Raw genomic sequence first — 57,245 nt, forward strand, 5'->3', positions numbered from 1 at the left:
TTCTCGCCACTCGTTCGATCACCGGGAACGGATGCACGGCCGCCCTGCCGTGCACCGGCGGCTGCCCGAAGAGGCAACGCGTCAGCCCCGTACGAACCGTCCGGAGGTGCCCCCGCCCTCGCCCGCGCACACTCCGCCCAACCGTGGCCGCGCCCGGCACCCTGACAGGCACCACGTCCGGGCAACCGAGGGCTGGCGGGAGGGTCGGGGAGTGAAGGCGGTTCCGGAGAAGGCCCCCACGACACCGACCCGTACCGACACCGTCTCCTGCACGGACCGGCCCCCCGCTCCTCCGTCCCGGGCCCCGTCCCCGGACCGCCGTTCGCTCCAACGCCTGCAACGGGCGGCCGGGAACCGGGCGGTCTCCCGCCTGGTGGCCCAGCGCTACACGGCCCCGGTGAAGCCGTCCCCGGCCCAGGCCCCGGGTTTCCGGGCGGTCAAGGCGGACGTGGCGGCGAAGAGGACACGGATCGCCGTTCACCCGCCCGCGGCTGCGGAGTCGAAGGCATCGCAGGACGCGGCCGTGGCGCCCCCGGACGACAAGGAGGCGCAGGGCAAGGCGGCGAACGCGGAGAAGATGAATGCCGCGAAGCCGGGGGAGTTCGACAAGAAGGCGTTCGTCGACGCGGTGAACAAGGCGATCGACGCGCAGGCGCCGAAGAACCTGGACGAGGCGGACAAGTTCTCCAAGTCGGGGAAGGCCGACAAGGTCAAGGACGAGGTCGACGGGAAGGTCACCGACGGCAAGGAGTCCTCGGCCAAGGACATCGACACGGCGACGAAGGCCCCGCCCGACACCTCGGCCGCCAAGGACAAAGAGGTCACCCCCCTCACCCCGGACCAGCCCCCGGCGAACCCGGGCGCCCCCTCGGCGTCCGACGCGATCCCGGCGAAGCAGCCGGCCTCGGTCACGGACTTCTCCGAAGGCCCGGCCGCCAACGACCAGGCGATGGCCGACGCGGAGATCACCGAGGAGCAGCTCGCCAAGGGCAACGAGCCGGAGTTCGACGAGGCGCTCTCCGCCAAGAAGACGGCCGAGACGGACTCCGCGAAGGCACCGGCGAAGAGCCAGGCTGCGGAGAACCAGCAGCTTTCCTCGGCGAAAGAGGGCGCGGCGGCCTCCGGCGCCCAGGCGATGACCGCCCTGACCGCGACCCGCGCCTCCGCCGGGAAGCAGGTCGACGGCGGCAAGGGTGACACGAAGTCCAAGGACGAGAAGAAGCGCACCGAGGTCACGGCGAAGCTCCAGAAGGTCTACGACGGGACGAAGAAGGACGTCGAGGAGACGTTGTCCGGCCTGGACAAGAAGGTCGACGCGGCGTTCACCTCGGGCGAGAAGGCGGCCCGGGACGCATTCACGGCGGACCACAAGCGCCGGATGAAGAAGTACAAGGACAAGCGCTACTCGGGCTGGACGGGCAAGGCCCGCTGGGTGAAGGACAAGTTCGCGGGCCTTCCGAAGGAGGCGAACAACCTCTACCAGGAGGCCCGCAAGCTCTACGTGTCCCAGATGCAGACGGTGATCTCCGCCATCGCCGACCTCATCGGTACGGAACTGGGCAAGGCGAAAGCCCGCATAGCGAAGGGCCGCACCGAGCTCAAGGCGGAGGTGGACAAACTTCCCGCGGACCTCAAGCAGTTCGGCGAGGAGGCGGCGAAGGACTTCGCCGGGAAGTTCGAGGACCTGGAAGCCACGGTCAACGAGAAGTCCGAACAGCTCGTCCAGGACCTGGCCAACAAGTACACCGCGGCGCTGAACAAGATCGACGAGGAGATCAAGAAACTCCAGGAGGCCAACAAGGGCCTGATCGACAAGGCGATGGACGCGATCGTGGGCGTCGCCAAGACGATCAACGAGCTGAAGAACCTCCTGTTCGGCATCCTCGCCAAGGCCGGCTCCGCGATCATGAAGATTCTCAAGGACCCCATCGGGTTCCTCGGCAACCTGGTCAAGGCCGTCGGCGCCGGCCTGAACCTCTTCCTCACCAACATCGCCGAGCACCTGAAGACCGGCGTCGTGTCCTGGCTCCTGGGCACCGCGGTCAAGGCGGGCCTCGAACTCCCCGCGAAGTTCGACCTCAAGGGCATCATCCAGCTCATCGGCTCACTGCTCGGCCTGACCTGGGACAACATCCGCGCCCGCGTCACCCGCAAGGGCGTCCCCGAAGAAGCGATGACCGCCGTCGAAACGTCCGTCCCCGTAGCGAAGAACCTCGCCCGCGAGGGCCCGGCCGGCGCGGTCAAGGAAATCCAGGCCGAGGCCGGCGACCTCAAGGCCACGATCCTGGAAAAGCTGACGAGCTACCTGATCCCCACGGTCATCATCGCGGGCATCACCTGGATCCTCTCCCTCCTCAACCCGGCCTCCGCCTTCATCCGCGCGGTCAAGGGAATCATCGACATCGTCACGTTCATCGTGACCCAGGGCGCCCAGATAGCCGACTTCGTCAACGCGGTCCTGGACGCGGTCATCGCCATAGCCAACGGCGGCGCCGCAGGCGTCCCGAAGCTGGTGGAAGCCGCCCTCGCCACCAGCATCCCGTTGTTGATCGGATTCCTGGCCTCACTGCTGGGCATCGGCGGCCTCGCCAACAAGGTGAAGAGCGTGTTCCACGCGGTGTCCCGGCCTGTCAACAGGGCCATCGACAAGATCGTCGACTTCATAGCGAAGAAGGGCAAGGCGCTCTGGAGCAAACTCAAAGAGAAGAGCGGCGGCGATGACGGAAAGACCTCGAAAACCTCACCAGATGATGGAAAGAACAAGGATAGGAACACATCCAACCACCCGAAGAAGCGAGACGAGAGCCGAGAGCAACCATTACGTTTACCGAAAAAGTCTTTCACATCCAAAGACGGCGAAGGGCACACACTCGCTTTCTCTGGGAACAAGCCAAGAGCGAAGCTCATGATGCACAGCGCCCCTCGCCCTGTGGGCAAATTCCTCGACGATTGGCACGCGGCGATCGAAGCCAGTGACGAACCCCGGAAGCGAGAAGTTCAAAGTAAAGCACATAAGGAAGCAGACGAAAGTTTCGAAGAAGTCAAGGGGGCGCAAATCGCCTTGGATAACAGTACGGGCGTGGCGCGGCAGAGTAATCTTTCGGACCTGATAGACCAACTCGAAAGCTTGGCCAGATGTCTCGCCATGTATGACCCCAGCCTGGGAGAGCCAATACCAGCGCCCGTACTTCCACCGTTCGTGAATTACGTACGAGCAGTCAAATTCACTGGGCACTACATCAACAAAACGCTGACGGGCACACCATCTCCCAGCCATAAGGGGAAGCTTAGGGGCTGGGACCACGTGGAAAACGTGGGACTCAACAAGGGAAAAAACAACACCGCCTGGGTCAAGATGCACCTCCTTCCGGATTTTCTTGGCGGCCACGCCACCGACTCGAATCTAGTACCGGCTCGCGGATTCACAAACAATCCACTATTCTTTACAAGCGCCGAAAATCCGGCAAAAAAGGAACTCGATAACAACAGCGAGAAGATCATCTGGTATCGGATAAATGAACTCACTTTTCACACGAGTCCCGATGGACGTTTTCCCGATGACGCGTTTCCGAATACTATCGCTGTCGAATGGGGAGGGTACGAGTGGAAGCAGGGAGCCTGGCACCCCAAGGACGCCAGCGGGTCTTTCTCCGACGACCAAGATGTGCCGACGATAATACGCCTACGAATAAACAAGGAAGGCGCTAAAGAGATCAGACAATGGCTCGCCCTGCCGGACAACAAGGGGAACCGAAAGATAGCAAGGGAAATAAAAAAGGGACGTCCGTACTCAGGCATCACCGACTTGACGATGCGGTTCCCGGACCACGCAAACATGTTTACCAAACTCGAATCCCACGGACTGATCCGCTGGGATTTGTGAGTCGAGCTGAACCCGCCGCTATTCGATTCAGATAGGGCAGGAATCTATGATATTGGAGTACGAGGTCAAGCTGCTCAGCATGGTCGAAGAAATCAAAAACTGCAACACGATTCAAGTGCTGGGGAGTGAAAATGGACCACTAGGCGAGTTCCTTGGCGGCGCCGATAGCGCCTTCCGAACGCTTTATCGACTGAAAGGTATAGAACTCGACCCATCAATGAAGCGGTCGTTTCACCGCCACAACGGATTAGGGATATACTGGCGCGGCACAGGCGAGCAGGAGTCATTGGCTGGCGAGTTCCGCCTAGTGCAAATCCTTGACGCCATAATAGGAGGTGCCCCGAAATGGTTAACCCAGGAAGGATGGCCGGAGGGGGACATTGCACTTCATTCAGATTTTCGTATATTTGACAGCCAATTCATGGGTGGAGTTGGAACATTCGCTGCACTCCGAATGCAGAGCGGCGCCCAGAATCCAGAGGTCTGGTATTTCAATGTCACCTATGGTAGCCTCAAGCTGGACATAGGGTACGCGGACTATATGGACTACCTCCTGTTGACTCGCGGAATTTATTACTGGCAATATTTATTTTCCGAAATACCGGCCGAGCACTACAATTTCGAGACGATCGGCTCGGAACTTGAGAAGTCGATTGACTTTCTGGAAGAGAAATTCCCGGAAAGCGACTACAGCGAACTCAGGTCGCGCCTAGCTGTACGAATCGCCCGACATCGTTCTCATTGAGATCTCGGACGTTCTTCGAGACGCCAAGAATGGCCCTTAATCAAGATCACGGGCTCGACGAACTTTCCTCCCAGGACCTCGAATGCTTCGCGGATACCCTGAGCGGCCACCTGTCGATCGACAGTGCCCAGGGCATCGAGCTCCCCGGCCTTGGCACCTCTGATCCAGACATCCATCTCGGTCCGGGTGAAGAAGACCACCCCCGCCCCAGGATCGTTACTGTTGCGGACAGCTAAGCGACCGTCGTTCAACGGTGCGGCCTCCACCCAGGCTCCTTGATCGCCACTGATGCTGGACCCCCGCATGAGGCCGCAGCCAACTCATGGAACTGGCCCACAGTTTCGGCGTTGGTCACGTGCAACCCTTCGCAAGCTTTCACACCAACGCGAGCGACTCGTACGGGCTCAGAGCTAGCGCGGCCAAGTGCTCGAAGGCCACACTATGGGCATCGATCTCGTGAGCCTCTTCGAGATACAGCGCCCCCGCCCGGTGCTCCACGTAGGCAATGCCCGGGTTGGCAGGCCAAGGAACCGCAGGATCTGGAACGGCCGCCGGCCATGCCGGGGTGCGCGCCGTGCGAGTACGGAAGGACCTGCACCATGCTCTCAGGAACTCGGTGAACGAGAGGATGGCTAAGAAGACATCTCATTTGGCTAACTCGGTAGAGTGGTTGGTCATGGTGGGGATCGTTGAGCGGTTGGTGCCGGACGAGTTGTGGGAGTTGTTCCAGCGGGTGGTGCCGGAGGCGCCATCACGGCCGCAGGGTGGTGGCCGGCGTCGGCACGGCGACCGGGAGGTGCTGGCCGCGATCGTGTTCGTGGCTACGTCGGGTTGTACCTGGCAGCAGTTGTCTTCCGCGTCGTTCGGCCCGTCGGGTGCTACCGCTCATCGGCGCTTCTCCGAGTGGTCAAAAGCCAGGGTGTGGGCCAAGCTCCACCGTCTGGTCCTCGATGAACTCGGTGCTCGCGGAGAGTTGGACTGGTCGCGCTGCGCGATCGACTCGGTGAACATGCGGGCCTTGAAAAGGGGGACCTGACAGGTCCGAATCCTGTCGATCGGGGCAAGTACGGCTCGAAGATCCACCTCATCACGGAACGATCGGGTCTGCCCCTGTCCGTCGGTATCTCAGCGGCGAACCTGCACGACAGCCAGGCCCTCATCCCTCTCGTGAAAGGAATACCGCCGATCCGCTCGCGCCGCGGACGCCGACGGCGCAAGCCGGGAAAGCTGCACGCCGACAAGGGCTACGACTACGCCCACCTGCGGCTTTGGTTACGCCAGCGTGGCATCACCCACCGCATCGCCCGGAGGGGAATCGAGACCTCGCAGCGACTCGGCCGCCATCGCTGGACCGTCGAACGCACCATGGCCTGGCTTGCCGGATGCCGACGCCTTCACCGGCGTTATGAACGCAAATCTGACCACTTTCTCGCCTTCACCAGCATCGCCTGCACTCTCATCTGCTACCGCAGGCTCGCTTACTGATGTGAGTGTCCAGCAGGTTCACCGCCAAGTCGTGGGCATAGTAATTGGCCATGTCCAAGGGGGTGCGGCCATCTGGGTCTGCCAGTTCGGGGTCCGCCCCGAAGGCCAGCAGAACAGCAGTGGTATGCACGGACAACGGCTGAGCACTCTGTAGGGCGCCATCACCCTCCGCATCAATCGCGTGTGTCAGCAGTGTCATGTTGCCGAGGACCTCATCGGGATCGGCACCCTCGGCCAGCAGGCGGGCCAGGGCTTCCGCATCCTCGTGCTCAACTGCGTGATGGGCAGGTGTCCAGTAGTCGCTCACCAGCACATTCAACAGCGGCCGAAGCCTATCTACCAGCGACTATCCACCCCGTCAGCCGCCAATTGAGATGACTTCTAAGTGGCGGCGGGAGGGGCTGGCCTTCGACGATCGGGCAGAGGTCGTTGATGTCCATGGTGGCTTGCGGATGAGCCTGCGCTCGCCGAGGCCGAACTGAGGTACTTCAGCCTGGGCAGGACGACCCGCCCAAGGCTGATCTGGACGTGCCCCGCGTCTCACGACCGGTAGCGGATCAGCTGTCACGCATCGACCACCCGCACAGGCAGCGTCTTCAACCCGTTGATGAAGTTCGACACCAGGCGGCGCGGTGGAGCCGCGGGGCGGAGTGCGTCTGGCGGCAGGACGCGGCACATCTCCTCGTACAAGACACGCAGCTGCAAGCGCGCGAAGTGCGCGCCCAGGCAGACGTGGGGGCCGCCGCCGAAGGAGATGTGCGGGTTCGGGGAGCGGGCCAGGTCCAGGGTGAACGGGTCGGGGAAGACACGTTCGTCGTGGTTGGCCGAGGCGTGGAAGACGACCACCTTGTCGCCGGTACGGATGCGCGTGCCGGCCAGAGTCGTGTCCTGGCGAGCGGTGCGGCGGAAGGACAGGACCGGGGGATGGCGGCGGAGCAGTTCGTCCACAGCTGTGGCGAACCCGGCCTCGCCGTCGCACAGGCTCCGGTACGCATCCGGATGCTGGGCCAGGAGGTGCAGGCCGCCGGGGGCCGCGCTGCGTACCGTGTCGTTCCCCGCCACCACGAGCAGGAAGAAGAACATCTCCAGTTCGGGCGCGGTCAGTTCGGGGTCGGTGGCGAGGGCTGTCATCACATCGTCGGCAGGGTACTGACGCTTGTGTGCGGCCAGCTCGTGCGCGTAGTCGAACATGTCGCGCAGCGACGCCGGGGAGCGCGGATTGACCGGTTTGCCATCCGGGCCGAGTACCTGCGTCCCCGCCTCGTCGGGATCCTGGTAGCCGATGACGCGCTGGGTCCAGTGAAGGAGCAGACCCCGGTCGGTGGCGGGCACTCCGAGCAGGTCGGTGAGGTTGAGCAAGGCGTAGTCGTCGGTGACGCGGGCGACGAGGTCGCAGGTACCGTCGCCGCGCCGGGCCTCGGTGACCGCCCCCGTGAGCAGGGAACGGGCCCGCTCCCGGACAGCCTCCTCGAAACGGTCCACGCGCCCGGGGGTGAAGGCGCGGCTGACGAGCGTACGCAGTCGCCGGTGGTGCGGGGGGTCCTGGTTGAGCATCATGCGGCGGATGAACGGCAGGTCGGCGGGGTCCGGGTCGCGGATCTGGGTGGCACCGAGGTACGAGGAGTACGTGGACGAGTCCTTCAGGACCCGGACGACGTCCCGGTGCCGGGTGACCGCCCAGAAACCGGGGCCCGCAGGCCAATCCAGTACCTCCGGCTCCTCCTGCCACGCGACGGGGTGGTGATCGCGCAGGTGGCGGTAGCGGTCGTGGGGGATGCCCCGCGCGTACTGCCTCGGGTCGAAGACGTCCGGTGCGGGGGTTCGGGGGCTGGACCCGCTCACGCCCGTACCTCGAACAGCGCCCGCACTTCCTCGGCCGTGAGTTCGAACTGTCGCTCCCGGAGTCGGGTGCGGCAGTACTCCATGGTTCGGCCGACGAAGGCATCGAAACGGCTCACCACGTCGTGAGCGAGCCGGAGGGCCGGCTCGTCCGGCGGGGCGGCCGGCTCCATCACCAGGCTCACACCGGCCGGGTCCGCGCCTGCCGGCTCCGGAAAGTACCCGGTCCAGCAGGCCAGTGACGGAGGGCTCTCCGTCCGCACCAGTGCGAGCCCGGCGATATGCAGGGTCGCGGGCAACCCGGCTCCAGGGCCGCGCTCTTCAACGCCGGGCTCCACCGCGCGGGCCTCCACCGCGCCGCGCTCTTCGCCTCCCGAGCCGCCCGGTGGTGCACAGTTGTCGGACATCGGCCCAGGCTAACCTGGGCCCACAACGTCATCGAGTGGTGTGGTCAGGTTCCCAGGCCGGCATCTCGTGCCAGCAGTGCGGCCTGCACCCGGTTCTCGCAGTCCAGCTTGGTCAGGATCCGGCTCACATACGATTTGACTGTGGCCTCGCTCATATGGATCCGCTGCCCGGCGTGAGCGTTGGACAGGCCCTCACCCAGCAGCGCCAGGACCTCCAGCTCGCGGTTGGTCAGCGAGTCCAGCCGGCGGCGGGCCTGCTCGGCCCGGTGAACGCTCTGGCTGGACGCCAACGAGTCCACGACACGGCGGGTGGCACCCGGCGACAGGTACGCGTCTCCGGCCGCGGCGGCCCGGACCGCGCGGATGAGTTCCGCGGGCGCCGAGTCCTTGAGCAGAAAGCCCACGCCGCCCCCGGTCAGTGCGCGCAGTACGTTCTGCTGTTCCCCGAAGGTTGTCAGGATCAGCACCCGCGTGTCAGGCACGGTCCGTTGCAGCTCGGCCAGCGCCGTCAGTCCGTCCATGACCGGCATCTGGATGTCCAGCAGCACGACGTCCACGCGGTGGGTCCGGGCCAGTTCGACCGCCTCACGGCCGTTCTCCGCCTCGCCGACGACTTCGATGTCGTCGGCGGAGGAGAGAATCATCCTGACGCCTGCCCGGATGAGCGGCTCGTCATCCGTGACGAGAACCGTGATCATGAATCCCCTGCGCGGTCCTGGAGTGTCTGCCTGCGGTCACTCGCCATCATCCCTGATCGAGCGCCCGGCATTTCTCAGCTGGTCACCTCGAAGGACTTCTTCTCAATCAACTTGCCGTCCTTGAAGCAGAACCGGAAGACCGGCTCCATGTCCGGCTTGCCGCTCGACTCCGTGGACGTCAGGCTGAGGCACTCCGCGCCCTTGGGCACGGGCGGCGCACCCGATTCCAGGCCGTCGGTCACGAAGCGGTTCTCCTTGGGCAACTGCTTGCGGATCTCTGCCTCGGACTGGCCCACCTTCACCGCGTCGTACTGCTTCGGATCGATCCTGGCCTTCTCCGCCTTGTCCAGAAGGACGTATCCCCCGACGCCGACGGCGGCGATCACCAGCAGCAGAGGGATCAGTACCGCCAACCCGCAGCCGATGGCTATGCCGCTTCCGTTCTTCCTGCTCATTGCCTTGGCCAGCTCCTTCAGACCGTTCCCGTTCATGACAGGACCACCCTCGCCCGAGGAGTCCCCGGGGGTCTGCTGCCAAAAGGCGCCTGTTGGATCGACGAACGTCGTCGCCACGTTGCCGGGCGCGGGGCTCGGGACACCGCCTTCCGGCGATGTGTACGGCAGCACGCCCGCCAGCCGGAAGCCGCCGTCCGCCGTCGGGCCCGCGTGCGCCATGCCCCCGATGAGCCGGGTCCGCTCACCGAGCCCGGTCAGCCCCTGGCCGCCGCTCACCACGCCCCGGCCGTTGTCCGTCGTCCCGGTTGCGGGTCCGTTGGCGACCTCCACCACCAGCGAGTCCGGCTCATACCGCAGCTCGACGGTGATCGGCGCGCCGGGGGCGTGCTTGTGGGCGTTGGTCAGGCCCTCCTGGACGATGCGGTACGCCGCATGATCGGCGGTCGGGGGGAGCGGGCACGGCACGCCGGAGTGCCGCAGCTCCACGGCGGCGCCCACGCTCCGGGACGTTCCCACCAGGCCCTCGATGCCCGCCACCCCGCGCGACGGCGCCGTGATGTCCTCCGCCGCAGCCGCGACGCCCGGGGCTGTGCGGTCCTCGTTCGGGACCTCCGTACCGTCGCGCATCACCTGTACCACCTCGCGCAGCTCGTGCATCGCGGCCACCGACGCCTCGCGCAGCACCCCCACCGCCTCCCGCTGCCGTCCGGTCAGCTCGCGGTCCACCTCCAGCGCGCCCGCGTGCACCGAGATGAGCACCAGCTGATGGCCGAGGCTGTCGTGCATGTCCTGCGCAATGCGCTGACGCTCCCGCGCCCGGGCCTGCCCGGCGATCATCGCGCGCTCACGTTGCTGCTGGGCGTCGTACTCCCGGAGCGTGTCGGCCAGCGTATGGTGCTGCGCCCTGTAGAGGCCGGCCAGGCCGGGCGCGATGATCGCGACCAGCGGCCACAGAACGCCGAAGACCGAGCGGGACAGTGAGAGGTGAGGCAGCGCCTGCACGACTGCCAGGCCGACGTTGAGGACGTATGCGAGGGCGAAGGCGGCGACGGCCTTGCCGACCCCGTCGATCCGCCGCCCCGCCGACCACGCGGCGACAAGGACCAACGGAGCGAGAGCGCCGAACAGGACAGAACCGCCGGCGGCCACCAGCAGCACGGTCGCGGGCAGCGTCCGGCGCAGGAGTGACAGCGCTGCGATCGCCAGCCCGGCGGCAGCGATCCGTACGGTGCCGCCGTGGTCCAGGGCCGCGAGACCTGCTCCCAGCAGCCCGACCACTACGCTCAGCAGCGATTCGCCCACGATGCGCCAGGGAGACCACATTCCGGGGGCCAGGAGAGCCCTGCCCGGGGCAGCCGCCCGCAGGGTCGCCGAACGCAGCCACCCCGCCAGTGCCTGGCGAGCCGGTACGTCAGGGGCCGTAGATTCCACACGAGTCACCTGGCTACGTTAAGACCCTCTCGACCCCCTTTGCGCCGGCCATTGGTCGCGACGGCCAACGACGAAAGTTCCCACCGGCCTCGGCCGGGAGCTGTCCGGTACCTGCTCTTCACGGGGCCGCCAGGACGTGGAAACCGCGTGGTCGCCCGGTTCGCGGTGCCGGTATCGCCCGGTCCCACGCCCCGCCGTACCAGCGGCCCACGTTCGGAGAGCGATTCGGATGACCGGCCGACGAGCGGTGACGACCTTGTGGCGGCCCACCGGACCCGAGGAACTGGACCTCCACGGTGGTGGCAGGCAACGGTCCGCGCAACGGCACACGCGGGGACCGGGTCTTCGTCGGCGGGGTCACCCTTCGTGGAGGCCGATCCCCCAAGGGTGCGCACAAGGGAGTGCAGCCCAGATCCTGCCGGCGACGACGAGACCCGCACCCCGCCCCCCCTTATATTAGTTCCTGTATTAGAGTGAGTGCATGGGTGAAGAAGAAACGCATGCCGTGGGTGAAGGCCCCACCGCCAACGTCTCCGTGAGCCTGCGTACTGGCAACATCGCCGCGGTGCGGGCCCGCGTCGGCAAGCGGGGGTTCTCTGCCTACGTCGACGCCGCCGTGCAGCGTCAGATCGAGCGCGACAACCTGGCCGAGCTGACCGCCGATCACGAAGCCGGGCACGGAGCCTTCAGCCGGGCCGAGATCGACGCCGCACGCGCTCTGCTGCGAGGAGATGCGGGCACCATGGGGAACGTCGCCTGATGGCGCAGTCAGGGACGCTGGTCCTGGACAGCGAAGGCCTGTCCAAGCTCGTGGCCAGCGACCGACAGGTCATGTCGCTGCTCCGCGGGGCAGAAGAGGAAGACATGAGAGTGGTGGCCAGCATCCTCACTCTCATCGAGGCGCATCATCAGCGGGTGAATGCCGCTCGCTTCAACTGGGCTGTCTCACGGGTCACTGTCGAGCCCGTCTCCGACGAGATCGGCAGATCGGCGATGACTCTGCTCGCCGATGCCGGCCTTCACGGTCACACGTACGCCATCGACGCGGTCGTGGCGGCCACGGCTCTGCGGGCGCAGAAGCCGGTGGTGGTGCTCACCTCGGATCCCGAAGACCTGGCCATGCTGTGCGGCGATCGTGTCCGCATCGTCAAGGTATGAATGCGCCGAGGGCCTGACGCCCCTGTATTTCCACCCCCGCCCCCTCACCCCTGCACCAGCCCCAGATACGGCCCGAACTCCGAGGCCAGCGTCAGCCGGCCCAGTTTCTGGTACTCCCGCTGGATCGCGTGGATCAGCGTCTCCATCGTCACCGCGTCGCCCGTGTCCGCCGCCAGGTACGCCGCCGTCACCGCGATCGAGCGGATGTTGCCGCCCGCCAGCTCGAAGTTCTCCGCGCAGAAGGCCAGGTCCAGGTCCTTGTCTCTTGGGAGCAGCGGGCCCAGGCAGCGTTCCCAGAGGACCAGGCGCTGGTCCGGGTCCGGGACGGGGAAGTCGATGACCAGGTCCAGGCGGCGGGTGAACGCGTCGTCGAGGTTGGCCCGGAGGTTGGTCGCGAGGATGGCCAGGCCGTCGAAGGACTCCATGCGTTGCAGGAGGTACGCGCTCTCCACGTTCGCGTAGCGGTCATGGGCGTCCTTCACGTCCGAGCGCTTGCCGAAGATCGCGTCGGCCTCGTCGAAGAGCAGGACGCCGTTCACGCCCGCCGCCTCCGTGAAGATGCGCTCCAGGTTCTTCTCGGTCTCGCCCACGTACTTGTCGATGACCGTCGCCAGGTCGACCGTGTACAGGTCCAGGCCCAGGTCCGCGGCGATCACCTCCGCCGACATCGTCTTGCCGGTGCCGGAGTCGCCCGCGAACAGCGCCGAGACGCCCCGGCCCCTGCCGCCTCCCGGGCGCATGCCCCACTCCCCCAGCACCCGGTCGCGGTGCCGGGCGCGGGCGGTGAGTTCGCGGAGCTGGGCGTGGGCGTCGGGCGGGAGGACCAGGTCGTCCCAGGTCACCGTGGGTTCGATGCGGCGGGCGAGGCGGTCCAGACCGGCCGCGTTCTGGGCGCGGGCTCCCTGGCGTACGTGGTCGGCGGTGAGGGTTCCGCCGTTGAGGCGGGCCGTCTGGGCGGCGCTGCGCGCGGCGCCCGTGACCTGTTCCGGGGTGAGGAGGAAGGGGGCCAGCAGGTGGTCCGCGTCGATCGTGGGCGGGACGGGGGCCGGGGCCAGGTCCCGGTACGCGTCCGTCCACAGGGCCCCGCGCGCCGAAGGCTCCACCCGCGGGGCGTGCAGGAGCAGCGGCGGGGTGGCCGACCAGGACGCGTCCCACGGGACCCTGCCCACCATGACCGTCGGTACGGGGGTGGCGGTGAGGAGCCTGAGCAGGTGCGGGTGCTCCCGGGAGACCGCGTCCAGCGGGGCGCAGACCAGGCCCGCCCCGGTCAGTCGCGCCTCGCGGACCAGGGACCGTACCGCCTCCGCCGGGGCGGGGTCCTCGGCCAGCCGGGCCAGGTCCAGGCCCAACACCCCGAGTCCCGCCAGGGTGAGCGCGGACGCGGCCAGCGCCGTACCCGCGCCGCCCTGGTCCTCGCTGAGGTAGGCCAGCGGGACGCCGTCGGAGAGGACCCCCGCCAGCGGCGCCGGGTCGCCGACGCCCGCCACCGCGTGCCAGGGGGCCAGCAGGTCGGCGAGGCGTGGGTCCGGGGTGTCGTCGCCCAGGAGGTGTGCGGTGACCCGGTCCGGTACGCGAAGGGCGCGGCTCAGGAACGGGCGGTCCAGGTCCTCGACCAGGAGCAGCCTGCCCTCACGGAGCGGGGCGCGGGCCGACAGCCGGCCGCGTGCCGCCTGATCGGCGGGGGTCGAGCCGCAGAGGCCCAGAGCCAGGCCGATGGACGGGCGGCGGCGGGTCACGTCGTCGTTGAGGTAGCCGTAGAACGCCTCGAAGCGGTCGTCCAGATCCGGTACGAGGGCGATGAGCAGGATCTCGATGTCGAGCGGGGTGAGCCCGAACTCGGCCGCCAGGGAGGTCAGTCGGGATGCGGGCCGCGCGGGGGCCTTAGCGGACGGGGCGGACGGGGCGGCGGAGGTTCCCGGGGGTCCCGGGGCCTCCGGGACCGCTGGGCCCTCCGGGATATACGGGGTTCCTGAGGCTCCCGGAACCTTCGGGACGTACGGGGCCTCCGGGGCCTCCGGGGTCTCCGGGGCCTCCGCGACCGGATCGGGGAACCCGCGTACCGCCTTCTCGTCCAGCAGCCTCACGATGTTCTCGTCCGTGAGGTACAGACCGCGAAACGCGTCGTCCGGGTCCGGGTCGGTCCGCTGCCGGGCCTCGACCGCGCGGCGTACCCGCTGCTCGACGGCTACCGCGCGGGCGAGCAGGTGGCGCAGGCTCGGATCGGACGACGCGGCCGCGGGGGTGGCCGGGGGCGCTGGGCCGGGGTCGGCCGGGGGCGTCATGCGGTGCTGTCCTCCGTACGGCCGTCCCGGTCCCGGGAATCACGGTTCTCGGTGATGCGGAGCGAGAGGCCCCGCCGGGGTCCCGCCGTACCGGAAGCCGCCGGTTCCTCGCGGCCTGGGCGGGCCGGGCGGCCGGGACGGGATCCGTACACCGGCAGCCCCTTGCGGCCGGGCTGGTCCTGCGTCTGCCCCTGGCCCCGCGTCTCGCCCTCCGTGCGGGCGGGTACGTCCCCGAACCGCGCCTGGAGCCCCTCGTCCCCCACCGGGGGTCCTGCCTCGTAGCTCGGCGAGGCCGTCACCGGGACGCTGATCACCAGGTCCAGCGAGGGCTTCAGCTCACCGCCCAGCGCGCTCCACACGTCCGCGAACGAGCGGTCCTCCGGCGGCGGCAGCGCGATCGACATCGGTACGGCGGCCCCGATCTCCGCCAGTGAGCCCGCCAGCCGCTCAGGGGGCAGCGCCTCGTAGCGCAGCAGGCACGCCAGCAGCGAGGACAGCAGCCGGTGTTCGTCCTCCGGGCGCTTCGTCCATGCCGTGATCAGGTACGACAGCTTGAAGTAGCGGGGCGGGCGGCGGCGTGCGACGACCGCGCCGCGCTCGTCGTACTCGTTGTGCAGGCCGCGCTCGCGGCGCCTCATGTCCTCTCGGATGTCGTAGAGGTAGAGGTTGACCATGGGTGCGTTGACCTTCGCCGCCCACTCCCGCGTCGGCGCATCGAAGACAACCGAGATCTGACCGCCTTCGAGCACTTCTGCCCGGATCAGCAACCGTAGTACGTCGTCGACCTCGTGGATCATCCGGTGACCGCCCTCATCATGCCCGTCTCCTTATCCCCATCCGCGGATCACGACCGCCCCGCGAAGTCCGGTGGCTGAAGGTGGCGTTGGACGACCAGGACCGGTTTCTGGAGGCGGGGAAGGTCGCGTGCGTCCGCCCGCAGGACGCGCGGGCCGAGCGTGTCCTTGCGCAGCACCAGCATCTGCACCTCGAAGGTGCCGTCGCGGCCCACCCGCACACCGGACCGGTCGGCCGTGATGCCGATGTTCCACGTGAAACGTACGGTCTCACCCGGCGGATAGTCCTTGCCCCGGGCCAGTACGGGCTGCCCCGGTCCGGCCACCTGCGGAGTGACGGTGAGCGAGGGCTTCAGGACCCGCAGCCGGTCCGTGGCCTTGTTGTTCGCCGTACGCCGGTCGGGCAGCGTGCCGCGCACGGAGGCCCGCACGTTCCCGGTGACCGCCGCCCGGTACGTACCCGTCTGTGTCACCTCGATCCGGCCACCGGCGGGGATCGTGCACGGCTTGGCCGCCGTGCAGCGGTTCAGGGACGGCAGGCTGCGGTCCTTCGCCTTGGAGGGCTTGGGCCAGGTCGCTCCGATGACGACCCCGGTCGCCGCGTCCGGGCCGGCGTTGGTGAGGGTGAAGCGGGCGCGGGCGGGGCGCCCGACATACGTGCGGTCCGGGCGGACATCGGCCTTGACCGCGAGGTCCGAGGAAGGTGGCACGGGGGCCTCCAGCACCTCGAACTCCGCCGTGTCCGTACCGGTGTTCCCCGCCGTGTCCGTGGCCGAGCAGGTGACGGTGGTCCTCCCGACCGGGAACAGCGAGCCGGAAGCGGGTGTGCAGGCCACCGGCAGCGTTCCGTCCTGGGCATCGGCGGCCGTGGCCGTGTAGCTGATCCGCACCCCGTCGTCGTCCTTCGCCCTCGCCGTACGGTCGTCCACGGTGACGACCGGGGCGTTGATGTCGTTCACATCGATGCTGATCTGCTGCTGGAAGTCCGGATCGGGCTCGGCGGTGGGCCCGAGGGTGTCCGTCCCCGGCACCTGGGTACCCAGCAGGAACTGAACGGTGCAGGTGAGGGTGGTGCCCTGCGGTGCGTCGGCCGATACGTCGACGGTCTCCGCGAACTCGGCCGTCTCGCCGCTGGTCAGTCGGCGCGTGGGCGGATCCAGGGCGACGGAGAGGTGCGGGTCGCAGGCGTCGAGGCGATAGCCGACGGAGGTGGGGAGGTTCTTGAAGCCCTCGATGATCGCGTCGGTCACACCGTCGCCCGGAATCCCGTTGAGCATCCGGCCATTGGTGGCCGCGGTGATCCGTTTCGCCTGATCGGGGTCGTGATACGGGTCCTTGTAGGTCTCGCTCTTGTATCCGAAACCGTTGAGACCGTCGCCGTTCTCGGTCGTCACATCGACGGCGATGACACGTACGCCCTTGTCCTGAAGGGCGAACACCGCTTCGTCATAAGGAATGCCGTTGCTGGGAACGTGGCTTGAGGCATCACCGACCAGCACGACCACCGGACTGGCTCCGTCCCGGAAGACCGTCCCCCCGTCCGCACCGTTGGCCACCTTCCACAGCGCGTAGATCCAGTCCTCGGACGGGCCCTTGCTCCTGAAGCCACGGGAGGTGTCCAGTTTGTCGACACCCTTCTTCTGCACATCCTCCAGGTTCTTCGTCAGTCCCTGGAGCACGGCGAACTCCGCCGTCGGATCGTCCTTCTCGTCGCCGTAGGTGGCCACGGCGAACCGGGAATCCGGCTGCTGTTCCCGTACCGCGTCGGTGATGTCCTTCAAGCCCTTCTGTACGTCACCGATCGGGACGGCCATGCTGCCGGTGCCGTCCACCAGCAGCACCACATCGGGCATCGGCGGGATCGGGGGCGTACGCACCCGCTTGTCCACGCCCGTGGAGCCGCCCGGGTCGAGGGCTTCGTGCAGGCCGGCCGGAGTGACCCAGGGATCAGGGGGCACCGGTACGGCCGTGGCCACCCCGGTCACGCCCGAGGCGGGGGCCAGCCCGGCGGCCAACAGGAGCAGGACCAGCGCCGACGCACGACGCGCCCCGGCCGGCCTGCGTGATCCTTTTCCTGGCTGAAACCACCGCACGGAATTCCTCCCCCGAACCCGACCCGACCGGTTCGACCCGACCGGTTCGCACGGTCCCGTACGAACCGGGCACCCACAGCGGAAAGCGAGCCCCTTCCGCGGGAAACCGTCACTGCCCTTTGAGGCAATACGGCGGCGCGCGAAGATCAAATCTCGCGAAGATCAAATAAGGCCCTGCCGCATCGCGTACGCCACCGCGTGGGAACGATTGCGCAGTTGAAGCCGGGTCATCACCGAATGGAGAACGTTCTTGATCGTGCGTTCCGAATAGGCGAGCTTCGTCGCGATGTCCGCGGTGTCGTAGCCCTCGGCGACCAGCCGCAGGACGTCCACCTCCCGCGCCGCCAGCCCGGTGAAGTGGAGTCCGCGTGGACCCAGCACCTGCCCCTGGAGCCTGCCGACCTCTTCGAGGAGGCGTCCGAGCAGGTCGGAGGGCAGATGGCCCTCACCGCGAGCCACCGTACCGATGACGTGCACCAGGTGTTCCGGCGTCGACTCGGAGCGCCTGACCACACCGGCGACCCCGCACTCCGCCGCACTCACCAGCTTCTGCTCATCGATGTCCGTGGTGACCAGAACCGCGCGGGCGCTGCTCGTACGCTGGATGTGGCGCAGCGTTCGCAGGACGTCCTCGTCGACCGTGTCCACGACCACGACCACGACCTGGGGCGATTCCTCGGCCTCGTCCCAATCCATGACACTGACCTCGGGGCGGGCCCGTAATTGGCTGGCCACACCCGCCTGCGAAATTGGATCTTGGGCTTTTAGCGCGACGGTGGTTCGCTCCATGGCAATGCTCCCCCTGGGCAACAGCCGTAAGCATCACAGCACGCCAAAGCTTCACAGCATGCCCAAGGCCTCACAGCTGCATTCGTCAGCCTCATGAGCTATGAGGCGGTCAGAAGATTCCCTTGATTACCGAAGAGGAAACTAAAAGGTTGTTACGGGCAGTAAATCTGCCCGAAAGTGTTCCTCCACGGCCGATGCCTGCCTCTGCCATCGACCTTACGGTCCGCCGTATGAGTCTCACGGCAAGTCTCGACGAGTCGTCCGTCGCCGCCGCACCGGGCGAGGAGACAGCCCTGCCCCTGCAGGTCCTCAACTCCGGCCGGACCGTGGAGGAGTACCGCTTCGAGGTGGTCGGTGACTGTGCCGCCTGGTCCGCGGTGGAGCCGGCGGTCCTGTCTCTGTACCCGGGCGACTCCCGGACCGTATCGCTCATGCTGCGTCCGCCGCGGGACTCCACCGTACCCGCGGGCGAGACCCCGTTCGGGATCCGGGTGGTGCCCGCCAGTGCGCCGGACGAGACGGTGGTTCCCGAAGGCCGGGTGACGGTACTGCCGTTCACCGAGACGACCGCCGAACTGGTGCCGCGCGGTTCGCACGGCTCACGCGGCGGACGGCATCAGCTCGCCGTGGACAACCGGGGGAACACACCGGTCACCGTGCGGCTCGGATCCCGGCCCGGTTCGGAACTCGCGAGCGTCGCCTTCGCCGCGTCCGAGCTCCGGATCGCCCCGGGACACGCGGAGTTCGGGAAGCTGCGCGTGCGGCCGGCCAAACGGATGTGGCGCGGTACGCCGGTCACGCACTCCTTCCAGGTGTACGCCGCCACGCAGGCGGCCGAAGGCCAGGAAGCGGTGGAACCGGTCCTCGTCGACGGCTCCTACCAACAGGACCCGGTCCTTCCGCGCTGGCTGCCCCGGGCGCTCATCACCGCGGCTGTGCTGCTGATCGCGCTGGTCGGCCTCTGGTACGCGTTGCTGCGCCCGGCCGTGAAGTCGGCGGCCCGGGAGGCGGTCACGCCCGAGGCCGTACGTTCTGCGGCGTCGGCCGACAGGAGCAAGGCACCGGAACAGGGCGGCGACCCGGCCGGGGCGGGCTCCGGCGGCGGCGGCGACTCCGCAGGGGCGGGTACGGGCGCCGGAGCGTCGAAGCCCAGTCCGTCACCGAGCCCCGCCGCTCCCGGGGACGCCGCTTCGGCGGCAGCCCCGACCAGCGCCCAGGTACGGGTCAGGGACTCGGTGGGCGGCGGCTCGAACACCTCCACGGCGCTGGAGGTACCGGACGGGCACACCTTCCAGCTGACCGACATCGTGGTGCAGAACCCGCAGGGCGACGCGGGAACGGTGACCGTCTCCGCCGGGAAGGACAACCGCGTGCTGAGCCTCGGGCTGGAGAACTTCCGGGACTCCGACTACCACTTCGTGACGCCGATCCTGGTACCCGCGGGGGGCAAGGTGACCATGACCATCGACTGCCGGAAGGTCGGCAAACCCGTGGGCGCCCCGGCACCTTCCCGGTGCTCCGAGTCGCTGTTCCTCGGCGGCACGATGCGGCCGGACACCGCGGGCTGACCCACCCGGAGCGCGGCGCGGGATGTTCGTCGCCCGGTGCCGTCAGGCCGGTGGGGCCTCTTCCTCCTCCTCCGGTTTCTCCTCCGCCCGCTGCACGAACGAGCCCTGCACATCGGCCGGTTGCTCGTCCTCGTCCTCCGTGGCCGCCCGCTGCACCGCGGGAGCGGCGGCGGATGCGGTGGGAGCGGGCGGGGCGGCGGAAGCGGATAGGCCGGGTCCGGCGGAAGCGGATGGGCCGGGTCCGGCGGACGCCTGCTCAGGTGCCGGCTCAGTTGCCGTCGGCCGGGATGCCTCCGACTCGGGTGCCGGGTCCGACAGCACCCGGTCCGCGTTCGCCACGGCCTCCCGCTCGAAGCGGTCCGAGGGGTCACTGACCCGGATGCCGCCGGGCGCCGCCGTGCCCTCGACCGGCCCGCTGCGCTGCTGGATCACATGGGTCAGCTCATGCGCCAGCGTCGTACGGCCCTGCGGTGACGACGGATCGTACGCATCGCGCTGGAAGACCACGTTGTTACCCACGGTGTACGCGTGCGCCCCGACGCCCTTCGCCGACTCGTGCGCGGCGGAGTCGTTGTGGATGCGTACGTCGGAGAAGTCCGCGCCCATGCGGCTCTCCAGGTCCGTCCGCGTCTCGGTGTCCAGGGGCGAACCGCCGCCGGACGACACGACATCGTGCACCGGGGAGCGCGGTGTCTCCTGGGTCTCCTCGGCCTGTTCGGACCGGGCGGCCTTGGAGCGCTGGATCAACGGGCCGAGCGCCCCGTTGCCGACGGTCCGCTGGAGCACGCCCATCCCGGCCGTACCGACCACGTCCGCGCGCCCTGCGGCGGCGGCCCGGAAGAGGTGGTGCGAGTCCGCCCCGCCGTCATGGGCGTCGGCCGCCCGCGGCGCGGCGAGGGCGTCGCCATGCCCGAGCTGCCCGAGGCGGCCGTGCTCCTCCTCGTGGACGCTCTCCCGGGGGAAGGCGCGGTCATGGTCCCGCTCGGGGTCGTACTCGTGCCCGTGCTGATGTTCGTGGTCGTGGTCGTGTGCGTTCATCGTCATCTCCCCTGACCGCACCGGTCTCGGTCCTCCACCATCACGGGAGGCACCCTGCCCCGTCCAGCCCCCGCCCGGCCCGCCCGGGGCACCCGATGCTGCCTCTTCGGGCAGCCGGACGGTACGGGCGGAACGGGCAGCCCGGCGGTACAGCGGCACGGGCGGGACGGGCAGCGTGGCGGCACAGCGGTACGGGCGAGGCGGTACGGGCCGGCGGTGGTCAGCCTTCGGCACCTCCCCGGATCCGGCTGAACGTCAGATACCGCTCACCGGGGCCCGGCGGCCGGATCCACGACGTACCCCGCGCCGCGTGCAGCCGGCCGTGGCAGACGGCGAACTGCGGCAGGGCCACCCCGAATGCCCCGGCGACGGCGTCGAGCGCCCGTGTCTCCCCGTCGCGGTCGAGACGGGGGCCGGAGCCGTCGACGAGAGCGGCACCGAAGAGGGCCGGGTCCAGGCCCTCGGGCGGTGTCCCGGTGGACTCGGCCCCGCCGCCTCGCACCGTACTCCCGAAGCGCTCCCGGCCGTCCTCGGCGTACGAGAAGCGGAACGCGTCCGGGAACGCCTCGCCGGCGGCCTGGTGTCTCTCGCTCCAGATCGATATCGCCCGCGTACCCCGCGAAACCTCGGCATCGAGGCCGCTCAGCCTGCTCGGCTGGAAGGTCTCGGGCCCACGCTCGAAGGCGAAGCTCCAGCCACCGGCGCACGAGCCCACCCGGAACACCGCGCCGCCCCGCCCGCGGCCCCAGTGGCGGAGACCCCACATGTCCTGTTCGCTGCACGGGGCCAGCAACGGGCCCTCCGCGCCGAGCCGTTCGGCAAGGGCCTCGGGCGTCACTCCGTGGGCGAACACGAGACGGTAGGAGTGCTCGCCCCGCTCCCCTCCCAGCCACCCGAGTCCCGGCTCCGGGAAGAGAACAGCCTCAGGATCCTCGACCGGCACAGGAGCGTCCTCCACAACGGAAACAGCATCCAGAACAGGAACCGGAGCCGGAACCACCCAGGAACCGGCAGCCGGGACGTCGGGCAGAGGCCCTGTCCGCCTCCGCTCCGCCCCACCCCTGGCCGTACGCAGAAGGCGGCGGCCCCGCTCCGGAGTGATGACCGGCCCGAGAACCGGATCGGCCATCAGCCCGACCGGCGCCACCTGCTCCGGCCCGTACGGCTCCCACTCCGCGACGCCGGCCGCGATCGTGCGCCACGCCGCGTCCGTGTCGCCCCAGCGCGCCTGCTCACGGGCCTCGGCGACCGCCCGGCCGAACGGACCCGGCGCCTCGTAGCGGAAGGTCCTCTCCTTCGCGTCCCGCAACGCCGCCTTCACCCGGGGGCGGTCCCTCTCCTCGTACCGCCGCAGGAACCACTCCTCGTCCGTGGAGCCGCCGGGCCTGGCCTCCGCCGCGACGACGACCGGCAGGATCTCGCGTACGTACAGCGGATCGTCCAGGTCCACGGTGTCCGCCAGGTAGCCGGCCGGACCGAGCATCGCGGCCATCTGGTCGCGCAGCCGCCGCGCCCGTTCACGGCCGAACGACCGGGCCCGGTCGAGGACAGCCAGCAGCTCGTCGACATCGCCCCCGGCCAGGCACGCGAGGCGGGCGCGCTCGACGGAGGCGTCCAGCTCGCGCGTCACCTCGTTGTCGAACTCCGGCCGGTCGCTGTACCCCTGGTGGAACTCGCGGTACATCGCCTCCATGTAGTCGGCGAACGAGTCGTAGCGGTCGGGGTACTCACCGGACCAGCCCTTGTAGACGTACACCGGCCACTCGCCGTCCTCCCCGACGTCCCCCGGGTCGAGCAGCACATCGGTCATGTCCGAGTCCAGCGAGAGCTGGAGCGACCGCTTCCACATCCCGGCCCGCAGAATCTCGTCCTGTCCCGACCGCTCGTCCAGATTCTCCTCATACAGCGGAGTGAGCCCCAGCGGGTCCCGGTGCCAGTGGACGTCCTCCGCGACGCCGAGCAGATACACCGCCGTGCCCGTGTACCGCCAGCCATTGGACGCCTGGAGAAACGCCCGGTACGACGGTGGCAGACGGGTGCCCAGCCGTTCCTCCAGGGCAGCCGTGCCCCGGTCACCGGCGGGCGGGAAGCCGAGGCCGGCGGCGACGTCCTCCTCGTCGTACTCCTCGGGATCGAGCAGGTCCTGCGCCGCGATCCACTGCGCACTCCAACGGTCCAGAAATGACTGCCAGTTACCGATGTCCACATCACCGATCCTGACATCCACCACTGACAACCACCGCCGCGACCGCGTTCACCGGCAGGGCCTACGCCGACAACCGCGGCTCTCCGGGAGGGGTACGTCCTGTCGGGAGGGGTACGCCCTGTGCCCCGTTCCGCCAGGACATCGAAACCGTGCTCGCCTCGCGGAGTGCCCGTTCTGTGACGAGATCGGCACCTGCCCGCACCCGCGCACCGCTAGCGTCGGCCCCATGATCGTATGGCTCAACGGCACCCACGGTGCAGGCAAGACGACGACCAGTGCACTCGTGCAGCGGCTGATCCCGGATTCACGGGTGTTCGACGCCGAGAAGGTCGGCGAGACACTCATGGACATCAAGCCCGAGCTGCCCTGGACGGGCAACTTCCAGCACTGGCCGCCGTGGCGACCGCTCGTGGTCGAGACCGCCCGCCACGTACTCGACTACACCGGCGGCACGCTGGTGATTCCGATGACGGTCCTGGTCGAGGAGTACTGGCGCGAGATCAGCACGGGCCTCGCCCAGCACAACATCCCGGTCCGGCACTTCGTCCTCCACGCGGACCAGAAGACCCTTCGCGGACGCATCGCGGGCGACACCGTTCTCGGCCCCGACTCCCCGTTCCGTCTCCACTACCTGGAGCCCTACGCCGAGGCGGCCCGCACGTGGCTGCACAACGAGGCCGAGGTCGTCGACACCACACACCTCACGCCCGACCAGGCCGCCCAGCAGATCGCGGAGGCCGTCAAGGGCTGAGGCGGCCCGGCGCACCCGGAAGGGTGACAGACGCCGACCCGAACGGGAGACGGGAGCAAGGCGGAAAGGGACGGGAGACGAGACGGTTCGCCTCGCCTTCCGTCTCCCGTTCTCGTTCGGTACACCTCTCGTTCTGAACACCTCTCGTCCGGGACACTTCACGTCCGGGACACTTCTCGTCACCCTCGCGCCGCCCCCACCCATCTCACCCATCTCGCCCATCTCGCCCATCAGCAGCAGCTGGACTCGCCGTCCCCTGCCTCTCTCGGGATGATCGAAAGATGACTCGAAGCGAGAACGGCAAGGCCACGACGGTGCGGATCGCCCAGCAGCCCGAAGCGGACGAGCTCCTCGGGCGCAGCCCGCTGGCCGCGCTCGTCGGCATGCTGCTGGACCAGCAGGTACCGATGGAATGGGCGTTCACCGGACCGTTCACGCTGGCACAGCGGATGGGATCGGACGACCTGGACGCCGGGGAGATCGCCGCCTACGACCCCGATGCCTTCACCGAACTCTTCACCGCCAAACCGGCTCTGCACCGCTATCCCGGCTCCATGGCCCAGCGGGTGCAGCAGCTGTGCCAGTTCCTGGTGGCGGAGTACGGCGGCGAGGCGACGGCCGTGTGGGCCGACGCCACGACCGGGGACGAGCTGCTGAAACGGCTGAACGCGTTGCCCGGCTACGGCACCCAGAAGGCACAGATCTTCCTGGCGCTGCTCGGCAAGCAGTTCGGTGTACGGCCCACAGGGTGGCGCGAGGCAGCCGGTCCGTACGGCGAGGACGGCTCGCACCGCTCGGTCGCCGACATCACCGGCCCGGATTCGCTCGCCCAGGTGCGCGCGCACAAACAGGAGGCGAAGGCGGCGGCCAAAGCCGCCAAGGCGGCCAGGACACCGAGGACCGCGAAGCCGGCGACGACCGCGAGGACGACGAAGCAGGGCACCAAGAAGTGATCAGGAACCGGTCGCAGGTGGGCCGCTGCCCATGAGGGGCCCCGTATCGAATAACAACTGATCACAAACGGCCACAGCGGTTCACAGAAGTCACCTCACTCGCTAGCTTTCCCAGCACATCCGTTCAGATCGGAAGGACTCCTGTGCACGCAACACGTCGCAGAGCCATCGCGGTTGTGGCTGCCACCGCCCTGGCCACGCCGCTGCTGATGGCCGCGTCCCCGCACCAAGGCCACCCGTCCTCGCACGACCCCGCGAAGGACGCCGCCAAGCTGTCGCGGAAGCTGGTGCAGCGCTCGTCCGCGCAGGACGCGTACCGGCATCTCCAGCAGTTCCAGGCGATAGCCGACTCCGCCGAGGGACACCGTGCCGCAGGTTCGCTGGGGCACGACGCCTCGGCCGCCTACGTCTACCGGCAGCTCCAGAAGGCCGGCTACCAGGTCTCGTACGAGAACTTCGACTTCATCTACACCGAGACCCTCGCCGAGAAGCTCTCCGTGGTCTCCCCCACGCCCCGCGACGTCGACATCAAGGCGATGACGTACACCCCGTCCACCAAGGTCGGCGGCCTCACGGCGGAGCTCGTCGGGGTCCCCGCCGACGAGACCACGGGATGCGAGGCGGGCGACTACGCCTCGGAGACGTTCACCGGCAAGATCGCGCTGATCAAGCGCGGCGGCTGTTCCTTCGCCGAGAAGCAGGCGGCGGCCGCGACGGCGGGCGCGGCCGGTGCGGTCATCTACAACAACACCGCAGGGGTCCTGTCCGGCACCCTCGGCGATGTGCCCTCGGGCAAGATACCCACCGGTGGCCTCACCCAGGCCGAGGGCGAGAAGCTCGTCGCCGATCTGGCCAAGGGTGAGGTGAAGGTCGCCTTCGAGATCCGGGAGTTCCAGGAGGAGCGCTCCACCCGCAACGTCATCGCGGAGACACGCGGCGGAAGCGCGGCGAAGACCGTGATGCTCGGCGCCCACCTGGACTCCGTCACCGAGGGCCCCGGCATCAACGACAACGGCTCCGGCTCGGCCGGCCTCCTCGAAGTCGCCCTGGAACTGGCCAAGTCCAGGAGCAAGCCCGCCAACAAGGTCCGGTTCGCCTGGTGGTCCGCCGAGGAGAACGGCCTCCTGGGCTCGGAGGCGTACGTCGCGGGGCTCACCGAGGCCCAGCGGGCCCAGGTCAAGCTGTACCTCAACTTCGACATGATCGCCTCCCCGAACGGCGCCCAGTTCGTCTTCGACGGCGACAACTCCGACAACGTGGGCGAGGGCCCCGGGCCGGAGGGCTCCGCCCAGCTGGAGCGCGACATCAACGACTTCCTCGACCGCTCCGGCACCCCGCACGAGGGTACGGACTTCACCGGACGCTCCGACTACGGGCCGTTCATCGAGGTCGGCATCCCCTCCGGCGGCACGGACACCGGCGCCGAGGAGATCAAGTCCCCGGCCCAGGCGGAGAAGTTCGGCGGCGAGGCGGGCATCGCGTTCGACCCCTGCTACCACGCGGCCTGTGACGACCTGGAAAACATCGACATGGCGCTGTTCGACTCAAACATCGACGTGATCGCCAACGCCGTCGGCACCTACGCCCACGACATCGGCTCGCTGACCCGCCCGGTCGCCTCCACGCCCACCACGGGCGGCCCCGGCAGCGGCGGCGGCCTGCGCGACGGCCACGCGCACGGAGTCACCGAGTAAACGGAGTCACCGAGCAACACGGCACCTGAACGGCCCGCATGCCCAAGGCGGCCGGCGCACACCGGCGCCGGCCGCCGCTCCCCTCGCCCGTACGACTACCCCGGCGTGCGCTGCCGGACACGGGCCGCCCCTCAGCGCCTGCGGCGCGCCGTACCGAACAGCGACCGTGAGATCTCCCGCCCCAGCTGGGTCCCCACGGACCGCGCCAGGGACTTGAACATCCCGCTGCCCACCACCTGCCCGACCAGCGAGGTGTCCTCCTTGCCGCGCCCGCCGGGCGCACGCTCCGGCGCTTTCACCGCTTCCTCCACCGCCGCCCGGTCAGCCGCCTCCCGAGCCTCACGGGTGTCCTCAGCCCCACGGGCGTCCTCAGCCTCACGGGCCTCCCGGTCCCCCTGTTCCGCACGCTCCGCGCGTTCGGCGGTCTCCGCGCGCTCCGCGAGCCTCTCGTAGGCCGACTCCCGGTCCACGGCCTCGGCGTAACGCCCGTACAGCGACGACCCCTTCACGGCGGCGTCCAGCACGTCCGCCGCCACCGGGCCCATCAGCGACTCCGGCGCCCGCAGCCGGGTCCCGGCGACCGGTGTCGGCGCGCCCTTCTCGCTGAGCACGGTGATCACGGCCTCGCCCGTACCCAGTTGTGTCAGCAGCTCCTCAAGGTCGTACGGCGAGTTCGGAAAGGTCTTCACCGTCGCGCGCAACGCCTTCGCGTCGTCGGGCGTGAACGCGCGCAGAGCGTGCTGCACCCGGCTTCCGAGCTGCCCCAGTACGGGTGCCGGTACGTCCTGCGGGGACTGGGTGACGAAGAAGATCCCGATCCCCTTGGAGCGGATCAGCCGCACGGTCCGGGTGATCGAAACGGGATGCGGATCCGAGCCGCCGGAAGACAGACGCCGTCCCACAGGAGCGCGCCCAGATCGAGGGCGGTGCCGGAAGCGGCGTACCTGGCCGCGATGTCCTGGGCCGACTGCGGCAGCGCACCCGTACCGGCGACTGCACCCGCACCCGCGCCCGTACCCGCACCCGTACCGGCGGCTGCACCCGCGCCGGATCCTGTCCCAGCAGCCGTACTCGTGCCGGAGTCCGTACGCGCACTGGCGCTCGCACTGGCGCCCGCTCCGGCGCCCGCTCCGGTGCTCACACCCGGGGCGGCGCCCGCTTGCCCGCCCGCGTTCGCGCTCCCACTCATGACGACCCCTGTCCCGGTATCACGCGCTATATGGCATTTCGCCCAGCATCGCAGTACCGTTCCCCGGCTGCGCCCGGAGCTCCTTGCCCGGTAGGCTTTCCGTGTGATCTTCAAGCGCATCGGAAATGGGAAGCCATACCCCGACCACGGCCGGGAAAGCACCCGACAGTGGGCGGATGTCGCGCCGCGTCCGGTTCGCCTGGACCAGCTCGTGACGACCAAGGGCCAACTGGACCTGGAGACCCTCCTCGCCGAGGACTCCACGTTCTACGGCGACCTGTTCGCCCATGTCGTGAAGTGGCAGGGCGACCTCTACCTGGAGGACGGTCTGCACCGCGCGGTCCGCGCGGCGCTCCAGCAGCGCCAGGTGCTGCACGCCCGCGTCCTGGAAATGGGCTGACCCACCCGGCTGCCCCCGGAGCGATTGCCCCGGAGCGATTCAGGCCTTTCGGGTGCTTTAGCGCGCATGCGGGTGCCATCGATTGATCATTTAGTACGCATCATCACCAGGTCGCACTACGCTGCGCCCATGAGCATGCTCACTCCCCCCGGCATGGGCGGAAAGTACCGCATCACGGGCGACAAGTACCCACGGATGCGCCGCCCCCGTCACCGCCGCAAGCTCGTCCTCGCGGGCGTCTCCGCCGTGGTGGCCCTCGGCCTGGCCGGCTGGGGCACGCTGCAGCTCATCGACGTCTTCACGGGCGGCGACAAGAAGGCCAGCGCCGCCGATCACAAACGCGAGTGCCCCACCGCGAAGCCGGCGCCGCCCCCGAAGGCGCTGCCGAGACCGGCCGGGATCAAGGTCAACGTCTACAACGCGACGCCGCGCAGCGGTCTCGCCAAGGCGGCCGCGGACGAACTGAAGAAGCGCGGCTTCACCATCGGCAAGGTGGGCAACGCCCCCGCCGCGTACGACAAGAAGGTCCCCGGTCCCGGAGTGCTGCTGGGAGCGCCGACAGCCACGAACGGCACCTTCCCGGTGCTCGGTACGCAACTGCCGGGGACGGTGCAGAAGACCGACGCCCGGAAGTCCGGGGACATCGATCTGATTCTGGGTACGAAGTTCAAGACGTTCAGCACCCCGCAGGCCGCCGCGGCGGCGCTCACGGCACTCTCCAAGCCCGCACCGGCCCCGTCGTCCTGCTGAGACCGCCCCGCGCGCCCGGGGGAACCCGGACAACGGCGTAGCCGCGTCCGGTACGGCGGCCGGGAGCCGCCGTCCGGTCCGCGGGCCGGAGGCCTCGCGGCCGTACGGTGCGTACGCGGTCACCCGGCCATCCGTACGTCCGTACCTCCGTACGTCCGTACGTCCGTACCTCCGCGGCTAGTCCGCCGTGCCGTACATGCGGTCGCCCGCGTCGCCCAGCCCCGGCACGATGTAGCCGTGCTCGTTGAGCCGCTCGTCGATCGAGGCGGTGACGACGGTGACCGGAGTGCCCGCCAGCTCGCGCTCCATGACCTCGACGCCCTCGGGCGCCGCGAGGAGCACGACCGCGGTGACATCGTCCGCACCGCGCTTGATCATTTCCCTGATCGCCGCGACGAGGGTCCCGCCGGTGGCCAGCATCGGGTCCAGGACGTAGACCTGGCGGCCCGAGAGGTCCTCCGGCATCCGGGTCGCGTACGTCTCGGCCTGGAGCGTCTCCTCGTTACGGATCATGCCCAGGAAGCCCACCTCGGCGGTCGGCAGCAGCCGCACCATGCCGTCCAGCATGCCGAGACCGGCGCGCAGGATCGGCACGACCAGGGGCCGCGGGTAGGACAGCTTCACACCCGTCGTCGGCGTCACCGGGGTCTCGATGTCGACCCGGTCGGTGCGCACATCCCTGGTGGCCTCGTAGGCGAGGAGGGTGACCAGCTCGTCGGCGAGCCGCCGGAAGGTCGGGGAGTCGGTGCGCTTGTCGCGCAGCGTGGTGAGTTTGTGCGCCACCAGCGGGTGGTCGACGACGTGGATCCGCATGTGTCAACAGTAACCGCGCCTTCCGGCACTCTGCGCTGGCATCAACCACCTGTTCGGGGGGAAGGTGGGGGCAACGGACCCGGCGTTGGGGTGGTGTGTCGATGCAGGACGGGGAGCGACGGAAGCGGGAACGGCCCCCGCACGAGGTGCCGGAGGCATTCGAGGCACCCTGGCCGGACCTGCCGGGCGACGCGCGCGACGCGCCACCGGACGTACGGGACGCGCAGGAGAGTGACGCTGCCCGGCGCAGACGACGCGCCCAGTTCCTCCGGGAGCTCCACGAGGCCAAACAGCTGCGGGACCGGGTGCAGCCGCGCAGAGCCCGTGCGGCCCGTATGCGCCAACAGATGCGGATGCGTACGTTCCGCTGGTGACCGCCGTGGCGAACGGGTGGTCGGCCCCGCCCCGGATCGCCCAGGTCGGGGACACCGCCGAGCAGGCAGTCCTGGAACTGATGGCCGACTCAACGTCGGAAGAGGTCTCGCGCGGCGCTTGTTTCTGCCACGATGCCGATTGGGCGGGGCTCAGGGCGGACGGATCACCGTCCCTCCTCCCGCCGGACCGATTCACCTATGACCAGTGGGAGAGTCACGGTGTACTTCGCCGCACTGCTCGCGCGCACCGAAGACGGGTGGGAAGCGAGCGATACAGAGCTGGACGATGTGGAGACCCTGTCCGATCTGATGGATCTGGCCCGGGACGCCTCGGTGGACGAGGACACGGTCCTGGTCTTCATCGAGCAGGAGGACGCCTGGTTCGGCGTCATCCGGGTGGACGGTGAGGAGGACCCCCGTATCTACGTATCGGACGCGTCCGCCGCCGCCCGCTCCTCGTACGGGGAGATCCTGCTCACCGACGAACTCCTCGGCCGCGAACCAGGGGCCGAGGACGAGATCGCCGCACTCGAAGAGCTAGTCGACCTCGACGGTACGGAGGACGACGAGCCGGACGGGGCCGGCGGGGCGAGGCGTTCCGTGCCCGCTCCGGCAGCCGGACCCATCGACGCCATCGACCCCGACGACGACCCCGACGCCGTACCGGCGGGGCCGATCGGAGAGCTCGGGATCCTCGCCGACCTCGGGATGTCCGAGAAGGAGCTGCTGACGCTGCGGACCGACGCCCTGGTGGAGATCGCGGACGCGCTGGGAGCGGCCGAGGTCCTGGAGACCGTCCGTTAGGGTCCGCGGGTGACCGCACGACCGCCGAAACCTTCCCCCAAGCCCGCCTCCGATTCCGTACAGGACCCCGTGCAGGGCCCCCCCGTACGAGACCCTGTACGGGATCCGTGGCAGGCACCGATGCGCCGCGCCCTGGCCGAAGCGGCGCAGGCGGCGTCGTCCGGCGATGTGCCGGTCGGCGCCGTCGTCCTCGGCCCGCACGGCACGGTGCTCGCGCTCGGCCACAACGAACGCGAGGCCACCGGCGACCCGACCGCACACGCCGAAATCCTCGCCCTGCGCCGAGCGGCCACGGCCCTGGGCGAATGGCGCCTGACCGACTGCACCCTGGTGGTCACCCTGGAGCCGTGCACCATGTGCGCGGGCGCCCTCGTCCAGTCCCGCGTGGCCCGGGTGGTCTACGGAGCCCGCGACGACAAGGCGGGCGCGGCCGGCTCCCTCTGGGACGTCGTACGCGACCGCCGCCTCAACCACCGCCCGGAGGTCATCCCCGGCGTACTGGAGGAGGAGTGCGCTGCCCAGCTGACGGCCTTCTTCCGCACGCTCTGAGATTGGATTTCGATCCACGGCCCAGGATGGTCTAAGCTCTCTCTCGGTAGCGTGTCCGAGCGGCCGAAGGAGCTCGCCTCGAAAGCGAGTGTGGGGAAACTCACCGAGGGTTCAAATCCCTCCGCTACCGCCATCGACGCCCTCCTGAACTGCGGAAACGCAGATCAGGAGGGCGTTCGCGCACTCCTCAGGTGACGACGGCTGGATAGCCGCTTCAATCCATTCCTCCCCGCTTGAGCGGGGGTGCCCCCTGGGGCGATCCACTCTGCAAGCAGCAACAGCACGGTCCCCGCGTACGCGGGGCTGCTCCTTCATCAGCGGCTGCCGCTCAACTCCTCTAGTCGGGCAGTGCGTCAAGTGGCACCAGCAGACGGCAGCGCCCATAAACCCTTAACTGGGGAGATCCGCTCTGTATGTGATGGCACATTCGAGCAACAAGGGCCCGACGCGCCGCCTCAAGGAAATCACAGATAAAACACCCCGCGAGGCGCATTATTGGGGAAGTCCTCAAAAAAAGCACTCCTTGCAGGTCAGTTGAATTCTGCCCCAATACAGGATCGACCACGGCCTGTTTTAGCGAGTGGACAATATTCAGCACCCTTCAAGGGACTTGAATGCCACTAGGAGCAGGAATGGCCAGGCCGAAATTTGACGTTGAGCAAAGCCCCGACCCCTCCTCCGCCCTCGTTGTCGCACTAGTCTCGGCCGGCCTGGCCACACCGGCCTTCCTCGAACAGTTCGCCCGCACCCCCTGGGCCGGTGGCATCTCAGTGATTGTCGTGATCATCCTGATCGCCCGTGGCCGTCTGCGTCGCTACACCGCCCTCGACGCACGGCTGGCCAGTGACCCCTTGCACACCTAGGCATTCCGACTCCACCCAGCGGTCACTCAGCCAACGCGCACAAGATCTCGGCTAGAAACTTCAGCGAGCGGGCATACATGCCTCGGAACCTTCGCGCGTAATCCTTTTACCACATGAACAGCAGACGCCCCCCAAGTTTTCACGACTTCGGGGGCGCCTTGTTCATCCCTGCCGAAGAAACTCCCTATGCCGACCAAATACACACTTATCTCGGATACACCCGCTGTGTGCTAAAGGCGACCTGGGAGGGGCGGCCTCTCGGCATAGATGGCTTTCCGTGTGTCCAGACCCGTGATCAAGGCCGTCAACTACGGCATCGCCAATCGTGTCCTGGGTCTCATCTGCGACGCACACGATTTCCCGCAAGCGGCTCAGGTAAAGGAAGGGCCGGACCGACGGCACGTCGCACAGCGCTGCGTGGCCGAGCAGCGCCCGATACAGCAGCCCGTCATCGCTCTCCGGCTGCCGCAGCGGCTCGTTCACCACACGACCACCGCCCAGACAATCTTGCCGAACTCACGGTCGTCCACACCCCACTGCGCTGCCAGCGCCTCGACCAGATGCATACCCCTGCCACGGACCCGTTCGTCCGATGCCGGCCTGATGCGCGGCCTCCTGCGACGCGTGTCGTGCACCTCGATACGGCAACTACCCGGCTGAGCACCCACCTTCACCATCAGAGAGTCGCCCGGCTCCGTTCCGTACCGCACGGCGTTGGTCACCAGTTCACTCGCGACGAGTTCGAGGGTTCCGAGCGCGTCCTCGGTGACGAACGGCTCCTGGCAGGCGGTCGCCTCTCTCACATAGCGCCGAGCAGCCCGGACGGACTCGGGCTCGGCGGAGAAGATCGCCTGTTGCGGCACTACAGGCGGGCAGTGGGGCTGGATGGGCGGTAACGCTCGCGGATGCATGGCCATCGTGCGGACCCCTCGCGTATGGGCCGACCAGACGCGCATCGCTCTGTATCGGCACGACTGCAACTCTTCCACCTAGAGTGACGTCCGGCATAACACTGTGCAAGCCATTCACTCGAATGTGCAAATCTGCACCCAGTCGAGAGAGTGGCCGGAAGGAAGAGGTGTTCGAAGGTGACAGCACGGCGGGAAGCGCGGCAGACTGAACGCGGCCAGACAGAGACGGGAGGGTACGTGTCGGCACCGACAGTCAGACGGCGGCAGCTCGGCCGAACCTTGCGTTCGATTCGGGAAAAGCTCGGACTCAAGCAGGAAGAGGCTGCGGAGCGCTCCGGCGGTCGGATTTCGCCCGCCAAGCTCTCCCGTATCGAGACGGCGCGAAATGCAGCGTCGGCCGGCGACGTCGAGGCGCTACTCGACCTTTACGGCGTCACAGAAGCAGACCTCCGCCGCGACATGATTCGCCTCACACGTGAAGGTTCGCAGCGCGGGTGGTGGCAGTCGTACCGGTCGGTTCTGTCGCCGGTGTACGAAGACTTGATCAGCCTCGAAGCGGAGGCAAGCACGATCCGCACGTGGCAGCTCGCGTCCATTCCGGGCTTGTTGCAAACCCCGCAGTACGCGCACGCCGCAATCGCAAGTACCGCCATGTCAAAGGCGATCACTGACCGTGTGCAGGCGTTGGTCGAGGTCAGGCTTGCCCGGCAGTCGGTACTGTCCCGCAGCGATCCGCTGCGCCTACGAGCAATCATCGGCGAGGCTGCTCTCCGCACGCAACTCCCCGACGCCTCTGTGATGTACGACCAGTTGTCGCGCCTCGTGCACTTCGCGTCGATGCCCAATGTCGATGTTCAAGTACTCCCGATCACCGCACCGCTCACAGTCGGACAGACCGGCAGCTTTTCCATCCTCGGATTCGGTGAGCTGGCGGAGCTGAGCGTGGTGCACCTGGAGCAGCTGACCAGCGCCCTCTATGTCGAAGACGCGACGCAGGTGAACACGTATGCCGACGCGCACGAGTCGTTGACCGCCGCTGCGCTGTCGGTCGAGCAGTCACTCGACCTGATCACACATGCAAGGGACCAAAATCCATGACTATCGCCGACTCTTCAACCCTGACCGTGACCTGGTGGAAGTCCAGCGCCTCACACGCTCAGTCCGACTGTGTCGAGTGCGGCGTCATCAGTCCGTCAGCTGTCGCCATCCGCGACAGTAAGTACCCATCCGGACCAGCCCTGCTCTTCAGCTATGAGGCGCTTACGGCGATGGTGGGAGCAGTCGCAACCGGACGCCTGTGACTCAGCTGCTCCTGCCGTGCGTCTGTGCGGTTGGCAACCTGGCACGTGTGCGGACTACCGAGGCGCTTGAGAAGTGCCGGGACGACACACACCAAAGCGCCCCTTAAGTATGGGAAATGCTTCATGCCCGAGCTTTGCAAAGTAAGCAAAAACAGGCCTCTGCCCACCTGAACACGCAGGTCGACGGCTGTGGTCCCCGCGCATGCGGGGTTGTTCCCGGGTTCCGGGACGCGGACTTCGCGGCGCGGCGGTGGTCCCCGCGCATGCGGGGTTGTTCCCGTCACCGTCATCGCGGCCGCCTCCGGCGTCGGGTGGTCCCCGCGCATGCGGGGTTGTTCCCGCGCGCCGCGACCGGGTCGTGCCCCCGCACATGTGGTCCCCGCGCATGCGGGGTTGTTCCCGCCTCCGCCAGGACTCCCAACGAGGCGTACGTGTGGTCCCCGCGCATGCGGGGTTGTTCCCGCGAGAACGCGGGGTTGTTCCCAAGGGGTCGGTCAGCAAGGCAGTGAAGGCGCTGTGGTCCCCGCGCATGCGGGGTTGTTCCCAGCCGAGACGGAACCGGGCGTGCGGGCCCGTCGTGGTCCCCGCGCATGCGGGGTTGTTCCCGAATCCGATCACCTGTGCTGGTCGGCCGAAGAGTGGTCCCCGCGCATGCGGGGTTGTTCCCTGCCCGCTCCCGCGCTTGCTCCTGGCGGCTCGGTGGTCCCCGCGCATGCGGGGTTGTTCCCATCACCATCAGCGGAGCGACCGCCGAGCCAGGCTTGTCGGAGTGGTCCCCGCGCATGCGGGGTTGTTCCCTACCGCTACACCCGCTGCCCCTACTGCGACGGGTGGTCCCCGCGCATGCGGGGTTGTTCCCCGGGAGCTGGTGCCGCTCGGGCTGGTCGACGTGGTGGTCCCCGCGCATGCGGGGTTGTTCCCGCCAGGGACTCTTCTGGGGCCCGCGCGAGAAAGGTGGTCCCCGCGCATGCGGGGTTGTTCCCGGGCGCCGGGTGCTCGCCGTGGGCCGGTTCATCGTGGTCCCCGCGCATGCGGGGTTGTTCCACGCATCCAGTGGTCCATCCGCGCGTACATCTTGTGGTCCCCGCGCATGCGGGGTTGTTCCCAGATCGTGGCAGGCACGACCGCCGCGACTCGGGTGGTCCCCGCGCATGCGGGGTTGTTCCCGGCCCTTCGGGCGGGGTCAGATCGACGGCGTCGTGGTCCCCGCGCATGCGGGGTTGTTCCCCGTGCCGTACTTCTGCCGCTCGAAGTGCCTCAGTGGTCCCCGCGCATGCGGGGTTGTTCCCGCGGGTGAAGAGGCTCAGGCGGCCCGGTACCTGTGGTCCCCGCGCATGCGGGGTTGTTCCTCCGCCGGCGGATCGGGACGGCGCCGCCGGAGAGGTGGTCCCCGCGCATGCGGGGTTGTTCCCTCCTGGACGTCCTCCGGGGTCACCCGGAGGGGGTGGTCCCCGCGCATGCGGGGTTGTTCCCCTCAACGATTCGTATGTGGCCCTGTCCCTCGTGGTGGTCCCCGCGCATGCGGGGTTGTTCCCTCGCGGCCAGTACGCGGCGCGAGGCGCGGCAGGTGGTCCCCGCGCATGCGGGGTTGTTCCCCTCCTGGCCCGACCTGATATGACCGAAATTCCGTGGTCCCCGCGCATGCGGGGTTGTTCCCGGTCGGGATGGCGGCCGGACCGTGATCGGCGGTCCCGATACGGGGTGGTCCCCGCGCATGCGGGGTTGTTCCCCCGGTCCATCTGGTCAGTCCGGTCCCGGCGGAGTGGTCCCCGCGCATGCGGGTTTGTTCCCGCCTCCAGCGCCGTCATGGGGATGAGCTGGAAGTGGTCCCCGCGCATGCGGGGTTGGTCCTGGCCACCAGTTCGCGTCGAGGGCGTCGTCGTTGGGGGTGGTCCCATGCCGATGTTCGTGGGGATGGTGTGGAGCCGGATGGTCCCCGCGTACGCGGGGGTGGTCCCTGGTCCGCGCGCCCCTGCGCCTATTCGATCTGGTGGTCCCCGCGCACGCGCGGTTGATCCCTCGTACGGGATCCAGAGTTCCGGTGATCACCGCCAAGTTCCCGCACAAGCTGCGCCGGCGCCCGACGTCAGGGGCGTGTACTACTCGCTGAGCTCCCGAACAGGGGCCCAAGCACGACACACCCAGCACATCAGCCCAGAGACACAGACGTGACGAATCGAGCAATCACAGTCCCCAGACGGTCAATTCCCACCCTGCACACGAAGACTCCCATGACCAACACGTCACCTTCGGTCATTTCTCACCCATTTTCGAACAGCTCACCCCACCTCGCACCACGCCCTATCGAATAGCCCCATGCCCAGCGATCTTCCCGAATGCCCCACCGCCTACGCCGAGTTGTCCGCCGCATCCCGGACCGCCTGGGGCAAGCACGACCGGAAGACCGAGCAGTGGCTGCCCTTGTGGCGGCACATGGCGGACAGTGCCGCGGTCGCCGGGAAGCTGTGGGACGCGTGGGTGCCCGCGAATGTGAAGGCGCTCGTCGCGGAGGTGTTCCCGCGCGGGGCCGCCGATGCCCGGCAGGTTGCCGTCTATCTGGCCTGTGTCCATGACATCGGGAAGGCCACCCCCGCCTTCGCCTGCCAGGTGGACGGGCTCGCCGACCGGATGCGGCAGGCCGGGCTCGACATGCCGTACGAGAAGCAGTTCGGCGTGGACCGCAGGATGGCCCCGCACGGGCTGGCCGGACAGTTGCTCCTCCAGGAGTGGCTGGGCGAGCGGTTCGGTTGGAGTGGGCGGGTTTCCGGGCAGTTCGCCGTCGTAGCGGGTGGGCATCACGGGACGCCGCCGGATCATCAGCAGATCCATGATCTCGGTCTTCACCCACGGCTGTTGCGCACCCGGGGCGACAGCGAGGATGCCTGGCGCTCGGTGCAGTACGAGCTGATGGACGCGTGTGCACGACGGGCCGGGGTGGAGGAGCGGTTCGCGGCCTGGGGCTCCGTACGGCTGCCCCAGCCGGTGCAGGTGGTGCTCACGGCGATCGTGATCGTCTCGGACTGGATCGCCAGCGCGTCCGAGCTGTTCCCGTACGAGCCGTCCTCCTGGTCGCCACTCGGGGCCATGGGCGAGGCCCGACGGCTCGGTGCCGCCTGGGCCGGGCTCGATCTGCCCGGACCGTGGGTGGCGGCACAACCGGACGGCACAGCAGCCGAGTTGTTCCGGGAACGGTTCGACCTGCCGGACGGCGCCGGGATCAGGCCCGTACAGGAGGCAGCCGTACGGGTGGCCCGGCAGATGCCTCCCGCCGGGTTGCTGATCGTCGAAGCGCCCATGGGCGAAGGCAAGACCGAGGCGGCCTTCGCAGCGGCGGAGATCCTGGCGGCCAGGACCGGGGCCGGGGGCTGTCTGGTGGCCCTGCCTACGCGGGCGACCGGGGACGCGATGTTCCCGCGGTTGCTGAGCTGGCTCGCGCGGCTCCCTGCGGACGGCCCCCGGTCCGTGGTACTCGCCCACGCCAAGGCCGCCCTCAACGAGGTCTGGTCCGGGATGACGCGGGCCGGTCACCGTACGATCGCCGCCGTCGAGTTGGACGCCCCGGACGCCGCCGTGTCCCGCGCCGGAGCCGCCGATCCGTCCCACCCCTCCGAACTGCACGCCCACCAGTGGCTGCGCGGCCGGAAGAAGGCGCTGCTCGCCTCATTCGCCGTGGGCACCATCGACCAGGTGCTCTTCGCCGGGCTCAAGAGCCGGCACCTGGCGCTGCGGCATCTGGCGGTCGCGGGCAAGGTCGTCATCATCGACGAGGTGCACGCCTACGACGCGTACATGAACGCCTATCTCGACCGCGTACTGGAGTGGCTGGCGGCCTACCGGGTGCCCGTCGTGATGCTCTCCGCGACGCTTCCGGCGAAGCGGCGCAGGGAACTGGCCGCCGCGTACGCCGGTGAGGAGACGGGCGAGCTCGCCGACGCCCTGAACCTCCCCGACGACGCCTACCCCCTCCTCACCGCCGCCGCGCCCGGCGGAGCCGTCCTGACCGCGCGCCCCGAACCAGCGTCGGGGCGCCGTACCGAAGTGACGCTCGAACGTCTCGACGACGACCCTTCACGGCTCGTGGAGCGACTGGCCGACGAGCTCCGGGACGGCGGGTGCGCACTGGTCGTACGCAACACAGTCGACCGGGTACTGGAGGCGGCCGAGCACTTGCGTGCGTACTTCGGCCCGGACGCCGTGACCGTGGCGCACTCGCGGTTCCTGGCGGCCGACCGGGCGCGCAAGGACACCGACCTGCGCGAGAGGTTCGGACCCGGGGGCGGCCGGCCCGCCGGGCCGCACATCGTCGTGGCCAGCCAGGTCGTCGAACAGTCGCTGGACATCGACTTCGACCTCCTGGTCACCGACCTCGCCCCCGTCGACCTGATGCTCCAGCGCATGGGGCGGCTGCACCGCCACCCACGTACCCGCCCGCCCCGGCTCGTACGGGCCCGTTGCCTGGTGACGGGTGTGGCGGACTGGAGCGCCGACCCGCCCGAACCCGTACGCGGCTCGCTCGCCGTCTACCAGGGGCCGCACACGCTGCTCCGGGCGCTGGCCGTGCTCGGGCCGCATCTCGACGGAGCCCCGGTGGTGCTGCCGGACCACATCAGCCCGCTGGTCCAGGCCGCGTACGACGAGCGGCCTGTCGGCCCGGACCGGTGGGCTCCCGTGCTGGCCGATGCCCGGCGTGCGTACGCGACCCGGCTCGCCGACAAACAGGAGCGCGCGGATGTGTTCCGGCTCGGTCCGGTACGCAGGGCGGGGCGGCCCGTAGTCGGCTGGCTGGACGGCAACGCGGGAGACGCCGACGACAGCCGCAGTGGACGGGCTCAGGTACGCGACAGCGAGGAGACCCTTGAGGTGCTGGTCGTCCAACGGCACGAGGACGGCCGGCTGACCACCGTGGGCTGGCTCGACGGCGGGCGCGGCGGACTGGACCTCCCGGAGCACGCGCCTCCGACACGCCAGGCCGCCGAAGCGGTGGCCGCGAGCGCACTGACGCTTCCTCGGCCGCTCACCCATCCGGGTGCAATCGACAGGACCATCGCGGAGCTTGAGCGATGGGTGGTTCCGGCCTGGCAGGTGAAGGAATGCCCCTGGCTGGCCGGCGAACTGCTGCTCGTCCTCGACGAGGAGTGCCGGACCCGCCTGTCAGGCTTCGAACTCCACTACAGCTCGGCCGACGGACTCCGTGTGACCGCCGTCGGCGCGCCCAAGGCAAAGGGACCCGACCCCATGACGCCGCCCTCCTTCGATCTCGTCTCCCGGCCCTGGCTGCCCGTACAGCGCAAGGACGGAACCACCGCCGAACTGTCGCTCCTGGAGGTCTTCGCCCAGGCGGGCAGCGTACGACGGCTGGTGGGTGATCTTCCCACCCAGGAACTGGCCCTGCTGCGACTGCTGTTGGCGATCCTGTACGACGCCCTCGACGAGGCGGAGGCAGGCGCGGCAGGCGCTCCGGCGGAGCTGGAGGACTGGGAGGAGCTGTGGCGTGCGGAGGATTCGCTCTCCGTCGTCGCCGGGTATCTCGACCGGCACCGCGAGCGCTTCGATCTACTCCACCCCGAGCGCCCGTTCTTCCAGGTCGCCGGGCTGCACACGGAGAAGCACGAGGTCGCCTCGCTGAACCGGATCGTGGCCGACGTACCGAACGGAGAGGCGTTCTTCTCGATGCGCCGGCCAGGTGTGGACCGGCTGGGGCTCGCCGAAGCGGCTCGCTGGCTGGTCCACACCCACGCGTACGACTCGTCCGGCATCAAGTCCGGGATGGAGGGCGATGACCGGGTCAAGGGCGGGAAGGTCTACCCGCAGGGCGTGGGATGGGCGGGCGGTCTCGGCGGCGTCCTCGCGGAAGGCGCCACGCTGCGCGAGACGCTCCTGCTGAACCTGATTCCGACGGGCGAGGGCATCCTGACGGCGGACCGGAAGGCTGATCTGCCCGTCTGGCGTCGCGAGACACCGCCCGGCCCCGGCGTGCTGGAGCACGACCCGTCCGTGCCCCGGCCTGCCGGTCCGCGCGACCTCTACACCTGGCAGTCCCGGCGACTGCTCCTCCACAGCGAGGGCAGCGACGTCACAGGGGTCGTCCTCGGCTACGGAGACCCGCTCGCCCACGCCAACCGGTGGAACGCGGAACCCATGACGGGCTGGCGGCGCAGCCAGGCGCAGGAGAAGAAGTTGGGCCGTCCGCTGGTCTACCTGCCGCGCCAGCACGATCCGAGCCGAGCCGCCTGGCGCGGTCTGGCAAGCCTGCTGTACGCGCAGAAGTCGGACAGCGATACGACGGGCAGGGGGACGGACCAGAGCCGGCCCTCCGGAGTGGTGAGATGGCTGACCCTGCTGACCAGTGAGGACGTCCTCCCGAAGCAGTCGCTGATCCGTACGCGGCTCATCGGTGCGGTGTACGGGACGCAGCAGTCCGTGGTCGACGAGGTGGTCGACGACGGTGTCACCCTGCCAGTCGTCCTGCTCCACCAGGACCGCCCGCTGTACGGCGCGGCCGCGGTCGACGCGGTGGCGGACGCCGAGCGGGCCGTGGCGGCCCTGGGGCAGTTGGCCGGGAATCTGGCACGTGCGGCGGGTTCGGAGCCGGGGCCGCACACGGACACCGCCCGCGATCTGGGGTTCGGGGCGCTGGACGGACCGTACCGGCAGTGGCTGGCGGGGCTCGGGGCGGCACAGGACCCGGAAGCCGCACGCGTCGCGTGGCAGGCCGTCGCCCGCCGGATCGTTCTGGACCTCGGCCGTCAGCTGCTCGACACGGCGGGGCGGGCCGCGGCAGAGGGGCGGGTGGTGGAGCTTCCCCGCGTCGGCAAGCGCTGGGTGGACAGCTCGCGGGCGGACCTGTGGTTCCGGACCCGGATCAACCAGGTGCTGCCGAAGCCCCCACCGGACCCGCCCGCTCCCCCGGCCTCCTAGCCCCAGCCCCCCGCGCCAGCCCGACGAAGCCCCTTGGACGGAACCGTATGACCACGACGACGACCGGCGCAGCCGCCGAAGGCTCCTCCCCCGTTACAGACGGCCCAGCCGAGGCGCCTTCGGAACACGGCCTGGTCGCGCAGGCGACAGGCCAGTACATCGCGCGCCTTCAGCCGCGGTACCTCAAGGACAACCCGGCGGCCGTGTCGGAGCTCGCCCGACTGCGGCGCGGGGCAGGCAAGCGGGTGCACCAGGTGCAGGACCTGTGGGGAGTCGGCGGCCTGGAGGAACTGGCCCGGCTGCTCGCGGACCGGCCGGACTTCCACCGCCGGGAGGACGCCGAGGAGGCGGTCTTTCTCGCTTCGACGCTTTGGGCACTGCACCAGCAGTCCGGGCGCGATCACGGCATGTACCAGAGAAGGCAGACCCTGGGCGGCGCGGTGCGCACCCTGATGCGGCTGGACAGCGGGCCGGGCGCCGACGAGGAGAGGGACTCTCCGCTACGTACACGACTGGTCCGAGTCGGTACCGCCGAGTCGGTCGAGTCTGTCGCCGTACGGCTGAGGGAGATCGTTCTTCTCCTGCGCGGAGCACAAGTGCCGCTCGACTACGCCCGCCTGGCCGGTCAGCTCTACCGCTGGCAGTCCCGGCCGGGGCGTGCCGGTGTGCAACGGGAATGGGGGCGCGAGTTCCATCTCGCCGCCGCTCCTCGCGCCAAGGCCAAGGACACCGAAGCCCCGGACGGCGGTGACGCGATCGATCTGTCGCTGAGCGTGGATGAGGAGTACGGCGGCTACGCCTCCGGGGAGTGAGGCATCCGCCCCGCTCCCCCGTCCGATGTGTCCCCCCTCTCCCTTCTCGCCCGCCCCGATCCTCCTCCCCGACACCGCATCCCGAACACTTCTACACAGAGGAACTGAGTACGCGTGACCAGGACGATCCTTGACATCCACATCCTCCAGACCGTCCCGCCGAGCAACCTGAACAGGGACGACACCGGTACGCCCAAATCCGCGACGTACGGGGGCGTACGACGGTCACGGGTATCCAGCCAGGCATGGAAGCGGGCCACGCGCGAGGCGTTCTCGGAGCTGCTGGACACGTCCCAGCTGGGTATCCGGACGAAGAAGGTCGCAGAGGTACTGGCCGGCCGCATTCTCGCCCTCGACCCTTCGCCGACGCGTGCCACGGCCCTGGAGATGGCCGCCGAGACGATGCAGGTGGCAACCGGATCGAAGATCACCGTGCCCACCCGCAAGAACAAGGAGGACGTGGAGGATCCTGCCGGGGAGTCCACGTACCTCATGTTCCTGAGTGGCCGCCAGTTCGACGCTCTCGCGGGACTGGCCGTCGAGGGAGGCAAGGGCGGTGACATCAAGGCTCTCAAGGCCTTCCTCAAGGTCAAGGAGAACAGGGCACGCGCCAAACAGTTGGCGGGCACCGAACACTCCGTGGACATCGCGCTGTTCGGGCGAATGGTCGCGGACTCGACCGACCTCAACGTGGACGCCGCGGCCCAGGTCGCCCACGCCCTGAGCGTGCACGCGGTGGAGGTCGAGTCGGACTACTACACGGCGGTCGACGACAGGAACACGGACGCCGAGGCAGGTGCCGGGATGATCGGCTCCATCGACTTCAACTCGGCGACCCTCTACCGGTACGCGGCGGTCGATGTCGACCAACTGCAGAGGAATCTGGGCACCGGACAGCGCGAGGACCGGCCCGTGGAGCCCACGCGGCAAGCGGTCACCGCCTTCCTCGAAAGCTTTATCACCTCGCTCCCGACCGGGAAGATCAATACCTTCGCCAACCAGACCCTGCCGACCGCGGTGATCGTCAAGGTCCGCTCGCGGCGGCCGGTCAGTTACGTCGCGGCCTTCGAGAAGCCCGTCGGCATGGGCAAGGGCGGCGGCTTCCTCCAGAAGAGCTGCGAGCGGCTCGCCACGTTCGTACCCGGGCTGGAGAGCAGTTATGGGCTGGCCGACAGCGGGCAGGGCTGGGTGCTCCGGATGGGCGAGGAGACTGCGGCACTGGCAGCACTCGGGGCCGAGGTGAACCTGTCCGGACTGCTGTCTGCTGTGGGGGACGCCGTGGAGGCGAGGCTGACCCCGGAGGTCCCGGCCGCCCGGCAGAGCGGGGACCCGGCCCTCGCCGCGGAGACCGGGGCATGAGCGTGCTGCTGCTGCGGCTCGCGGGTCCCCTCCAGTCCTGGGGGTCCGCAGCCCGGTTCACGCGCCGCACGACAGAGAACGCACCGACGAAGAGCGGGATCATCGGTCTCCTCGCCGCAGCCCAGGGTCGTGGGCGGGACGCCGACCTCGCCGATCTGGCAGCCCTGGAGTTCGGTGTCCGGATCGATCAGCCGGGCACGCGGCTCCGCGACTTCCAGACCGCGCACCACGGCGACACGGACAAGGCCATGCCGTTGTCGGAACGCTTCTACCTCGCGGACGCGGTGTTCGTGGCGGGTGTGAGCGGCGAGGCCGCGCTGATGCAACGGCTGTACGAGGCGTTGCTGGAGCCCGTGTTCCTGCCCTATCTCGGGCGGCGTTCCTGCCCGCCCGCGCAGCCGATCCCGATCGGGGAGCCGTTGGCATCAAGCCTCGAACAGGCCCTGCGCGACGCGGAATGGGAAGCGTCCGACTGGTACAAGGACCGCCTCGCGGCCACGTGCCGCCCTGACGGGGAGGAGCTCGGTCTCCATCTGGACTGCCCGCCCGGCCAGGAGCCGGACATCACGCTGCGCGACCTGCCCCTGAGCTTCGATCCCCGCAACCGGCGGTACGCGCTGCGGGGCGTCCACAGCAGAACCGTCCCCCGGCCCGCCGCACCACCGGCCCACGAACCGACCGCCCTGCTCCCGCCCGTCACACCGAGGACCGACTGATGTACCTCACCCGCTTCCGAGTGAACACCGGCCGGTCAGATGCCCGGCAACTGCTCGGCTCGCCGCATCGCCTGCACGGGGCGGTGAACATGTCCTTCCCCACCCCTCCGCCCCGGGACGGGTCAGGCCCCCGGGTGCTGTGGCGGGTGGACCGGAACGGAACCTCCGAGACGCTCCTGTACATCACCGGTCCCACCCGCCCCGATCTGACGCACCTCGTCGAACAGGCCGGCTGGCCCGCCTCGGACGAACCCGGCTGGACGACGTTCGCGTACGAGCAGTTCCTCTCCACGCTCCACGCCGGGGACACCTGGGGGTTCAGGCTCACGGCGAACCCCGTCCACAACATCCGCCACCCGTTCCTCAAGGAGGGCGAACGCACGAAACGCGCCGCCCACCGGACCACGCTGCACCAGATGCGGTGGCTGCTCCAACGGCAGGAGACATCGGGCTTCGAGATCGTCCAGAAGCCGGTGGAGCGCCGGCTCCTGGAGCAGGGCGACGAGCACGAGCTGATCGTCCGAGACCGGATCCCCCTCCAGTTCCACCGGCCCCCGGCCAAGCCGAGCCGCAACGACGTACAGATCACCAAGGTCACGTTCGACGGCCGCCTGCGCGTCACCGAACCGGAGCGCTTCCGCCGTACGCTCACCCACGGCCTGGGCAAGGCCAAGGCGTACGGCTGCGGTCTGATGACCCTGGCACCGGTACGGGGGAAGCCATGAGCACCGTCAGCCGCCGGGGTGCCTCCTCGCCCCGGGAACTCACGCGGGTCGGCGACCGGCTCTCGTTCGTCTATCTGGAGCGGTGCACCGTGCACCGGGACTCCAACGCGATCACGGCGGAGGACGCGGACGGCGTCACCCACATCCCGTCCGCCACGATCGGCACCCTCCTGCTCGGCCCGGGAACCCGCGTCACCCACCAGGCGATGGCTCTCCTGGGCGACAGCGGCGCGGGCGTGGCGTGGGTCGGTGAGCACGGAGTGCGGTATTACGCGGGCGGCCGGGCCCTGACACGTTCCTCGGGCCTGATCGAGGCACAGGCCACGGCCTGGGCGAACCGTCGCACCCGGCTGAACGTGGCACGCGCCATGTACCGCCTGCGTTTCCCGGGCGAGGACACGGCGGGAAAGACCCGGCAGGACCTCCTCAGGATGGAGGGCCGGCGCCTGAAGGACTGCTACCGGCAGGAGTCGCTGCGCACCGGCGTCCCGTGGCGCCGACGCGAGTACCACCGCGACGACTTCTCGGCGGGCGACGCCCCCAACCAGGCCATCACCGCAGCGGCTCAGTGCATGTACGGGGTCTCCCACTCCGTCGTCGTGGCCCTCGGCTGCTCTCCGGGCCTGGGCTTCGTCCACTCGGGGCACGAGCGCTCGTTCGTCATGGACGTGGCCGACTTCTACAAGACGGAGATCGCCATCCCAGCCGCCTTCGACGCGGCGGTCGAGGGAAAGGACGACATCGCGGCCCGGACCCGCCGGATGCTCCGGGACAGCATCAACCGGACCGGCCTCCTCGACCGCTGCGTAAGGGACATCAAGGACCTGCTGGGCTGGGACGGCAAACGCGACACAAGTGAGGCAGGGGGCGAGACACAGGACCGCGTCACGCTCCAGTCCGACGGAGACCTCCACGTCGAGAGCGGCCACAACTACGGAGACGAGCCCCTCTGGTGACCGTCATCGTTCTCACCAACTGCCCGGTCGGCCTGCGTGGTTTCCTCACCCGCTGGCTACTGGAGATCTCGCCCGGCGTCTTCCTGGGCGCCCCCACGACCCGTATCCGCGAAATCCTGTGGAACGAGGTACGCCAGTACGCGGGCCAGGGCCGCGCGCTGCTGGCCTACCAGACGAATACGGAACAGGGCTACGCGTTCGAAACCCACGATCACGCCTGGCACCCCACGGACCACGAGGGCCTCACCCTGATCCGCCGCCCGAACACGAACGCACCTCGCGCCACGAAGAAACCGGCGGACGTGCCCCGCCAGGGCTGGAGCAAGGCGTCGAAGCGGCGGAAGTTCGGGGGCGGTAGGTGAGTAGGTGGGTGGATGAATAGTGTTGCGGGAGAGAGGTACTTCGTACCTCCCGAATCAACAGCAAGGCCCCATATGCCGGAATTTGAGGAAGTAAGCAAAAACAGCCGCCTCGCTCCCTGAACGTGCAGGTCAGGGCCTGTGGTCCCCGCGCGTGCGGGGTTGGTCCCGTCCTTCTGGCTGCCGAGACCCTGCGCGTAGAGTGGTCCCCGCGCGTGCGGGGTTGGTCCCGCGATGACGTACGGGCGGGACACAGAGCTACGGTGGTCCCCGCGCGTGCGGGGTTGGTCCCTCCTCGACGCCGGCGCCCGGGGTCGAGCGGGAGTGGTCCCCGCGCGTGCGGGGTTGGTCCCCGAGTGCCCGTCCTCGACCGGCAGGTTCAGGGGTGGTCCCCGCGCGTGCGGGGTTGGTCCCACGTTCACGCACACGACGGCCCGGCCGCTGACGTGGTCCCCGCGCGTGCGGGGTTGGTCCCCGGATCCAGGCCCGGCAGACCGGGCACGCCGTGGTGGTCCCCGCGCGTGCGGGGTTGGTCCCAGGACCACGACCGTCGCGACGGCAGCCGCGGGGTGGTCCCCGCGCGTGCGGGGTTGGTCCCCGTTTCCCGACGCGCCGCACCTGGACCGTGCGGTGGTCCCCGCGCGTGCGGGGTTGGTCCACTACAGAATTGAACCCTAGGAAACAAGGAGCGGTGGTCCCCGCGCGTGCGGGGTTGGTCCCCAGACGGTCAAGGGCAAGAAGTCCCGCCCCGGGTGGTCCCCGCGCGTGCGGGGTTGGTCCCAGCAGACCGCCGCGAGCGGACCGTGCAGCGGAGTGGTCCCCGCGCGTGCGGGGTTGGTCCCGCCGGGTCGTCCCGCGACAGCTGCGACACCCGGTGGTCCCCGCGCGTGCGGGGTTGGTCCCGTGCCGCCGGCCGCTCCGGCGACCCCGCCGACGTGGTCCCCGCGCGTGCGGGGTTGGTCCCCTGATTGAGGAGGCTGTACGAGTACGGAAGCAGTGGTCCCCGCGCGTGCGGGGTTGGTCCCGACGCGTGCCCACTCTGCGGGTACTGGACCTGGTGGTCCCCGCGCGTGCGGGGTTGGTCCCCGCCGGGCAACCCGTGGGAGCAACCGGGATCTGTGGTCCCCGCGCGTGCGGGGTTGGTCCCCCTCCTCGCGCATGACGGCTTCCACCTGCCGACGTGGTCCCCGCGCGTGCGGGGTTGGTCCCTCGGCAAGGCCGTGCGGCGCGAGCTGGACGCGGTGGTCCCCGCGCGTGCGGGGTTGGTCCCAGGGCCGCAAGCAGCCGACGGCGGAGTCTTCCGTGGTCCCCGCGCGTGCGGGGTTGGTCCCGCGGTGTACGAGACCGAGTACTCGGTGAGCTGGGTGGTCCCCGCGCGTGCGGGGTTGGTCCTCACTACCCCGCACCGGGAGGTGGCGTGAGACGGTGGTCCCCGCGCGTGCGGGGTTGGTCCCACCTCGTCTGTAGGGAGTTGCAGTGGACTTCGGTGGTCCCCGCGCGTGCGGGGTTGGTCCAGGACAGGTGCGGTCCGGACCGCCGGTCAGCGGGTGGTCCCCGCGCGTGCGGGGTTGGTCCCCGCAGGTACCGGATTCCCGAACCCTGTGACAAGTGGTCCCCGCGCGTGCGGGGTCGTAGAGGGCGCCGAGGTGTGGTCCCCGCGCGTGCGGGGTTGGTCCCCGTACTGATGCATCACTGTCGTGAGGGTCGTGGTGGTCCCCGCGCGTGCGGGGTTGGTCCCGCGGCGTCCAGCGCCTTGCCGCGCATCCACTTGTGGTCCCTGTCGGCAACGGCCGAATTTGAGGCCAGTTTGGGCGGTTGAATTGTGGGCCGTTTTGCGGTCTTGGTTGGTTGTCAGTCGTTGTCGGTGGGGGTGGGGACGCGGCCGAGTTTTCGTCCTCGCATGCGGTAGGACTCGCCTTTGAGGGAGTGGACCTCTGCGTGGTGGACGAGCCGGTCGATCATGGCGGCGGCCACGGTCTCGTCGCCGAAGACTTCTCCCCAGCGTCCGAAGGGCTTGTTGCTCGTGACGATCACACTCGCTCTCTCGTAGCGGTTGGCGATCAGCTGGAAGAAGAGGTTGGCCGCTTCGGCTTCGAAGGGGATGTATCCCACCTCGTCGATCACGATCAGCGGGTAGCGGCCGAGTTTGACCAGTTCTTCCTGGAGTTGCCCGGAGCGGCGGGCTGCGGCGAGGCGGTCCACCCATTGGGAAGCGGTGGCGAAGGCCACGCGGTGTCCGCTCTGGCAGGCCCGGACGGCGAGGCCGGTGGCGATGTGGGTCTTGCCGGTTCCGGGCGGGCCGAGGAAGACCACATTCTCTTTGCCCGTTATGAAGTCCAGTGTGCCCAGATGCGCGAGCTGTTGTCGCGTCAGACCGCGCAGATGGGCGACATCGAGTTCCTCGATGGTCTTGATCGCGGGGAAGTGGGCAGCCCGGGTGCGGCCCTCGCCGCCGTGGCTGTCGCGGGCGGACACCTCGCGTTGCAGGCAGGCGACCAGGTATTCGGTGTGGGTCCAGGACTCGGCGCGGGCGCGTTCGGCCAGACGTTCGGCGGCGTCCAGCAGGGTGGGTGCCTTCATCGCGCGGGCGAGAAATGCCAGGTCCGAGGCAGTCTGATGGCCGGTGGGCGCTGTTTTGTCCGCGGTTTTCGCCGGGCCTGGCCGGGAGCCGGCCGCTGGGGTGCGGGGCATCAGGTGTCCGCCTCCTCTTTCCCGCCGCCGCCCTCAATGAGGGTGAACATCCGGTCGTAGGTGTCCAGTTCGCGCTGTTCGACTTCGACGCCGAGGTTGTTCGGTGCCAGGGCGGCAGTATGGGCGGTGGCCGCTCGGGCGGCCTGCTGATGCCAGACCTCTCCGCGCAGGAGGCGGGCCGCCTCGGCGTGCTCGGGGTCGGTGAGCGTCTGGTGGCGGGCCCAGCAGCGCGGGTGCCGCGCCACCGTCTCCGTCCCGGCACCGGCGCTGGGGGTATCGGTGAGGGTGACCGTGATGTCCTCGTTGTCCGCACGGACCAGGACGCGGTGACCGATCGCCCGGGGGTGGACGGAATAGTCGCAGGTATCGACCCGGATGTAGTGGTCACGGCCGATGCGGGTCTGAAAGCGCCACCAGTGGGGCGGGGCGACCGGCGGGACCGGGAGCATCTGGGCCCGGTCGGACTCCCAGCGGTCCGTCGGCCGAGCGGCGATTGCACGATGGGTCCTGCGGTTGGCGATCTGCAGCCAGCCGGTGAGCTGGGTGTTGAAATCGTCGGGGCCACTGAACGTCCGCCCGGGCAGGAAACTCGTCTCCAGGTAACCATTCGCGCGTTCCACCAGGCCCTTGGCCTCCGGGTCACGGGGCCGGCACAAGTGGACCTTCACCGCGAGCAGCCCCGCGAACGCCGCGAACTCGGAAGTCAGCTTTCCTCTGCCGATGCCTGCCTCATTGTCCCAGACAAGCGTCCTGGGGACTGCTTGCCAGCCGTCGGCCAGCAGCCGCCAGTGACCGTCGATCAGGTCGCCGGTCTGCCGGGAGGGCAGCATCCGGGCGGTGATCATCCGTGAGTAGCCCGAGACGATGACCAGGACCGGCGGGCGTCCACTCTGGCCGTAGCCGAGGGGGATATCCACCGGCGGAAACCACAAGTCGCACTGCGCGAGCTCACCGGGCTGATAGACCGTCCGCGATACCGGATCCACCGGCAGATACACCGGCCGCAGCTCACGCACCCGGTCCCGCAGGATCGTCAGCCCGCGTTCCCAGCCGATTCGCTCCGCGATCACAGTCACGGGCATGGTCGGGGTCTGCCGCAGCAGCTCCCGGACCGCAGGTTCCACCGCGTCCACCGCAGACCCCTTCGCCGCCCGCCGGTACTGCGGGGGCCGGTCCGAAGCAAGAGCCCGTAGCACCGTGTTCCGTGAAATCCCCAGCTGTCGGGCAACAGCCCGCGCGGACAGTCCTTGAGCCCGGTGCAACCGGCGGATCTCAGCCCAGTCCTCCACAAGGATCACCCTCTCTTCCTCCCGCTCCAGAGACCCTGAAGCCAGAATGATCAAGAGATCGCAGAGTGGCTCACTTTTCATCCGCCGTCCGTGGTATCCATTTCACCCGTTGCCGACAGTCCCCGCGCGTGCGGGGTTGGTCCCGGTGGATTGATTGACCGCGTGGTCACTCCTCGGTGGTCCCCGCGCGTGCGGGGTTGGTCCCCGGCCACCCTCCGGGCTGAGGCTCGGGAAGGTGGTCCCCGCGCGTGCGGGGTTGGTCCCCGCGAGGTAGGCGACGGTGACGTACCGTCCGCGTGGTCCCCGCGCGTGCGGGGTTGGTCCCCTTCCCGTCCGCCCGTCGCCCGTGGTGGAGGTGTGGTCCCCGCGCGTGCGGGGTTGGTCCCCGCCCCTGCTGCCGGGTGATCCCGGCCCACCGAGTGGTCCCCGCGCGTGCGGGGTTGGTCCCCCTCTACCGCGTGTCCACCTGGGCCTTCGCGGGTGGTCCCCGCGCGTGCGGGGTTGGTCCCGCTCTCCGCCAAATCCTTCTTGAAGGACTGCCGTGGTCCCCGCGCGTGCGGGGTTGGTCCCGCGATCGTCACGACCCGGGGAATAGCCGGACAGTGGTCCCCGCGCGTGCGGGGTTGGTCCCGCCACGCCGCCGCCGACAAAGACCTCCTCCTCGTGGTCCCCGCGCGTGCGAGGTTGGTCCCGGCATCCAGTTCGACGTCCTCCAGATGCACCGGTGGTCCCCGCGCGTGCGGGGTTGGTCCCCATCTGACGGCCCAGTGGATGCGGGGCAAGGCGTGGTCCCCGCGCGTGCGGGGTTGGTCCCGTGTGCACCACCGGAACCGGCAGACCCAAAGCGTGGTCCCCGCGCGTACGGGGTTGGTCCCTCCCCAGACGGCAGCGAGGACCAGGAGCAGCGGTGGTCCCCGCGCGTGCGGGGTTGGTCCCGTGCCGCCGGGACCCACTGGGTCCGTCGTGCCGTGGTCCCCGCGCGTGCGGGGTTGGTCCCACCTGGGTTGTCTCGATGAAGACGACATCGTTGTGGTCCCCGCGTATGCGGGGATCCCCGCCCCGCTCCGAGAAACTGCGGCCGGAGCGGGCCGGGGTGAGCCGGGGCAGGCCGGCGGGAGCCGGGGCAGGTCCCCCGCCGGGGGCGGGTAGGCGCCGGGCGGGGGGCTCGCGTGGGGGTCAGTTGAATGCCGCGGCGAACATGCCGGGTTCGTAGGAGCCTCCCTTCTGGTGCACGATCACGGCGAGTCGGTTGGCGGCGTTGATCAGGGCGACCAGGGAGACCAGGGCGGCGATCTGGTCGTCGTCGTAGTGCTTGCGTACCTGGGCCCAGGTCTCGTCGGAGACACCTTGGGCGGCGTCGGCGAGGCGGGTGCCTTCTTCGGTGAGTGCCAGGGCCGCCTGTTCGGCCTCGGTGAACACGGTGGACTCGCGCCAGGCGGCGACCAGGTGGAGCCGGGTCGCGGTTTCGCCGGCTGCCGTGGCCTCCTTGGTGTGCATGTCGATGCACCAGCCGCAGCCGTTGATCTGGCTGGCGCGCAGCGACACCAGCTCCTGGGTGGACGCCGGCAGCGACGACTGCTGGATCACGAGGCCGGTGTTGGCGAACCGCTTGGCGAACTTGGAGGCGATCGGGTTGTCGAACAGGTTGAATCGGGCGGTCATGATCTCGTCCTCACTCGTGGTGTTGCACTGGACGAACACGAGATGCCGGCCGCCCGCTCCCTGTGACGGGGCGGCCGTGTGACGTGAGCCACCGCTCCCGGGTGTCACAGAACGGCGGTGCCCGGCGTCCTGTGCGCGTGGCAGCGTCGAGAGTGAACAGGCAGGAGCAGCCGGTGAAGAGCGAGCACGACGAGCACGACGAGAACGGCGGGAGCGCGGAGGACGGCGGGAGCGCGGAGAACGTGTCCGGGCCGCTCGCCGACGGCGGGAGCGCGGCTCCCGCGACGGAGACGACGGAGGCGACGGAGGCGACAGACGTGTTCGTCGCTCATCGGAATCTGCTGTTCACCGTTGCCTACGAGATGCTGGGCTCGGCCGCGGACGCGGAGGACGTGCTGCAGGAGACATGGCTGCGGTGGGCGGGGGTCGATCTCGGTACGGTGCGGGAGCCGCGTGCGTACCTGGTACGGATCACCACCCGGCAGGCGCTCACCCGGCTGCGTACCCTCAGCCGCCGCAAGGAGTCCTACGTCGGCTCCTGGCTCCCCGAGCCCCTGCTCACCACCCCCGACGTCGCCGACGACATCGAACTCGCCGACAGCGTCTCGATGGCCATGCTCCTCGTCCTCGAAACCCTCGCCCCCACCGAACGCGCCGTGTTCGTCCTGCGCGAGGTCTTCGACCTCGGATACGACGAGATCGCCGAAGCCGTCGACAAGACCCCCGCCGCCGTGCGCCAGATCGCCCACCGCGCACGCGCCCACGTCGCCGCACGCCGGCCACGCACGACCATCACCCCCACCGAGACCCGGGCCGCCCTCGACGCCTTCAAACAAGCCACCGAGACAGGCGATCTGCAACGCCTCCTCGACCTCCTCGCCCCCGACGTCGTCCTCATGGGTGACGGCGGCGGAATCAAACAGGCCGTCCTGCGGCCCATCGTGGGTGCCGACAAGGTCGCCCGTCTGCTGGCCGCCGGCATGGGCAGGATCACCGCGGCGGAGCTGCGGCCGGTACAGGTCAATGGCTACCCGGCGCTGGTTCTCCGGATCGACGGCGAGGTCGACACCGTCGTGTCGGTACGCATCGACGACGGTCTCATCACCGGCCTCTACGCCATGCGCAACCCCGAGAAGCTGTCACACATGCGGCGTGAGACCGCCCTGCGCCGCTGAACCGGCGAAGAGGGGGCGGCGGGGCGCACACGCGGGACCGGAGGACGGGTGCTCGGGCCACGTGGCGCTGCGCGGAACGGCCGAATGATCAGGCCCGGAGATTTAGGTCGGGGGAAGCGGCATCGGGGGGACAAGCCGCTTCCCCCGATGAGAACAGGCCCTACTGGTCCCCGCCGCAGTCAGGGGGAAGTCTCGCGGCGTGGACCCCACAGAGAGGTCCTGTTCCAGCCCCTCGGATTCCTGCCAGATCCGCTGGGCTCGTCACCCATCCTGCCCCTCCCCGGGGGTCGTCCCGGCGGGCAAAAGACCCCGACGGCCGGGCCATAGGTCCTTAAAGAGCGCATCAGTGATCGGAAACAACCACGGAATACGGCCAAGTGTGCGGATAGAATCGCCCGACTGCACACGGGATCGAAGGGGAGGCAGGGGCTGTGGTGCAAGCGAAGAAGATCGCGCTCTACATAGTGGTGGTCTTCGTGCTGTACACGATCATCACGTCCCCGGCCAGGGCCGCGGATCTCGTCCAGGTAGGGTTCGAAGGCGTTTCCAGCGCCGCCCAGGGCGTCGGCGACTTCATGTCCGAGCTGGTGAAGTAGGAGTACCCGATGATCCGCCACCTGGTCCTGTTCAAGCTGAACGACGGCGTCGAGCGGGACGATCCGCGGGTGGTCGCCGGGGAGCGGGCCTTCCGGGAGCTCGAAGGAGTGGTTCCGGAGCTGGAGTTCTGGGAGTGCGCGTGGAACATCACCGAACGGCCGATCGCGTACGACTTCGCCATCAACTCGGCGGTCGCCGACGAGGACGCCCTGAAGCGCTACATCGAGCACCCGGCCCATCAGGCCGCGGCCGGGCAATGGCGTGAATTCGCCACCTGGGTGATCGCCGACTACCCCTTCTGACGCACCGTCCGGCCCTCCGTTCCGCAGCCCCTCACCGCACAGGTGAGGGGTTTCTTGGTGTTTAAAACAAAACTGCCCCCAACACGGCTGTATGCGGTGCTTGCACACAGTGGACATGTCTTGTGATGCTATGACCGCTTTTGACGGATGAGTTGACCGCAGTTGACCGCAAAGGGGTGGCATCACCGTGCCGGCCAGTACAGCGCCTCAAGTGCCTCCCCAGAACGTCCCGAACGAGGACATCCAGACCGAGACCCCCGATCCCACCGCCCCGCCCGCCAGAACCCGGGGCGCGGACACCAGGGCCCTCACACAGGTGCTCTTCGGGCAGCTCAAGGACCTGGAACCGGGCACTCCGGAACACCGCAGGGTGCGCGCCGCGCTGATCGAGGCGAACCTGCCTCTGGTGCGGTACGCGGCCGCCCGCTTCCGGAGCCGCAACGAGCCGATGGAGGACGTCGTCCAGGTCGGCACCATCGGCCTGATCAACGCCATCGACCGGTTCGACCCGGAACGCGGTGTCCAGTTCCCGACCTTCGCGATGCCCACCGTGGTCGGCGAGATCAAACGTTACTTCCGGGACAACGTGAGGACCGTCCACGTCCCCCGCCGGCTCCACGAACTCTGGGTCCAGGTCACCGGTGCCACCGAGGACCTGACGACCGCTCATGGGCGTTCCCCCACCACGGGCGAGATCGCCGAACGGCTGAAGATCTCCGAGGACGAGGTGCTGGCCTGCATCGAGGCGGGGCGCTCGTACCACGCGACCTCCCTGGAGGCCGCCCAGGAGGGCGACGGGCTGCCAGGACTCCTCGACCGGCTCGGTTACGAGGACCCCGCACTGGCCGGCGTGGAGCACCGCGATCTCGTACGGCACCTCCTCGTCCAGCTGCCCGAGCGCGAGCAGCGCATCCTCCTGCTGCGCTACTACAGCAACTTGACCCAGTCTCAGATCAGCGCCGAGCTGGGCGTGTCCCAGATGCATGTGTCAAGACTTCTGGCGAGAAGCTTCGCCCGGCTCCGATCCGCAAATAGGATCGAGGCGTAGTCGGATCGGGTAGACCGCAGGGAGAGCGGTTCTGACGGTGTAAAAGCCCTACACCCCTTGTTATCTGCGCAGACACGGCGCTGACTTGTCGACTTGTCACTACAGCGCGTTGCCGACATGTGACATTCTGCTGGAACCGCGTTTGCCGCAGCCTCGCCTCCGGTATTCAGGTGGAGGCTGCGTTCCTCCGATGGTCGCGGTCACCGCGACCGTCCGCGACCTCAAGGGGGTGGCATGTCCGCAGAACAGGGCAGCTCGAAGGTGCTCACGCTCACGAAGAGCGTGTCGGCACCCGCCGTGCTCACCAGCTCGTCGGAAGCCATCGACACCCGTACTCTGTCCCGCTCCCTGTTCCTGCGGCTCGCCGCGCTGGGACCCGCACCGGGCCCCGAGGGAACGGACAGCCCGGAGCGGGCGTACGTGCGGGACACACTCATCGAGCTCAACCTCCCGCTGGTGCGGTACGCCGCGGCGCGGTTCCGGAGCCGCAACGAGCCGATGGAGGACATCGTCCAGGTCGGCACGATCGGCCTGATCAAGGCGATCGACCGGTTCGACTGCGAACGGGGCGTGGAGTTCCCGACCTTCGCGATGCCCACCGTCGTCGGGGAGATCAAGCGGTTCTTCCGCGACACCTCCTGGTCGGTACGGGTGCCCCGTCGCCTCCAGGAGCTGCGGCTCGCCCTCACCAAGACCAGCGACGAGCTCTCCCAGAAGCTCGACCGCTCGCCGACCGTGCCGGAGCTGGCCAAGGCGCTCGGGGTCTCCGAGGAGGACGTGGTCGACGGCCTGGCTGTCGGCAACGCGTACACCGCCTCCTCGCTGGACTCCCCCTCGCCCGAGGACGACGGCGGCGAGGGCTCGCTCGCCGACCGCCTGGGGTACGAGGACGCGGCGCTGGAAGGCGTCGAGTACCGCGAGTCCCTGAAGCCGCTGCTGGCCAAACTCGCCCCGCGCGAACGCCAGATCATCATGCTGCGTTTCTTCGCCAACATGACCCAGTCGCAGATCGGCGAGGAGGTCGGCATCTCGCAGATGCACGTCTCCCGACTGCTCACACGCACACTCGCCCAGCTCAGGGAAGGGCTGATCGCCGACTGACCCGGTGCGGTGTGCACAAGGGTTCAAAATTGACGGACCGTCAGCCACACTGGCGCGATGCGACGTCAGACAATCGGCTCGACCGGCCGCCGGGGCACCGTGATCGCCGCCTCGGCGGCCGTGCTGTGTCTGGGCGGCACCCTGGCCGCCTGCGCGGGCGGTGCGGGCGACGGTGACGGCTACGCGGCCGTGGGAGCCGCCGCAGGCCCTGAGAGGACGCCCGAGGGCGCGGGAGCCCCTTCTGGGCGGGTGACGCTGATCCCGCTGGACGAGGCCGGGGGCGGCGGACCGGAGAGCGGCGGAAAGGGCGCCGGGAGCACCGGGGGCACCGCGGAGGGCGCCGGAAGCGGTCCCTCCGGCCGCACGGGCGCGGCGGGCGGCGGCTCGGGGGGAGCAGCCGGTCCCGGAGGTCCGGACGCGCCCCCAGGGGCATCCGGCGGGCCCGGAACACCCGGTTCCACGCCGACGACGGGCGGCGGCGCAGGCGGCGGCACGGGAGGCGGCGCCTCGCCCGGCGCGCCGTCCACCACGCCAAGCCCGCCCGGCACACCCACTCCGCCCACTCCGGCGGTGCTGAAGATCGGCACCCCTGAGCGCACCCCGGCCGACAAGCGCTGGTGCGAGAACGTGAGCGTGGAGTTCCGTAATACCGGCGGCTCACCGGCGCGCTCGGGCACCGTCACCTTCGCCACGCACATCATCGGCGCGCTGGGGGTCGACTGGGCGACGATCGAGTCGACGCAGCCGCTGCCCGCGCCGGTCGACGCGGGAGCGGTGCGGAAGAAGACGTACACCGTCTGTGTGGACGCCTGGCGGGTTCCCCTGGGGATGCGTGTCGAGACCCAGGACGTCACCGCCGTATGGAAGTGAGACACCCGCGTGTGCGCGGGTGCCCCGGTGCGGAACCGGCCGGGCGGCGGAAGGTCAGTTGAGCGCGAGCCAGGCGACCGCGCCGAGAACGACGACGACCGCGACGACCGCCGCGATCACCCCGGCCTTCGGCCCGGACGAGGTCGCCGCCGGCTGCTGCCGGCGCTGCGGCTCGCCCTCGTCGACAAAGGCGCGGAACATCTGCGTGCTGCCCGCCGGGTCGTGATTGCCCTCGGGGCCCTGCTGAGGGGCGTGGGGGTTGTGTGCCATGGGGCAGGACCCTAGCGAACTCGGACGTACGGCCCAACCCCCGGGGCCCACAGGGAGGGTGACCCACCGGTACACATCACCTCTTTACGTCCGGCCGGGGTGCCCCCTCGCCATGCATGGCGGGATGCCTCCGGTGACGCAGAGCCGGGGTGCCTCCGCTCGCGTACGGCGG

The 57,245-nt window shown here is 69.1% G+C and carries 49 protein-coding genes, 1 tRNA gene, 1 pseudogene and 3 CRISPR repeat arrays; of the genes and pseudogenes, 31 read left to right on the forward strand and 20 right to left on the reverse strand.

Features of this window, described 5'->3' with window-relative positions; translation table 11 throughout:
• Positions 1-211: 211 nt before the first annotated feature.
• Positions 212-3,883 carry a hypothetical protein gene (locus OHA98_RS00005; protein ID WP_266922017.1) on the forward strand — a complete coding sequence of 1,224 codons (3,672 nt, stop codon included), beginning with the start codon at positions 212-214 and terminating at the stop codon, positions 3,881-3,883.
• A gap of 79 nt (positions 3,884-3,962) precedes the next feature.
• The gene (locus tag OHA98_RS00010; protein WP_266922018.1) at positions 3,963-4,628 is read left to right on the forward strand and encodes a hypothetical protein; all 666 of its coding nucleotides are present in this window, start codon (positions 3,963-3,965) and stop codon (positions 4,626-4,628) included.
• On the opposite strand, the gene OHA98_RS00015 is transcribed toward OHA98_RS00010, so the two are convergent.
• Together OHA98_RS00015 and OHA98_RS42855 are read right to left on the reverse strand one after the other, a co-directional pair.
• On the reverse strand, positions 4,622-4,933 hold the full coding sequence (locus OHA98_RS00015; protein ID WP_266922019.1) for a DUF397 domain-containing protein: 312 nt from the start codon (positions 4,931-4,933) through the stop codon (positions 4,622-4,624). The two genes, OHA98_RS00010 and OHA98_RS00015, sit on opposite strands and share 7 nt — an antisense overlap.
• A 70-nt stretch (positions 4,934-5,003) precedes the next feature.
• The gene (locus tag OHA98_RS42855) at positions 5,004-5,258 is read right to left on the reverse strand and encodes a Scr1 family TA system antitoxin-like transcriptional regulator (RefSeq protein WP_353962250.1); all 255 of its coding nucleotides are present in this window, start codon (positions 5,256-5,258) and stop codon (positions 5,004-5,006) included.
• A gap of 46 nt (positions 5,259-5,304) precedes the next feature.
• On the opposite strand from OHA98_RS42855, the gene OHA98_RS00020 reads away from it, so the two are divergent.
• Positions 5,305-6,113, forward strand: a protein-coding gene (locus OHA98_RS00020) for an IS5 family transposase (protein WP_266922020.1) whose coding sequence is annotated in 2 segments (ribosomal slippage) — positions 5,305-5,649 and positions 5,652-6,113 — 807 coding nt in all. Because the reading frame shifts where the segments join, the coding sequence is not laid out codon by codon here.
• Here OHA98_RS00020 and OHA98_RS00025 read toward each other — a convergent pair.
• The 5 genes from OHA98_RS00025 to OHA98_RS00045 all read right to left on the reverse strand — a co-directional run bounded on the left by OHA98_RS00025 (position 6,085) and on the right by OHA98_RS00045 (position 10,835).
• The gene (locus OHA98_RS00025; RefSeq protein ID WP_266922021.1) at positions 6,085-6,420 is read right to left on the reverse strand and encodes an ankyrin repeat domain-containing protein; all 336 of its coding nucleotides are present in this window, start codon (positions 6,418-6,420) and stop codon (positions 6,085-6,087) included. The genes OHA98_RS00020 and OHA98_RS00025 overlap by 29 nt on opposite strands.
• A 257-nt stretch (positions 6,421-6,677) precedes the next feature.
• Complete coding sequence (locus tag OHA98_RS00030; protein WP_266922022.1) at positions 6,678-7,955, reverse strand: cytochrome P450; 1,278 nt, start codon at positions 7,953-7,955, stop codon at positions 6,678-6,680.
• Positions 7,952-8,359: a hypothetical protein gene (locus tag OHA98_RS00035; RefSeq protein ID WP_266922023.1), complete on the reverse strand. Its 408-nt coding sequence runs from the start codon at positions 8,357-8,359 to the stop codon at positions 7,952-7,954. The genes OHA98_RS00030 and OHA98_RS00035 overlap by 4 nt, the downstream gene beginning before the upstream one ends.
• A gap of 44 nt (positions 8,360-8,403) precedes the next feature.
• The gene (locus tag OHA98_RS00040; RefSeq protein WP_266922024.1) at positions 8,404-9,057 is read right to left on the reverse strand and encodes a response regulator transcription factor; all 654 of its coding nucleotides are present in this window, start codon (positions 9,055-9,057) and stop codon (positions 8,404-8,406) included.
• A gap of 74 nt (positions 9,058-9,131) precedes the next feature.
• A complete protein-coding gene (locus OHA98_RS00045; RefSeq protein WP_266927608.1) occupies positions 9,132-10,835 on the reverse strand; it encodes a sensor histidine kinase in 1,704 nt (567 codons plus the stop codon).
• A gap of 589 nt (positions 10,836-11,424) precedes the next feature.
• Here OHA98_RS00045 and OHA98_RS00050 point away from each other — a divergent pair.
• Together OHA98_RS00050 and OHA98_RS00055 are read left to right on the forward strand one after the other, a co-directional pair.
• Positions 11,425-11,703, forward strand: a complete 279-nt coding sequence (locus OHA98_RS00050) for a hypothetical protein (protein ID WP_266922025.1) — start codon at positions 11,425-11,427, stop codon at positions 11,701-11,703.
• Positions 11,703-12,101, forward strand: coding sequence for a type II toxin-antitoxin system VapC family toxin (locus tag OHA98_RS00055; RefSeq protein ID WP_266922026.1), 399 nt, complete (start codon positions 11,703-11,705; stop codon positions 12,099-12,101). Before OHA98_RS00050 ends, OHA98_RS00055 begins: the two co-directional genes overlap by 1 nt.
• 44 nt (positions 12,102-12,145) lie before the next feature.
• Here the strand turns inward: OHA98_RS00055 and OHA98_RS00060 are convergent, their stop codons facing one another.
• The 4 genes from OHA98_RS00060 to OHA98_RS00075 all read right to left on the reverse strand — a co-directional run bounded on the left by OHA98_RS00060 (position 12,146) and on the right by OHA98_RS00075 (position 18,059).
• Positions 12,146-14,383 (reverse strand): ATP-binding protein, encoded by a 2,238-nt coding sequence (locus OHA98_RS00060; RefSeq protein WP_266922027.1) that lies wholly within the window; start codon positions 14,381-14,383, stop codon positions 12,146-12,148.
• Complete coding sequence (locus OHA98_RS00065; protein ID WP_266922028.1) at positions 14,380-15,180, reverse strand: DUF4255 domain-containing protein; 801 nt, start codon at positions 15,178-15,180, stop codon at positions 14,380-14,382. Before OHA98_RS00065 ends, OHA98_RS00060 begins: the two co-directional genes overlap by 4 nt.
• Before the next feature lie 47 nt (positions 15,181-15,227).
• Positions 15,228-17,270, reverse strand: coding sequence for an HYR domain-containing protein (locus OHA98_RS00070; protein WP_266922029.1), 2,043 nt, complete (start codon positions 17,268-17,270; stop codon positions 15,228-15,230).
• 162 nt (positions 17,271-17,432) lie between these two features.
• Entirely contained in the window at positions 17,433-18,059 is a 627-nt protein-coding gene (locus OHA98_RS00075) for a response regulator transcription factor (RefSeq protein ID WP_266922030.1), read from the reverse strand.
• Positions 18,060-18,289: 230 nt separating this feature from the next.
• Between OHA98_RS00075 and OHA98_RS00080 the strand changes: the two genes are divergently transcribed.
• Positions 18,290-19,627 carry a hypothetical protein gene (locus tag OHA98_RS00080; RefSeq protein WP_266922031.1) on the forward strand — a complete coding sequence of 446 codons (1,338 nt, stop codon included), beginning with the start codon at positions 18,290-18,292 and terminating at the stop codon, positions 19,625-19,627.
• Between the two features lie 42 nt (positions 19,628-19,669).
• Here OHA98_RS00080 and OHA98_RS00085 read toward each other — a convergent pair whose 3' ends face one another.
• Entirely contained in the window at positions 19,670-20,665 is a 996-nt protein-coding gene (locus OHA98_RS00085) for a DUF4157 domain-containing protein (protein ID WP_266922032.1), read from the reverse strand.
• A gap of 220 nt (positions 20,666-20,885) precedes the next feature.
• Positions 20,886-22,895: an SMI1/KNR4 family protein gene (locus tag OHA98_RS00090; RefSeq protein WP_266922033.1), complete on the reverse strand. Its 2,010-nt coding sequence runs from the start codon at positions 22,893-22,895 to the stop codon at positions 20,886-20,888.
• 202 nt (positions 22,896-23,097) lie between these two features.
• Here OHA98_RS00090 and OHA98_RS00095 point away from each other — a divergent pair, with 202 nt between their 5' ends.
• The 3 genes from OHA98_RS00095 (at position 23,098) to OHA98_RS00105 (ending at position 26,269) form a co-directional block, all read left to right on the forward strand.
• Positions 23,098-23,622 carry an ATP-binding protein gene (locus OHA98_RS00095; protein WP_266922034.1) on the forward strand — a complete coding sequence of 175 codons (525 nt, stop codon included), beginning with the start codon at positions 23,098-23,100 and terminating at the stop codon, positions 23,620-23,622.
• A 281-nt stretch (positions 23,623-23,903) separates the two neighbouring features.
• Positions 23,904-24,575, forward strand: a complete 672-nt coding sequence (locus OHA98_RS00100; RefSeq protein WP_266922035.1) for an HhH-GPD-type base excision DNA repair protein — start codon at positions 23,904-23,906, stop codon at positions 24,573-24,575.
• A gap of 176 nt (positions 24,576-24,751) precedes the next feature.
• Complete coding sequence (locus tag OHA98_RS00105; RefSeq protein ID WP_266922036.1) at positions 24,752-26,269, forward strand: M28 family metallopeptidase; 1,518 nt, start codon at positions 24,752-24,754, stop codon at positions 26,267-26,269.
• Between the two features lie 131 nt (positions 26,270-26,400).
• Here the strand turns inward: OHA98_RS00105 and OHA98_RS00110 are convergent.
• A pseudogene (locus tag OHA98_RS00110) lies at positions 26,401-27,126 on the reverse strand (helicase HerA-like domain-containing protein); the annotation flags it as partial.
• A gap of 435 nt (positions 27,127-27,561) precedes the next feature.
• Here OHA98_RS00110 and OHA98_RS00115 point away from each other — a divergent pair.
• Together OHA98_RS00115 and OHA98_RS00120 are read left to right on the forward strand one after the other, a co-directional pair.
• On the forward strand, positions 27,562-27,858 hold the full coding sequence (locus OHA98_RS00115) for a type II toxin-antitoxin system VapB family antitoxin (RefSeq protein WP_073727519.1): 297 nt from the start codon (positions 27,562-27,564) through the stop codon (positions 27,856-27,858).
• Positions 27,859-28,011: 153 nt separating this feature from the next.
• Positions 28,012-28,608, forward strand: a complete 597-nt coding sequence (locus tag OHA98_RS00120) for a LytR C-terminal domain-containing protein (RefSeq protein ID WP_266927610.1) — start codon at positions 28,012-28,014, stop codon at positions 28,606-28,608.
• Between the two features lie 177 nt (positions 28,609-28,785).
• On the opposite strand, the gene upp is transcribed toward OHA98_RS00120, so the two are convergent.
• Positions 28,786-29,421, reverse strand: coding sequence for a uracil phosphoribosyltransferase (upp, locus tag OHA98_RS00125; RefSeq protein WP_266922037.1), 636 nt, complete (start codon positions 29,419-29,421; stop codon positions 28,786-28,788).
• A 101-nt stretch (positions 29,422-29,522) separates the two neighbouring features.
• Here upp and OHA98_RS00130 point away from each other — a divergent pair, with 101 nt between their 5' ends.
• From OHA98_RS00130 to OHA98_RS00150, 5 genes are all read left to right on the forward strand, one after another.
• The gene (locus OHA98_RS00130) at positions 29,523-29,795 is read left to right on the forward strand and encodes a hypothetical protein (protein WP_266922038.1); all 273 of its coding nucleotides are present in this window, start codon (positions 29,523-29,525) and stop codon (positions 29,793-29,795) included.
• A gap of 219 nt (positions 29,796-30,014) precedes the next feature.
• Positions 30,015-30,599: a hypothetical protein gene (locus tag OHA98_RS00135; RefSeq protein ID WP_266927611.1), complete on the forward strand. Its 585-nt coding sequence runs from the start codon at positions 30,015-30,017 to the stop codon at positions 30,597-30,599.
• A 120-nt stretch (positions 30,600-30,719) separates the two neighbouring features.
• The gene (tadA, locus tag OHA98_RS00140) at positions 30,720-31,148 is read left to right on the forward strand and encodes a tRNA adenosine(34) deaminase TadA (protein WP_266927612.1); all 429 of its coding nucleotides are present in this window, start codon (positions 30,720-30,722) and stop codon (positions 31,146-31,148) included.
• A 45-nt stretch (positions 31,149-31,193) separates the two neighbouring features.
• Positions 31,194-31,281: transfer RNA gene (locus OHA98_RS00145), tRNA-Ser, on the forward strand.
• A 499-nt stretch (positions 31,282-31,780) separates the two neighbouring features.
• Positions 31,781-32,011, forward strand: a complete 231-nt coding sequence (locus tag OHA98_RS00150) for a hypothetical protein (RefSeq protein ID WP_266922039.1) — start codon at positions 31,781-31,783, stop codon at positions 32,009-32,011.
• 479 nt (positions 32,012-32,490) lie between these two features.
• Here OHA98_RS00150 and OHA98_RS00155 read toward each other — a convergent pair whose 3' ends face one another.
• Positions 32,491-32,874 carry an ATP-binding protein gene (locus tag OHA98_RS00155; RefSeq protein ID WP_266922040.1) on the reverse strand — a complete coding sequence of 128 codons (384 nt, stop codon included), beginning with the start codon at positions 32,872-32,874 and terminating at the stop codon, positions 32,491-32,493.
• A gap of 285 nt (positions 32,875-33,159) precedes the next feature.
• Here OHA98_RS00155 and OHA98_RS00160 point away from each other — a divergent pair, with 285 nt between their 5' ends.
• The 9 genes from OHA98_RS00160 to cas2e all read left to right on the forward strand — a co-directional run bounded on the left by OHA98_RS00160 (position 33,160) and on the right by cas2e (position 46,071).
• Positions 33,160-34,020 (forward strand): helix-turn-helix transcriptional regulator, encoded by an 861-nt coding sequence (locus OHA98_RS00160; protein WP_266922041.1) that lies wholly within the window; start codon positions 33,160-33,162, stop codon positions 34,018-34,020.
• Positions 34,017-34,223, forward strand: coding sequence for a DUF397 domain-containing protein (locus OHA98_RS00165; RefSeq protein ID WP_266922042.1), 207 nt, complete (start codon positions 34,017-34,019; stop codon positions 34,221-34,223). The genes OHA98_RS00160 and OHA98_RS00165 overlap by 4 nt, the downstream gene beginning before the upstream one ends.
• A 189-nt stretch (positions 34,224-34,412) precedes the next feature.
• A CRISPR array of direct repeats spans positions 34,413-36,075; the repeat unit is 29 nt; unit sequence GTGGTCCCCGCGCATGCGGGGTTGTTCCC.
• Positions 36,076-36,539: 464 nt separating this feature from the next.
• Positions 36,540-41,141: a type I-E CRISPR-associated protein Cse1/CasA gene (gene casA / locus OHA98_RS00170; RefSeq protein WP_266922043.1), complete on the forward strand. Its 4,602-nt coding sequence runs from the start codon at positions 36,540-36,542 to the stop codon at positions 41,139-41,141.
• A 47-nt stretch (positions 41,142-41,188) separates the two neighbouring features.
• Positions 41,189-41,953: a type I-E CRISPR-associated protein Cse2/CasB gene (gene casB / locus OHA98_RS00175; protein ID WP_266922044.1), complete on the forward strand. Its 765-nt coding sequence runs from the start codon at positions 41,189-41,191 to the stop codon at positions 41,951-41,953.
• 114 nt (positions 41,954-42,067) lie between these two features.
• Positions 42,068-43,312 (forward strand): type I-E CRISPR-associated protein Cas7/Cse4/CasC, encoded by a 1,245-nt coding sequence (cas7e, locus tag OHA98_RS00180; RefSeq protein WP_266922045.1) that lies wholly within the window; start codon positions 42,068-42,070, stop codon positions 43,310-43,312.
• Positions 43,309-44,028 (forward strand): type I-E CRISPR-associated protein Cas5/CasD, encoded by a 720-nt coding sequence (gene cas5e / locus OHA98_RS00185; RefSeq protein ID WP_266922046.1) that lies wholly within the window; start codon positions 43,309-43,311, stop codon positions 44,026-44,028. Before cas7e ends, cas5e begins: the two co-directional genes overlap by 4 nt.
• Entirely contained in the window at positions 44,028-44,753 is a 726-nt protein-coding gene (gene cas6e, locus OHA98_RS00190; RefSeq protein WP_266922047.1) for a type I-E CRISPR-associated protein Cas6/Cse3/CasE, read from the forward strand. Before cas5e ends, cas6e begins: the two co-directional genes overlap by 1 nt.
• Positions 44,750-45,709, forward strand: coding sequence for a type I-E CRISPR-associated endonuclease Cas1e (gene cas1e / locus OHA98_RS00195; protein WP_266922048.1), 960 nt, complete (start codon positions 44,750-44,752; stop codon positions 45,707-45,709). The genes cas6e and cas1e overlap by 4 nt, the downstream gene beginning before the upstream one ends.
• Positions 45,706-46,071: a type I-E CRISPR-associated endoribonuclease Cas2e gene (cas2e, locus tag OHA98_RS00200; protein ID WP_266922049.1), complete on the forward strand. Its 366-nt coding sequence runs from the start codon at positions 45,706-45,708 to the stop codon at positions 46,069-46,071. The genes cas1e and cas2e overlap by 4 nt, the downstream gene beginning before the upstream one ends.
• 138 nt (positions 46,072-46,209) lie before the next feature.
• Positions 46,210-47,705: direct repeats of the CRISPR family, unit length 29 nt; unit sequence GTGGTCCCCGCGCGTGCGGGGTTGGTCCC.
• A gap of 214 nt (positions 47,706-47,919) precedes the next feature.
• Here the strand turns inward: cas2e and istB are convergent.
• The 3 genes from istB to OHA98_RS00215 all read right to left on the reverse strand — a co-directional run bounded on the left by istB (position 47,920) and on the right by OHA98_RS00215 (position 51,710).
• The gene (gene istB, locus OHA98_RS00205) at positions 47,920-48,759 is read right to left on the reverse strand and encodes an IS21-like element helper ATPase IstB (protein ID WP_266922050.1); all 840 of its coding nucleotides are present in this window, start codon (positions 48,757-48,759) and stop codon (positions 47,920-47,922) included.
• Entirely contained in the window at positions 48,759-50,057 is a 1,299-nt protein-coding gene (gene istA / locus OHA98_RS00210; protein WP_266922051.1) for an IS21 family transposase, read from the reverse strand. Before istA ends, istB begins: the two co-directional genes overlap by 1 nt.
• Before the next feature lie 106 nt (positions 50,058-50,163).
• Positions 50,164-51,106: direct repeats of the CRISPR family, unit length 29 nt; unit sequence GTGGTCCCCGCGCGTGCGGGGTTGGTCCC.
• Between the two features lie 118 nt (positions 51,107-51,224).
• Positions 51,225-51,710 carry a carboxymuconolactone decarboxylase family protein gene (locus OHA98_RS00215; protein WP_266922052.1) on the reverse strand — a complete coding sequence of 162 codons (486 nt, stop codon included), beginning with the start codon at positions 51,708-51,710 and terminating at the stop codon, positions 51,225-51,227.
• 173 nt (positions 51,711-51,883) lie between these two features.
• Between OHA98_RS00215 and OHA98_RS00220 the strand changes: the two genes are divergently transcribed.
• The 6 genes from OHA98_RS00220 (at position 51,884) to OHA98_RS00245 (ending at position 56,803) form a co-directional block, all read left to right on the forward strand.
• Positions 51,884-52,885 (forward strand): RNA polymerase sigma-70 factor, encoded by a 1,002-nt coding sequence (locus tag OHA98_RS00220; protein ID WP_266922053.1) that lies wholly within the window; start codon positions 51,884-51,886, stop codon positions 52,883-52,885.
• Positions 52,886-53,316: 431 nt separating this feature from the next.
• Positions 53,317-53,481 carry a hypothetical protein gene (locus OHA98_RS00225; protein WP_266922054.1) on the forward strand — a complete coding sequence of 55 codons (165 nt, stop codon included), beginning with the start codon at positions 53,317-53,319 and terminating at the stop codon, positions 53,479-53,481.
• A 9-nt stretch (positions 53,482-53,490) separates the two neighbouring features.
• A complete protein-coding gene (locus OHA98_RS00230; protein ID WP_266922055.1) occupies positions 53,491-53,784 on the forward strand; it encodes a Dabb family protein in 294 nt (97 codons plus the stop codon).
• Between the two features lie 187 nt (positions 53,785-53,971).
• Entirely contained in the window at positions 53,972-54,832 is an 861-nt protein-coding gene (locus OHA98_RS00235; protein ID WP_266922056.1) for an RNA polymerase sigma factor SigF, read from the forward strand.
• A gap of 234 nt (positions 54,833-55,066) precedes the next feature.
• Positions 55,067-55,933 (forward strand): RNA polymerase sigma factor SigF, encoded by an 867-nt coding sequence (locus OHA98_RS00240; protein ID WP_266922057.1) that lies wholly within the window; start codon positions 55,067-55,069, stop codon positions 55,931-55,933.
• A 57-nt stretch (positions 55,934-55,990) separates the two neighbouring features.
• Positions 55,991-56,803, forward strand: coding sequence for a hypothetical protein (locus OHA98_RS00245; RefSeq protein WP_266922058.1), 813 nt, complete (start codon positions 55,991-55,993; stop codon positions 56,801-56,803).
• A 54-nt stretch (positions 56,804-56,857) separates the two neighbouring features.
• Here the strand turns inward: OHA98_RS00245 and OHA98_RS00250 are convergent, their stop codons facing one another.
• Positions 56,858-57,073, reverse strand: coding sequence for a hypothetical protein (locus OHA98_RS00250; protein ID WP_266922059.1), 216 nt, complete (start codon positions 57,071-57,073; stop codon positions 56,858-56,860).
• Positions 57,074-57,245: the final 172 nt, after the last annotated feature.

Origin of the sequence: Streptomyces sp. NBC_00654 (assembly GCF_026341775.1) — a bacterium.
Taxonomy (GTDB): Bacteria; Actinomycetota; Actinomycetes; order Streptomycetales; family Streptomycetaceae; genus Streptomyces.

Excerpts from the sequence above, each read along its gene's own strand:
- OHA98_RS00015 (WP_266922019.1), bottom strand. The coding sequence starts at position 4,933 with ATGCGGGGGTCCAGCATCAGTGGCGATCAAGGAGCCTGGGTGGAGGCC.
- cas5e (WP_266922046.1), top strand. The coding sequence starts at position 43,309 with ATGAGCGTGCTGCTGCTGCGGCTCGCGGGTCCCCTCCAGTCCTGGGGG.
- OHA98_RS00060 (WP_266922027.1), bottom strand. The coding sequence starts at position 14,383 with ATGACGCCCCCGGCCGACCCCGGCCCAGCGCCCCCGGCCACCCCCGCG.
- tadA (WP_266927612.1), top strand. The coding sequence starts at position 30,720 with ATGCGCCGCGCCCTGGCCGAAGCGGCGCAGGCGGCGTCGTCCGGCGAT.
- upp (WP_266922037.1), bottom strand. The coding sequence starts at position 29,421 with ATGCGGATCCACGTCGTCGACCACCCGCTGGTGGCGCACAAACTCACC.
- OHA98_RS00150 (WP_266922039.1), top strand. The coding sequence starts at position 31,781 with ATGGCCAGGCCGAAATTTGACGTTGAGCAAAGCCCCGACCCCTCCTCC.
- OHA98_RS00065 (WP_266922028.1), bottom strand. The coding sequence starts at position 15,180 with ATGATCCACGAGGTCGACGACGTACTACGGTTGCTGATCCGGGCAGAA.
- OHA98_RS00040 (WP_266922024.1), bottom strand. The coding sequence starts at position 9,057 with ATGATCACGGTTCTCGTCACGGATGACGAGCCGCTCATCCGGGCAGGC.
- OHA98_RS00055 (WP_266922026.1), top strand. The coding sequence starts at position 11,703 with ATGGCGCAGTCAGGGACGCTGGTCCTGGACAGCGAAGGCCTGTCCAAG.
- casA (WP_266922043.1), top strand. The coding sequence starts at position 36,540 with ATGCCCAGCGATCTTCCCGAATGCCCCACCGCCTACGCCGAGTTGTCC.
- OHA98_RS00045 (WP_266927608.1), bottom strand. The coding sequence starts at position 10,835 with ATGTGGTCTCCCTGGCGCATCGTGGGCGAATCGCTGCTGAGCGTAGTG.
- cas6e (WP_266922047.1), top strand. The coding sequence starts at position 44,028 with ATGTACCTCACCCGCTTCCGAGTGAACACCGGCCGGTCAGATGCCCGG.
- OHA98_RS00230 (WP_266922055.1), top strand. The coding sequence starts at position 53,491 with ATGATCCGCCACCTGGTCCTGTTCAAGCTGAACGACGGCGTCGAGCGG.
- OHA98_RS00215 (WP_266922052.1), bottom strand. The coding sequence starts at position 51,710 with ATGACCGCCCGATTCAACCTGTTCGACAACCCGATCGCCTCCAAGTTC.
- OHA98_RS00240 (WP_266922057.1), top strand. The coding sequence starts at position 55,067 with ATGTCCGCAGAACAGGGCAGCTCGAAGGTGCTCACGCTCACGAAGAGC.
- OHA98_RS00250 (WP_266922059.1), bottom strand. The coding sequence starts at position 57,073 with ATGGCACACAACCCCCACGCCCCTCAGCAGGGCCCCGAGGGCAATCAC.
- OHA98_RS00075 (WP_266922030.1), bottom strand. The coding sequence starts at position 18,059 with ATGGAGCGAACCACCGTCGCGCTAAAAGCCCAAGATCCAATTTCGCAG.
- OHA98_RS00085 (WP_266922032.1), bottom strand. The coding sequence starts at position 20,665 with ATGAACGCACACGACCACGACCACGAACATCAGCACGGGCACGAGTAC.
- OHA98_RS00010 (WP_266922018.1), top strand. The coding sequence starts at position 3,963 with ATGGTCGAAGAAATCAAAAACTGCAACACGATTCAAGTGCTGGGGAGT.
- OHA98_RS00035 (WP_266922023.1), bottom strand. The coding sequence starts at position 8,359 with ATGTCCGACAACTGTGCACCACCGGGCGGCTCGGGAGGCGAAGAGCGC.
- OHA98_RS00120 (WP_266927610.1), top strand. The coding sequence starts at position 28,012 with ATGGGCGGAAAGTACCGCATCACGGGCGACAAGTACCCACGGATGCGC.
- OHA98_RS00080 (WP_266922031.1), top strand. The coding sequence starts at position 18,290 with ATGAGTCTCACGGCAAGTCTCGACGAGTCGTCCGTCGCCGCCGCACCG.
- OHA98_RS00130 (WP_266922038.1), top strand. The coding sequence starts at position 29,523 with ATGCAGGACGGGGAGCGACGGAAGCGGGAACGGCCCCCGCACGAGGTG.
- OHA98_RS00050 (WP_266922025.1), top strand. The coding sequence starts at position 11,425 with ATGGGTGAAGAAGAAACGCATGCCGTGGGTGAAGGCCCCACCGCCAAC.
- casB (WP_266922044.1), top strand. The coding sequence starts at position 41,189 with ATGACCACGACGACGACCGGCGCAGCCGCCGAAGGCTCCTCCCCCGTT.
- cas1e (WP_266922048.1), top strand. The coding sequence starts at position 44,750 with ATGAGCACCGTCAGCCGCCGGGGTGCCTCCTCGCCCCGGGAACTCACG.
- OHA98_RS00165 (WP_266922042.1), top strand. The coding sequence starts at position 34,017 with ATGACTATCGCCGACTCTTCAACCCTGACCGTGACCTGGTGGAAGTCC.
- OHA98_RS00095 (WP_266922034.1), top strand. The coding sequence starts at position 23,098 with ATGATCGTATGGCTCAACGGCACCCACGGTGCAGGCAAGACGACGACC.
- istB (WP_266922050.1), bottom strand. The coding sequence starts at position 48,759 with ATGCCCCGCACCCCAGCGGCCGGCTCCCGGCCAGGCCCGGCGAAAACC.
- OHA98_RS00100 (WP_266922035.1), top strand. The coding sequence starts at position 23,904 with ATGACTCGAAGCGAGAACGGCAAGGCCACGACGGTGCGGATCGCCCAG.
- OHA98_RS00245 (WP_266922058.1), top strand. The coding sequence starts at position 55,991 with ATGCGACGTCAGACAATCGGCTCGACCGGCCGCCGGGGCACCGTGATC.